The sequence below is a fragment of the Spirochaeta lutea genome, assembly GCF_000758165.1.
Classification (GTDB): domain Bacteria; phylum Spirochaetota; class Spirochaetia; order DSM-27196; family Salinispiraceae; genus Spirochaeta_D; species Spirochaeta_D lutea.
This window is the reverse complement of record NZ_JNUP01000052.1, coordinates 1-57,671: the sequence shown is the minus strand read 5'-3', so window position 1 is coordinate 57,671 and position 57,671 is coordinate 1. Positions and strand designations below refer to the sequence as shown.

Sequence of the window (57,671 nt, the reverse complement as noted above, 5' to 3'; positions counted from 1 at the left end):
CCGCTCTTCGGGGCTCGCACTCTTTGAGGGGCTCCCGACATTGGCACTAGGAGCCGGTCCCCTGCGTTTATGCTTCGGCTGACTCGGTTTCGGGCCGCGCTGGGGATTTTTCGGTTTTCGTTCGATCCCCTCCGGACGGGTGGCAGCCGGTTTACCCGGCCGAGAATCCCGACGCCGAGATCCTCCCCGTTCAGAGGACCGGGGTTTCCCGCCCCGAGCCCGTATGCTATCGTCGCGGTCATAGCGGATCCGCATGCCCTTGCTCTTATCCTCTCCGAAAAGGGATTCATCCACGGGGGCAACAGGAATTTTCATGGAAGTGAGCTGTTCTATGGCAGGAAGTCCGTACACAAACCGCTCATCCGCAAAACTGATCGCCCTGCCGGTTTTTCCGGCCCTCGCGGTCCGGCCGATCCGGTGAACATAGTTCTCCGGATCTTCGGGAATATCATAGTTCACCACAAGTTCCAAATCATCTACATGGAGCCCCCGGGCCGCTACATCGGTGGCAACCAGAAACTGAAGCTCTCCACGCTTTAGAGAACCGATGATCTTCAACCGCTTATTTTGGGCTAGATCACCCATGAGAAATTCACAGGTATACCCATTTATTTTCAAACGCTTGGAAACCTCTTCGGCACCACGCTTGGTATTTGTAAAAATGAGGGCATTTTTGGGCTCAATACTCCGGAGCAGCCCTAAAAGAAGGGGAAATTTTTCCTCCCGGCTTACATGGTAGAGGCTCTGATCGATTTTCTCCACGGTGATGTGTTCCGGTTCTATCTGAATATCCTGGGGTTCGTTCATATGCTCCCAAGCAATGTTCATAACCCGGGTATTCATAGTAGCGCTGAAGAGCAGGGTCCGCCTGTTTTTCCTGGAAGGCATACGCCGGAGAATCGACACCAAATCCGGATAAAAGCCCATATCAAACAGTCTGTCCGCCTCATCAACCACAAGATACTTGATCTGTGAAAAATCAAGCTTCTTTGAGCGTTCGAAGTCAAGCAGCCGCCCCGGGGTGCCGATGATGATATCCAGCCCGGCTGCAATCATCTGCTCCTGGCCCTTATACCCCACGCCGCCGTAGAATGCCCCCGCCTTAAACGGGAGGGTACTTCCTAACATTACTGCTTCATCCTTGATCTGTTCGGCCAGCTCACGAGTGGGGGCCACAATTAACGCCCGGGGGCCTGATCCGGCCCTCCCTTCTTCATCCTCTTTTAAGAAACGTTCAAATAGGGGAATTAAAAAGGCTGCGGTCTTTCCCGTACCCGTCTGGGACTGGACGGTTACGTCCCTGCCCTGCAGCACGGCCTGAATGGTTAGCTCCTGTACGGGGGTGCAATCGGTAAATTCTGCCGCTGCAATACTCTCTTGCAGCTGGGAGTGCAATGGTAACTCAATAAATTTCATATGCATCTACTATACTGGAGGGATGGGGTTTCGCCAATACCTCAGGATTTGGGCTCGGCAAGGGTATCACGAATTTCCAAACGGCACCGGTATTCCACCCGGTAATCGGTAGATTCCCCGGCAATCAGGCTAAAAAGCATCTCTCCGGCCTTTCTGCCCTTTTTGAATCCGGGCTGATGAACCGTGGTAAGATTCGGAACGACCATCTGAGCCTCGGGGATATCGTCAAAGCCGATAATCGAAATATCCCCGGGGATCCGAAACCCCCGGGACTCCAGCTCCCGCTTGGCACCGATGGCGATAACGTCGGACATACATACAAACACCGTAGGCATGTAGCCGGTCGCCAGAATCTCCCGCACCGCAGCCGCACCGCTCTCGAAGGTAGTACTGCAATAGCGGATGGGTAAATCCTCCATGGACAAGCCCACAGCACCCAGCGCACCCTTATAGCCGTTTAACCGCCACTCAGAGACACCCCCGAAAATTCCCTCTTCAGAACCCTCGGGTATCTCCAAGCTCAACACCGCAATTCGCCGGTGGCCCTTGGCCAGAACATACTCCATCTGCTCGTAGGCCGCCGTCTCATCATTCACATTGATGCTGGGGCCCTCTTCGCTGGGACGGCCGTCTATGGTCACAAAAGGCATATGACGTTGGCGAATGAGCTGCACAACCTTCATCTCCGGCTGGAGCCCCATGGTTATAAACCCGTCCACCGCCGCGCTGCGCACCCCGTCAAAGATCGAGTCCCTCAGGGGCGGCACTACGGTAAGTGAATAGGCATGCTTCTGACAGGCATCGCCGATTCCCAGGAGAATACTTGACATGTAGGGGTTCGCAAAAGCCTCGGGAATGGTCTGGGGTACAAGAAACCCAATGGTTCCCACCTTCTTCAGGGATAGGTTACGGGCGACCGGATCGGGAACATACCCCAGCTCCTCGGCAATCTTCATGATCTTATCACGGGTGTCCTTGGAAATCCGTGTAGGATCATTAAAGGCAAAGGATACGGACGTCTTCGAAAATCCGGATGCCTTAGCAATATCGTTTATTGTAACCCGCATACTAACCTACCGCTTCTTACCGTGCCGGACCATGGGGTGCCGGCGTTGCTGTCTCCTACGTATTTAGGGTGATTCTAACGCCTTTACGAGAGGCGTTCTACCCAGCAAACCGGTCATATCCGGCTCTCGGCAACCGGGCGGAGCCATGGGGAATCAAACCCAAAAACCCCGCCCGAACCCGACTTCTCCATAAGTCCGATCCTATCCCTTAACCGAACCCAGGGTCAGACCCGATATCAACCACTTGGACGATACTAAAAAGAGTATCATTACCGGCACCGATACCATTAACGCACCGGCGGAAAACTCACCCCACTGGGTCTGGAACTGTCGCTGCATACTCTGTAACCCCAGAGGCCAGGTATAAAGCTCAGGCTTCTGAAGCATGATTCTTGCAAGAAGGTAATCGTTCCAGGCCTGGGTAAAGTTGAACAGGAAGGCAATAGCCAGGGCCGGTGCACTCAAAGGGAGAATGATTCGGAAAAAAGCCTGCATTCGCGTTGCACCGTCAACCATGGCGCTCTGTTCCAACTCGACGGGTATGGTATCGTAATATCCCTTAAGTATCCATATACTAAAGGGCACCGAGGTCACCGAATAGGCCACCACCAATCCCTTCCAGGTGTTAAGAATCCCCAACATGCTTGAGATAATGTATATCGGCACCATGAGCATCGTCGCAGGAATCATTTGGGTAGCCAGCAGAAAGATCAACCCGGAGGTTCTTCCGGGAAAGTTCCACCGGCTGAAGCTGTAGGCTGCCGTACTCGCGATAAACACGCCCAGGAAGGAAGTGGATGCTGTGATTAATAGGGAGTTCCATAACCATATAAAGAAATCCCGCTCAAAGAGTACCTTGTAGTAGCTATCCCAGGTTGCATCAGCCGGGATTAACGCCAAGGAGGTGGATAGTAACCGGTCCCCGGGTCGAATTGAAACCGTCAAGATCCGCATCACCGGATACGCCGCAATAAACGAAAGGACGATCAGGGCGATATGCACCAGGGTACGTTTGAAGGGACTGTCGCCCCTGGCTGTATGAAAATACCACCTGAAAAATCCATGCTTTTTAATGAGATCCATCCTGGTGGGAAGGTGGATGGAAACCTGTTGATTCATGTTACTCATGGCTATTCTCCTACCGTTTTGGCCTGGGCAAGGCGTTTCTTACTCTGCCCTACATCCACCTGGAAGTTGCTCAACCGCATATATATCAGGGTAAAGGCCATCAGAATCAGGAAGATGATGATCGCGAATGCTGACGCAAATCCATACCGGTTATATTCAAAGGCTGCCCGGTACAGGGCGGTAACCAGAATATCGCTGGTCTCCAGTTCCTGCTGGTTGATAAAGAACGGCACGTTAAACTGATTAAAGGTCCAGATGACCCCCAGTACCACGGCAGGTGTCAGTACCGGCCTCATGAGGGGCAGGGTGATTTCTTTAAACTGGACCCATTTCCCGCCGCCGTCAATCTCCGCTGCCTCATAGTAGGAGGGATCAATGGACTGCAGGCCGCCCAACAGAACAACCGACATGAAGGGAACCCCCAACCACCAGTTGGTCATGTTAACAGCCAGGTAGTTCCAGAATGGATCAGACATCCACGGAATCTTATCAAAGCCCATCTGTGTTAAAATAACGTTGAAATATCCATAGTCAAAATTAAACTCACCTCTCCAGGCAAGCACGGCAATAACCTGGGGAACCGCCCAAGGGAACAAAATCACCGTTCGGTAAAATCCCCGAAGCTTCATAGGCCTATTCAACAGCATGGCCACCATCATCCCCAGGGTCACGTGGACAGCCACCTGTAAGAAGGTCCACAACATAGTTCGACCGAATACAGGGAAGAAATACTCCTGCTTCAAGACCGGTGCGGTGAACACCAGCTTAATATTATCAATGAACTCGCCGACCCCGTAGCTCACCGAACCCGGCCGGGTTGGAAAGCGTCCGGCGAACAGGTTGGTATCACTGAAGGCGATTACAATATTATAAACGATCGGATACACCACCAACACAAGTAACCCCAGGGCTGCAGGCATTACCAGCATGTAGGCCAGGGAATACTTATAGTTGAGCATCCGCTTTAATACAAGATACAAAAGAAGCTCAAGGGCAACCACCACCAGAACAATGACCCCAAGGGTCGGCAGCACGTCTCCCAAACTCCGTAATACTACACTACTCATCGGAACCTCCCCAAAAAAAAACTGATCCCGGCGGATCATTCCGCCGGAGATCAGCCTGTACTCATGTACAGAGTTTATTGCATGGTAGCAATGGTTGCCTCGGCAGCAGCCTGCATAGCAGCAGCAGCAGCGGCAGCATCCTTTGTACCGGCCAGTACAGCGTTCATCTCGGGCTTCATGGCATCCCATACAGCACGCATTTCTACGTTGGTGGGCTGGGGAGTACCGGTGGCCAGCTGCTCAGCAGAACCCTTAAGGATCGGATCTGAGGTTACCAGAGGATCCTGGAGGGTGGTCAGCCGTGCAGGAAGACGAACCAGGGTTTCAACCATTTCTTTCATGGCAGCTTCGCTGGTAGCGAACTGGATGAAGGACTTCACTGCATCAAGTTTTGCACCGCTTACCCCTTCGGCAACCATGAAGTATTTACCAGAGGTGTAGGGAGCAGGATCAGAACCAGTAGCTGAAACGGTGGGGATCTTAGCAACGCCAAGGTCATCACCCAGGATTCCCTGATAGTCACCCAGTGACCAGTCGCCGTTGATCAGCATAGCAGCCTTGCCTTCCTTGAACAGGGTGTCCATGGTGCCGTAGTCAGACTCGGCAGGTACCACGCCGTGTTCGAACTCAAGGTCCGCAAGGAACTGAAGGGTGTCACGCATTGCCTTGGTGTTCAGGGTAGGAGTTACACCGTCCGCAGCGAATACCTTACCGTCAAAACCGCCCAGCCAAGGTACGAGCCAGAAGGGTTCGGTGGCATTGTATACAAGACCGTACATGTCCCCGGTGGTAAGACCCTGAGCAACACTGATGAGTTCATCGGTGGTCTTCGGTGCATTGGGAACCAGAGACTTGTTGTAGAGCAGCATCAGGTGGTTACCCGCAGAAATGGGCACTGCGTACGCGTTGTTGTTTACGATAACAGTCTCAATGAAGTTGTTCGCATTGAACATAGCATCTACAGGCTGGATCAGATTTGCAGCCAGGAAGGGACCGGCGTGGTCGCTGACAGTCCATAGCAGCTCGGGAGCGCTACCAGCCAATGAAGCGGTCTGGAAATCTTCCCGAAGCGCCTCGGTGTCCTTCTGAACAACCTCAATGATTACGTTTGGATTTGCATCCATAAAATCATTGGCAAGCTTCTGAACGAAGGCGAATGCTCCCTCAGATTCCCCTTCCTGAGTCCACAGTGCAAAGGAAACCTTGCCTGAGGCAGCTGCTCCGCCCTGCTCGCCTTCTCCGCTGGCAAATACGCTCAGAGGAAGGATCGCAAAAGCCATGATGAGCATGATTGATAAAAGCCTTTTCATGGAATACCCCCTAATTACCCTCCCGGCTATGGAGGGTGAGATAAGAATTTTACAAACCGGTTTAGTAAACCGGTTTGTATGAACACTCTAAATCCACTCTTGAAATGCGTCAAGGAAAAGTTTTCATTTTTTTGGTTTTTCTTTCTGTCGCCCATCAGAGCCGGTATCTGCAACCGTGTAATCCCTATAGACAGAAAAGAACCTCCCGGATTAGGCTGAGACCCTATGAAACAGTTCCAGTCCCGCCCCCTGACCCTAGTCGTTGCCCTTTTCGGATTAGCCATTCCAATAGGAAAAATACCGGCGGAATCTCTGGTTCCGTCAGAAATCAGTGCACCCCAGTGGCTCGGTCAGCAGACCCTGGAGGCCCTGGCGGGAATCCCCTCGGAGACACCCCTGAACGAGCCACTCCTGGGTAATGAGGTCCTATCACAGCTTACCCCCGTATGGAGCCCTGATCCCTCGGATTCCAGCCGTGTCATCGGCGCCGCCTATCCGGCAGATCAGACCCAGCCCTTTATCCGTACCACCCTCATCGCTATTGATCTCCCGGAACCTCCAGCGGCCCCATCCTACGATTACGACTTCATTGTCCCCGCTGACCTATGGGATTTCTTTCCCTCAGCCTTAGGGGAATTAAACAGTACTTCCCAATTTCTGTTGGTTTCTACGCGAGCCCAAGGGTTGCAGGCCCTTTCCCGGGGGAAGGCGCCCAGTCTGTTGGATATGGATCTGAGATTCGCATCGTTCATCCAGGACCTCCGCCGACGCCAACCAGATGCCCTCCCGGGGGCATTACGCATCCATGGTCTGGTAAATCAGACCGGGGGATTCAGTCAGCAGTTCTACGCCTTTCGACTGCCCGAGGCAAACCCCGTTCTCCGAGAAACCCTCAATAGAAGGATTACCCGCCTGCTTTCCAGCGGAAACGCCAGGAGCTTCGGCGCACGCCTGCTTCCAATCCTCTTCGGTCAGGAGCAGGCGGAGGGTATCGAGTGGGAAAGCCCGGATATCTTCGAGCCCTATTATTAAAACTTCTGTACAGAAGCGGGGTTGTTTACTACCTTAACACCATGGATCTGCACATACACAACCTTACCAAGTCCTTCGGGGACCACACCGTTTTGGATTCCGTGACCCTTGATCTTCAGGATCTACAGTCCCTGGTTATTATCGGGCCTTCCGGAGGCGGAAAAACAACCTTACTCCGTATTTTGGCGGGGCTCGAACGGCCGGATAGCGGAACAATCCATGTAAACAACCATGAACTCATATATAAGGAAGAACATCTTAGAAACTACCGAAAACGGGTGGGAATGGTCTTTCAGGCGTACAACCTGTTTCCCCACCTTACCGCTATGGAGAATATCACCCTGCCCCTGCAGAAGGTTCATGGTCACAACCGGGAGGAGGCCCAGGGAATTGCGGAAACCCTATTAAAACGCTTTCAGCTTCTGGAACATGGTTATAAAAAGCCGGCTCAGCTTTCTGGAGGTCAGAAACAGCGTATCGCTATCTCCCGGGCAGTGGCCATTAATCCGGAATTCCTGCTGTTGGATGAACCTACCAGCGCACTGGATCCAGAGTTTACCGCGGAGGTTCTGGACTTAATCGAAGAGCTCCGGGAATCGGGAATGCAGCTGATCATGGTTACCCATGAAATGGGATTCGCCCGTCATGTAGCTCAACACATCCTCTTTGTTGATCAGGGCGGGATTGTAGAACAGGGAACACCGGATCAATTGTTTACCTCTGCAGCCACTGAGGATGTTTCCAATTTTCTTGCAAAAGTATTAAAATACTAACATGAACCATAAAGACATGATCCTGCGTTTTCAGCAGCAGATAGACGAATTAGAAAAAAACAGGGTAGAGACCGTACAAAAAATCGGGCTGCTTCTCCTCGAAACAGATTCCCTCGAAGAGGCGTTAGAATCCCTTCCGGAAGAACGAAGAGAAGCCATTCCTGAAGCAATTTCTAAGGCCAGGCAGATTACCGGGCAGATCCAAGAAACCTCTGAAACCCTGAATGAACTGCGCCATTCCCTGGAGCAGGATAAGGCTATAGGCCAGGAGCTGAAACGGAATGCTGATACCCGGAAGGAACTGGAACGACAGGAGGACGGGTTATTTTTTGAGATCGGACAGCGCGCCCTGGAGGTCTATACGGCCGGTCCGGAACGGTTTAGGGAGTATCAAAACCTTTTTGCTGCTGCTCTACAGGCTCAAGAACGCTTCTATGAGCTCAGCAATCATATTGAAAAAAAAGAACTGGCAAACCGTGGGAAAAGCCCGATTCAAAATGTCATCAATAAGGGGCTTGCCCTGGCCGACCAGGTTAAACGGGGGAGCGCCGAGCGGAAATTGCACTCCGAGCTAAAGGAATTAGGCGCAGGGTTAGTCGCTACCGATTTTCCTGACCGGGCTTCAAGCAAAACCTTTCAGGCCGCACATCAACCCTACCTGACTATTCAAGCCCAGCGGGAGGAACTTTCCTCCTCCAAGGACGAACTTGAGTCCCGCCGGAGGGTAATCCAGGCATTTTTAAACGATCTAAAGGCAAAGTACGGCAGTTCTTCCCCGGACAGGCTCATCTCGATTATTGAGGATGATCTGGAACGCCTCCAGAATGAGAGCAGTCAGAGTCTTCAGACCGCCGGAGCGGAGTACTTCGAGGCACTTCCGGCCAAACAGAAGCAGGGAAAAAAATCCGCCAGCCAGGTTGACCGGTTTGTGAATCAGCTGCTGACGGTAGAGCAGTCCATGACATCCCTCCACCAAGAAATCGCCAGGCACCGCAGTGCCATTAAGGCTCAGGAACTGAAAAAGCGAATTACCCAATTACAGAGCGAAGAGGAGCGCCTGGCCCGGCAGATTACAGAAAAACAGGCCCAGCTGGACAAGACCTCCGACCTGCTCCAAGAAGCTGAGAAGGAATACACTGAAGCGGCCAGAGAAGCGGGTCCTGCCCTTTCTGGAGAAAGTGAGGAGGGGTAACCCCGGTAATGTGCCCATGGGATTAAACCCCTGCACGGCGGCGGCGCTGTCCCTGGTGCCTAAGCCCAGGCAGTCCTGCTCTATCCGGGGTAGTTTACAACCTTTTATGCACTATCAAATCATTTTTTAGTGCGCAAAAGGTTGTAACTTTTCACCCTGGCGACACTATCCCCGGGTTGGTCCCCGGAATAGGCCACTATACCTGGTGTAGTGTACAACCTTTTGCGCACTACTACATCATTTCAGTGATTGGCTTTGAGAGACTCCGCCCAGGGTCCGTACAAACCAGCGTTTTAAATGAACCATCCACAGATGACTACCGGATGCGCCGCATCTGGAGTGATCCCACCGCATAGCCCTGACGCTCCGCGCTGCCGCTCCATTCCAGGGTAAGGGTGAGGGGCCGGTCCGGGCTTGCTGAAATCTGCAGCCGGTCGTCCAGGGACACCTTGTTAAGATTGTCGGCTTGCACTGCTCCGTCCTCCTCGGCAATGAGAATACGCAGTGGGGCCTGGTTATGGGCGGGCAATTCAAACCGATACACACCGGGAGTGGAAATGCTTATCGGCCGAGTCACCGGCAGATCAGCAACAGGAAAATCGTAGCGGATCCCCTCCGCGATCCCATCCTCCGGCAATCCGAAAATATGATCCGCCCTAGGGGCGGTTCCCCGGTCTGCCGTACCCAGATTTGGGGAAGGGGCGGCGAGCAAGGGCAAAACAGCCAGGGCCGTTTTTTGGGAGATTCCCAGGCCCTGGGTTCCAAACACCTGAGCAGGGGCCGTTACTTCATTCTGCAAGGGCTCGGTGGTGAGACGTGCGGAGACCCCCAAGTTTTCCGAGGGTAGGACAAGGCGCACCAAGGTGCGTGAATCCTGCAGACCCAGCAGCCCGTCGGGTGAGGCAATCAAATCTTCAACGAGGGTTGCTCCGGGGAATTCGGCTAGGGACGCTCCGGCCATACTGTGCAGAACTACCACCCCGCTGTCCTCCCCGGCAGTAGAATCACCCTGAGAAAAACCCAGAACCAATCCGGGCCAGACCGTACTGCTCCGTGGTGAATACTCACGGGGGGTATTCTCCCGGGGTCGGGAAGCCGCTATATGGGCAAAGGCAACCACCTGCAACCCCGGCTCCGGGGCGATACTCTTCTGCCACAACACCTCGGCCCGGGGTGTCCGGTTGGTACTTCCTTGGGCCGGCCCGGTAGACGAATCTGCCCCGGTAGACGAATCTGCCCCGGTAGACGAATCTCCCCCGGTAGACGAATCTGCCCCTGGGGACGGCTCCGGGAGGGGGTGCAGCAGGTACATGGTCAGATCCTGATCCTTGCTAACCGCTGCAAGAATTCCCCTACCCTCCAGCTGCCAGAGAGCCTGGACGGGTCCGAGCTTCAGGGGAGACAATTTCACCGACTCCAACACACCATCGGCCGAATACCCCCGGGAGAGCGCCAGAATACGAATTCCATCCTCCCCCTCCAGGGAGAGAATCCGCTCATCCCACAGGGTCATCCGGCCGCCTCCCTCGGGAAGCCCCGGACTACGCAGCACCTCCCGGCCCCGGGCTGCGGATATTCCTACCAAGTCGGTGCCCTCCCGGATGTAGATAATCCCATCGAGCAGAATGAACCCGGAGAGACCGACCTCGGAACTTCCATAGGCCCAGAGGACCGAACCCGCTGAACTGTCTAGGGCCACGACACCGAATCCGGCAACACCGAGGTAGAGTGTCTTCCCCCGGGAAACCACTAATTCGGGAAATACCGGTCCATCAAGGACTGCTGTCCAGCGGAGGTTTAATCCGGCCCAAAACCGGTCCCCGCCGCCCTCGGCGAGGCCCTGGGCAAGCTCATCCCCAGATACCGCATACCCCCGTATCACCGGTCCGGATAACACCAAAAGTCCGGGCCCCGCGGGTACCGCGAAGGATAGGTCTTCAATCGGGGCGGCGGCTCCCGGAAATTCCAGACTGGATTCCGTCGTCAACACATCGGCAGGATCCAGAATTTCCGGTAAAACCGGCGGCGGGGGAAAGGAGAGGTACCGAGTTGCCTCGGATGATCCCGAATTTTGAGAGGATAGGGATATCCCGATGGGAGGGTAGTCGGTGTATACCAGGGGCTCAGGTTCGGGAATTCCACCTTCCTCGGATACCACTTCCCGGGGAGCCTCCTGGCTGGGATCGGAAACCTCGGGGGTATCACCCCGCTCTCCGCCACAGCCCGATAACCCCAGGGTCATTGCTACTAACACTATCCAGACCTGTTTCCCCACCGAAACCTCCTTCATCACATTCCATCTCCCGATTTCCGGGAACGAAGAGCCTTCCAGCTCCAAAAATCCTGGGCAAAGGCCTCGGGAGGCCAAGAACCCGCTTCCGCCCCCCAGGTAGCCAGATGCAAGCTCTCAAGAACCGCCGGAACGCTCCCGGGAGATTCCCAAATCATGGCGAGTGCCGTCACTGCCTGCTGGGGCGAAATGACATACCACCTGGCCTGCTCCAAAATCCAGTCGCTTACCCTCAATCGTGCAACAACCAGGGGATCTTCCGGCCGAGCGTCGGACAAAATCTGCCGGACCCCGGCGCGTATCCCCATGAGCAAGCGGTCCAGGAGGTTAATCTGGTCGCCCCCCTCGGTACGCTGAAGAAGCAGGGGCCCGAACTGTACCCACAGAGCAGCAAACCGCGGCTCAGTCATACCCCTAGCCTGAACACCTGCCCCGTCGGAGGATGCGGCCGGGTCCGTCGTTGGACCGGTCCTGAGACCCCCCGGAACCGTACCGCTTCCCGGGAATCCAGGGTTGGTCCCCCGAGACGGCTTCCCATCACCGGCCTCGTCGCCTCGGATGGTACCCCACCCGTCCCTTGCCGGGGGGGCATGGCTTGCTGTCTCGCCTTGGTCATCCGTCAAACCGGGTCCGCCGGGATGATCCGCGGCGTCCGGGTCCGCGGCATCCAGGTCTGCGGCGTCCAGGTGTGCAAATCCCTCAATCCCCAGCTCCCGAGATAGGTGCGCCGCCGCCTCCAAAGACAGGAATATACCGGTTTGTGCAGCCGTATTGGCAACCTCGGAGATGTACAGGGTCTCCTGACCGGGAAAACAAAGGTTATTAAATTTCAGCAAGAAGGATAACTGCTCTTCGGCACTACCGGCGAGATACCGTCCACCCTGTTCCGCCAGGTCCCTGAGCCAACGCAGGGTGGAAATCCGAGAATCCACCCCAGGACCGAGAACATCCTCCAATCCGGCTTCCCCAAGCACTTCCTCCATGTAGGTAGACCAGGTAAGGTACCCCTCCTCATCCGCAGCAAGCAGAAGCTGCCTCCGTCCAGGTTCCAGGATTATACCATCCCTGGATCGTAAAAACCCGGCAGGCTGCTCCTGGGCAGAAAGGGATAACAAGGTGTACCGGGTAAACAGTCCCGGAATAACACGCCAATGCAGCTGGGTTTCTGCACCGATCCTGCCCCCCCGGCGAACCAGACCGTTGTACTTATCCTGCTGGTCCCGCTTGAGCAGCTCCCAATCTCCCTCGGTAAGGGAAATCATGGGATTCCACGCATCCGACCAGCCGCCCCCCATGTCGAGCAGCCCCTGGGATAACCCGTGCCGCAAGGAAGCCTCAGCCTCCTGGGAGAGCAGATCCACAGTCTTTAGCATCCAATGGTACAGCCTCACAGCCTTCCAGGATGGATGCCATCGGAGGATTTTAGTATAGGGTGATTCCAATGCCTTAATGAGCGGTAATGCATAGTACCATTGGAGAATTCCACCCCGGGGATACCCCCACCGGGTTATAACCTGTCCCGCCTGTACCATGATATTCTGAAAGTCCCGGGAAGATAACGCCGGGACGGATTCCTGGGAAACACCATCACCCTCCGCCCCTTCTCTACCCGACCCACGGGAGGAACCGGCACTAAGAGCGAAACCCTCGGCAATGGCGAATCCAGCCTGGAGCAGCACATCTCCCGACTCCCCAAGGTGGTTAACCCAGGTTGCCGCCGCACGGAACAGGTTTTGGGCATCTTCATCACCCCCCGAGGGGAAAGCCCCTTCAATCCGGGGTGGAAACCCTTTGAGAGTACCCGGAATCCCTCCCGATTCACCTTCCCCCGCGCCAGCGGTATCCGACCGACTTGTCGGTTCAGTAGGGCTCTTCAAGGGCAGTTGAGCGTCGACTGCGGAGGCTACCCAATCCGGCAGCACATCCCTCCCGTACAGCCACTGCCAGAACCCAATCCGCGTTTCCTGACCGTCTCCCCCCCCGGGGGCAGTTCCCGGCTGAATTGACACCAGGCTCTTCAGGATGCCGTCTACCGCATGTTGGTAATCCTGGAGGGATGCCATGAACGCCGCTTTCTTGGTAAAAAACTCCTTGGGCTCCATAGCCCAAAAAACCAATAAGTCCTGGCTATGCTTCTGACGAAGCATGGCCAGACTGGACTGCCCGCTTCTGACCGGCCCCTCGGATGCCAGAATTTCCCGAGGAATCCACAATTCTGGTTGAACAGCCTGGCCGGAAAGAATCTGCGGGTGTAGCAACCACACCGCCACCAGGAGCCCCACCCCCCAGCGGATTGTCCGAATACCCGTGTATCCCGGTGATGTGATGTATTGTCGCAGGCTGAACATGGTATTACCTTCCAATCTTATGGTATAGTGCGGAAATGGGACAGGAATCCACCCCTCTGTTTAATCAAGATGTAAACCAGGCACAAGACGAACCACTGGCTTCCCGGATGCGTCCCCGTACCATCCATGAATACATAGGCCAGGATCATATCCTCGGCCCAGGACGTCTTCTGCGTCGGGCCATTCAGGCTGACCAACTAAGCAGTCTCATTTTCTCCGGACCGCCGGGAACCGGAAAAACGACCCTGGCCCGGGTCATAGCCAACACCACAAAGAGCCATTTCATATCCCTGAATGCCGTCCTGTCCGGGGTCAAGGAGGTGCGTCAGGCTATTGCCGATGCCCAGGAACGCCACAGCCTGTACAACCGAAAAACCATCCTCTTCGTCGACGAGGTGCACCGATGGAATAAGAGCCAGCAGGATGCCTTGCTGCCCTGGGTAGAAAACGGCACCGTAATACTAATCGGCGCCACCACAGAAAACCCGTTTTTTGAGGTAAACCGAGCCCTGGTTTCCCGGAGCAGGATATTCCAACTCAAGCCTCTGACACGCATCGATCTTCAAGCAATTGCCTGGCAGGCTATACAAGATCCCCACCGGGGATATGGAAACTATACCATAACTATCGATGAAACCGCTATGGATCATCTTGTAGACACTGCAGCCGGGGATGCCCGAAGCTTGCTGAACGCCCTGGAACTGGCAGTGGAAACCACCCCCGAGCGGTTTCCTCCCCCCAAGGATACCCCGATACACATAGATTTAGCTACCGCCGAGGAGAGTATTCAGGAACGGGCGGTACTCTATGACAAAGAAGGCGATTACCACTTTGACATTATTAGCGCCTTTATAAAGAGCATCCGTGGCTCCGATCCCGATGCAGCCCTGTTCTGGATGGCCAGAATGATCAAGGCCGGGGAGAGCCCCCGGTTCATCTTTCGGCGGATGCTCATAAGCGCCAGCGAAGACATTGGTCTTGCCGACCCCCAGGCGCTGCCCATAGTGGAGGCCGCAGCCAGTGCCTTTGAACGGGTCGGCATGCCCGAGGGTCAGTTCTTCCTTACCCAGGCAGCCCTCTACCTCTCCACGGCCCCCAAAAGCAACTCCGCCCTGGGGTATTTCGACGCCCTCACAGCCCAGGACGAACCCCGGGATTCCGAGGTTCCCAATCACCTCCGGGATTCCAGCAGGGATAAACACGGCTTCGGACACGGTCAGGGATACCAGTATCCCCATGCCTATGCAGAACATTGGACCGCCCAAGCCTATCTACCCAAGGGTTTCCAGGGACGAATTTTTTACCAACCGGGAAAACTGGGGTACGAGGCCTCCATCGCCGGCCAGGTACACCAGCGCCGAGAAATCCAGTTAAGTGAAGCCATCTGGGACAGCACCCCGGAGCACCTTACCTACACACCGGAAAACCCCCGCATCCAGGCATGGATTCGCCGGTCAGAACAGATTCATCCCGACCACCTCCTGGGGTTGCGGGACGCAGTTTTCGCCCAGCTCGAACCGCCCCGCCACCATCGGTTGCTGATTGACGGCAGCCAATCCCTGCTCTTCCTCTGGGAAGCACTCCGTCGCTGTCCCGAGGGTATGGTTTGGGCCCGCTTTGCCAGCCAAGACGCAACCCAACAGGCCCAGCAAGCCGCTCAATATCTCGATCTTCTCCAACAACCGGAGCTTTTCCAGGGTCTTCCAGGGGATTTTAATGCCATGCTCCGGTCCCGCTATCCGGATTTACACTTCGACGGAATTCTATCCCGGGGAGAGATAGGATTCCTGCTTACCAACCAGGGATATAGCCAGGGGGTACAACGCCTATCCCTGCTGAAGGAGATTCTTTCACCCCAGGGAAAAATCATTCTGGTAGAACTAATCCCCCGGGAGTCACAACGCCTCTCCGGTCTACTGCATCAAATTAACGCCCCTGAGGAGGCCATACACCGGGTAGAACAGGTGGAATCGATCCTCTATGCATCCGGGATGCCATCCCTGGGGTGGGACGGTGAAACCTTGAGTGCCCTTGCCCATGAAGCGGGTCTGCAGGTTGCAGCATCCGAGACCCTTACCATACCCGGAGACCGGCGGATCAACTCCCAGGATATCCTCGGCTGGTTTGGCAGCCCCGAGGGCCAGACCCCAGGCTATTCTCCCTTTTACGAGGCTGCATCCACGGTTCTTCCCAAGGAGGAGGTACACCGGCTCTCAACCCTATCCCAGAACCTCCAGGGTCGACGGGTTTCCTGGAAGCGTATTTATAGCCTGGTTGCCTTGACATTACCCGGGAAATAATATACATATTGCAACCTACGACGTGGTGGCTGTAGTTCAATGGTAGAGCCCCAGATTGTGGTTCTGGTTGTTGCGGGTTCGAGTCCCGTCAGCCACCCTTACACGCGTCCGTAGCTCAGCTGGATAGAGTGCCGGACTTCGAATCCGTGGGTCGCAGGTTCGAATCCTGCCGGGCGCGTTATTTTCCCCAGGTTGGTGGTATTCCCAACAGCGAAAGGGAAACTTTACAAAACAGACGGTAGCTGGTATATTCCCACCGTCATAGTGTACCAGGGCCGTTAGCTCAGCTGGTAGAGCAGCAGACTCTTAATCTGCGGGTCGAAGGTTCGATCCCTTCACGGCTCATAGGGTGATAAAATCGGTAAATCCGATTGACTCATCCGAACAAAATCTGTAGTATCTCGCAGTACCGTTGCGAGAGTGGTGGAATTGGTAGACACGCTAGATTTAGGATCTAGTGCCTAACGGTGTAAGGGTTCGAGTCCCTTCTCTCGCATTCCACCCTCAGTAAGGGTCGTGGGATGCAATGACTGCTTGTGCAGAGAACGCCGCAGTCAAAAGTTATGCGGGAGTAGCTCAGTGGTAGAGCTCCACCTTGCCAAGGTGGATGTCGCGAGTTCGAATCTCGTCTCCCGCTCTCTTTCACAAGCGATTCGGTGGAACCGGATCGCTTTTTTTATATTCATAACGCGTAAAACGAGTGGACAGGGCAACCGTGCAGCTGTCAGCCACCTTCGAAGGCCCTCCCTCACCAAAAAAACACGAGAAAAGGATAGTGAGGCATGATCAAAGAAAAGCATATCGAAGAGCTTGATAACTCAGCTGTTAAGCTCTCAGTAACCATTGAGCAGAAGGAAGCGAAAAACGCTTATACCGACCTGTTGAAGACCTACGCAAAAAAAGCTCAAATCAAGGGATTCCGTCCCGGCAAGGTACCCACCTCGATACTGGAAACCAAATTCGGTGAGAGTATGAAGATGGAGACCGCCCAGAATTTGATAGAAAAGGCTCTCGGCACCCTCTTCCAGGAGATTGACCAGCGCCCCCTGCACTACTCAACTCCCCAGCTCGAATCTGATTTGGCCTTCGATCCCGAGAAAGATTTCTCGTTCACCGTTGCATACGACGTATTCCCCAAGGTTGAGGTCAAAGAGTCCACGGGCTTCACCGTAGAAGAACCTCAGGTATCTGTGGGGAAAGAGGATATCCAACGCGAACTACAGTCCTTACAGGAGCAGAATGCCATTGTTGCCGAAAAAAATGACGTTCCCGCAGCCAAGGATCACATCGTAACGGTGAATTTTGTAGAATTAGATGAAACCGGCGCAGAAAAGGACGGCACCCAGCGGGAAGATTTCTCCTTCACCATCGGTTCAGGATACAACACCTACAAAATTGATGATGATGTCATCGGCATGAACGTCGGTGATGAGAAAACCATCACCAAGACATACCAGGAAGACGATGAGAACAAGGAACTAGCCGGAAAAACCGTCACCCTCAAGATAACCCTGACCAAGGTCAAGGTCCGGGATCTCCCCGAATTGGACGACGAACTTGCCCAGGATATCGATGACAAATTTGAAACCCTCGCCGATCTCAAAAAGGATATTGAAACACGCCTGAAAGAATCAGCCCAGGCCAAGGTACGCGAGACAAAGATCAATGCCCTGGTGGACGCCTTGGTAGAGAAAAATCCGGTTTCACTCCCCCAAAGCATGGTTCAGGCGGAACTGGATGCCCATTGGCAGAACTTCCTTCGACAGTTCGGCGGCAATGAAGGTCTGGTGCTCCAGGTACTTCAAGCTCAGGGATCCAGCAAAGAAACCCTCTATGATGAATGGAGGCCTGCAGCTGAAAAACGCCTGAAGGGCCAATTGATCGTCCAAAAACTCATTGAGGAACAGGAGATCGAAGCCACCGAAGATGAGGTCGCCCAGGAAATCACAAAGCAGGCTGAGGGTTCATCCATGAGCGAAGAAGAAACCCGGGAATACTTTGAAAAAAATAATCTCCTGGACTACCTCCGGCACGACATAAAAGAACGTAAACTGTTTGATAAGCTCTTGGAAAGCAACACCGTGAAGAAGGGCAAGAAGGTAAAATTTCTGGACTTGATGCAGCAGAATCAGTAAATTGAGTCCACGCACCCCGGAGCACGTTCTCCGGGGGCGGCGCAGAACAGGAGATGGCATCAGTTCCTTCCCAGAAGAGCTGAATGATTCGTAGTTTTGCGCGAGGCTGTTGTAGTTGGGATCCTGAGTTTTGGGATCTTGAGAAGCCTCCCACGAAAAACCATAAGGACGACTCATGAATGTACAAAACAGTAATCTGGTTCCCATAGTAGTTGAACAGACAGGATCAGGCGAACGCTCCTACGATATTTATTCCCGCCTCTTAAAAGATCGAATTATCTTTTTAGACGGCGAGATACATGATGTAAATGCGGACCTCATTGTTGCACAGCTTCTGTTCTGCGAGTCTGTTGATCCAGACAAGGATATTAGCCTGTATATAAATTCACCCGGCGGTTCAGTAACAGCCGGCCTGGCAATCTACGACACCATTCAGTATATACGCCCGGATGTTCAAACCATCTGTATGGGACAGGCTGCCAGTATGGGTGCAGTCCTCCTTGCCAGCGGTGCTCCGGGAAAACGCCTCGCCCTTCCCAGTTCCCGGGTACTCATTCATCAACCCTGGGGGGGCGCTCAAGGACAGGCTTCAGACATCGGCATCCAAGCGAAGGAAATCCTCCGCTTAAAGCAGATGCTCATTTCCATATTCTCCAAACACACCGGCAAACCTGAAGAGCAGATAACGCGGGATATGGAGCGGGATTATTTCCTTGGTGCTAAGGAGAGTGTAGAATACGGTATCGTTGACCGGGTTCTGGTTAGGGGAAGTGATGAATAAAAAAGGCGAACAACCACGGGTATGTTCTTTCTGTGGAAAGACAGCGGATCACGCACGAAAGCTTATTGCCGGACATGGGGTGTACATCTGCGATGAATGTGTTCGCGTCTGCAATACCATGCTCACTGAGGAACAAATCGTTTCCGGAGTGGAATTCATTGAATCTGTACCGAATCCCAAAGAAATAAAAGAATATCTTGATGAATATGTGGTAGGTCAGGAACAAGCCAAAAAGGTTCTCTCCGTGGCCGTGTACAATCATTACAAACGGATTATTCAAAAAAAGGATACCGAAGCCGTAGACGTTGAGCTGGAAAAATCCAACGTCCTTCTCCTGGGACCCACTGGTAGCGGAAAAACCCTCCTGGCCCGGGCCCTGGCTAAAAAGCTCCAGGTTCCCTTCGCTATCGCCGATGCCACGACCCTCACCGAAGCCGGATATGTGGGAGAGGACGTGGAGAATATTCTTCTCAAACTCCTGCACGCCTCAGGACACAATGTATCCGCAGCGGAAGTAGGGATCGTGTACATTGATGAGATCGACAAAATCGGCCGCAAGACTCAAAACGTCTCTATTACCCGGGATGTTTCAGGGGAGGGTGTACAACAGGCCCTGCTAAAGATCATTGAAGGAACCGTCGCATCGGTACCGCCCCAGGGGGGCCGGAAGCATCCCAACCAGGAGATGATCCGGATAAATACCCAGAACATCCTCTTCATCTGTGGGGGAGCCTTCGTGGGTATGGAAAAAATCATCGAGAACCGGGTTTCCAAACAACCCATGGGATTCGGCGCCCAGGTGCACGGCACCATACGGGATACCCAGGAACTGTTTAAACAGCTCCATCCCGAGGATCTGATCAAGTTCGGTCTCATCCCCGAATTTGTAGGGCGCCTGCCGATTCATGTAAACCTGAACGAACTGACAGAGGAAGATCTCACCCGGATCCTCGTCGAACCCCGCAACAGTATCATCAGGCAGTTTAAGGCTTCCCTCAAACTTGACAACGTCGAGTTAGATTTTACCGAGGATGCCATCCAGGCAATCGCCCAAAAGGCTATAGCCCAAAAAACCGGGGCACGGGGGCTGCGCGCCATCGTAGAGAACGTAATGATGGACATCATGTTCGATATTCCCTCCATTGAAGGAGAGAAAACCGTTGTTATCACCCGGAAGGTAATTGAAGGCGAGGAAGGTCCTGAAATTCAGATCGGTCAGAAAACGGCCTAGGGAATACCAACACCTCGAAAGCATGAGACGCGGCGTATGCGGTGGCCACAAAAGCCGCATACGCCGCTTTACTTTATAGGAATTTCAGTCATGGGATTATTTGATAAGAATGATAAAAAACCACTCCAGGAGCTTCCGTTCATTGCACTAAGGGATGCAGTAATCTTTCCTCATTCCACCGTACCCATTTACCTGACCAAGCCTACAGCGGTAGCTGCGGTAGAAGCAGCATTGACATCGGGACGGCGTTTATTCGTGGGGTACGTCAAGGATCAGGAAAGCAGCCCTTCAAAAGAAACAGTGTTTTCCACCGGGACGGTTTGTAGAATTGTTCAAATCATGAAACTGCCGAATAACACCAGCCGAGTACTTCTTGAGGGACTTGAACGTGCAGTATTCCATGATCTCAAACAGACCGCGGAACCCTTCACCGCCCTCTTCAATCCCCTGGATGAGGACACCTCAGTCTCCGATGAGATTGCCTTCCGGATGCGCGCCCTCCAGGAAGAATTCGAGGGATTTGCAAAACAGAGCAAACGACTTCCCAAGGAACTGGTTACCCAGGTTACCAAAGCAGAAACTCCCCATAAACTCATCAGCCTCTGCGGCGCTGCCATCTCCGCGCCCTTCGCAGAAAAGCTTGAACTGCTTCAGGAGACTGAAGCTCTCGCCAGACTGGAAAACGCAGCCATTCTGTTAGCAACAGAAAAAGAGGTCCTCGAGGTGAAAAAATCTATCACCGACCGGGTAAAAAAGAGGATGGAGCAGAATCAAAAGGAGTACTTTCTCAACGAACAGATTAAGGAAATGCATAAGGAGCTTGGGAAAGATGAGGATGATCCCTCGGGGGTTAAAGAGTTAGAGCAGCGCTTTCAATCTAAACCCTTTCCTGAAGAGGTCCAAACCCGGGCGGCTTCAGAGCTCAAACGGCTAGCACGGCTACAGAATTTCACCCCCGAGGCCGGAATTCTACGCACTTACCTGGATTGGCTGGCAGACCTTCCCTGGGTGGTTCCCCAAGACAGCAACTCTGATGATACCCAGACACCCGATGAAACCGCCCCCTCCTTGGAACAGGCTCAGACCATCCTGGAGGCTGAACACTACGGCCTTGAAGAACCAAAGGAACGGATACTTGACTATATAGCAGTACGGTCATTAAAGACCGATACAAAGGGTCCAATCCTCTGCTTTGTCGGCCCCCCGGGCACCGGTAAAACCAGCTTAGGACGGTCCGTGGCCCATGCTATGGGCAGGGCGTTTGTTCGCATCTCCTTGGGAGGGGTCAGGGATGAGGCGGAAATACGGGGGCACCGCCGCACCTATGTAGGCGCTCTACCGGGGAAAATTATCCAGGGAATGAAAAAGGCCGGAACGCCGAATCCCGTTTTTCTGCTGGATGAGATTGATAAAATCGGCATGGATCACCGAGGCGATCCTGCCTCTGCTCTGTTAGAGGTCCTCGATCCCGAACAAAATAATAGTTTTGTAGACCATTACCTGGAACTGCCCTTCGATCTATCCCAGGTTATCTTTATAACCACCGCTAACAGTCTGCATACCATCCCCTATGCCCTGAGGGATCGAATGGAGGTTATACAGATTCCTGGGTACACAGAAAACGAGAAACGATCCATTGCCAAGCGGTTTCTCATTCCCCGGCAGATTGAGCGTCATGGCCTGAACCCCGATGAGATTCAAATCAGCGATGAAGCAATCAAACTTACCGTGAGCCGATATACCATGGAGTCCGGGGTTCGAAATCTTGAGCGTGAACTCGCAAAAATTCTCCGGAAGACCGCCCGTGAAAAGGTCCAGAATACCCCGAAAGAAACCGAGAAGCCGTCCAAACCCTACCGGATAAACGTTGCTAACCTCCATACCTACCTTGGTAAACCAAGACGCACCGGTGACATTCTCATGACATCCCAGCTCCCGGGGCTCGCCAACGGCATGGCCTGGACTGAGGTGGGAGGAAAACTTCTGCCGGTGGAGACCGCGGTCTTCCCGGGCAAGGGAGAACTGGTTCTCACCGGTAGTCTGGGTGATGTTATGAAGGAAAGCGCCCGTATAGCCCTAACCCTCATCAAACAACGCCTTTCCAGTTTAGGCCTCCCCGAGGATAGCCTCCAGAAACAGGATCTGCACGTTCATGTTCCCGAGGGGGCAATTCCCAAGGACGGCCCCTCTGCAGGCATTACCCTGACTTGTGCAATGATATCCGCCCTCAGCCAGAAACCGCTGAAACAGGGAATCGCCATGACCGGAGAAATCACCCTCACCGGAAGGGTTCTACCCGTTGGGGGAATCAAGGAAAAGGTCCTGGCCGCCCACCGAAATCACCTTTCTGAGATTATTCTTCCGAAACAGAATGATAAGGATAGGGACGATCTGCCCCAGGAGGTACTGCGGCAGCTGAGTATCCACCTGGTGGAAACCCTGGACGAGGTGCTCTCCCTGGTGTTTCCCTGATTTTCCGGCCGGAGCGGACCTCAGCCCAGAAGCTGAGTCAGACGCGCCGTAAGCTCCTGACGAATCTTATGCAGGTCCCCCGGGGTGGAGAAACCCGCCGCTCGCTGGTGGCCGCCGCCGCCGAATTCTTGGGCAAGTTTTCCCACATCTAAAACACGCTTAGAGCGCAAACCGCCGGTAATGTTTCCGTCCTCATTCTCACGGAGTATCGCCACCGCCTCTACCCCGTCCACAGAGAGCATATGCTGGTAAAATCCATCGGAGTCTCGGTTCTGGCGACCGAACCGTGCCGTCTCCTCCGCCGTTTCAGTAACAATGATGGCCCGGGAATCCGCCACGAGGTCAGCTTTTTGCAGTAAAAAGCCCAAGTGTTTTTTACTCTCCAGGGTTTTTCCCCCGGTAATCCGCTGATACATATACTTCGGAGAGGCTCCCGCTGCTACCAAGCGGCTTACATACTCAAATGAAAGGGCCGAATCCTGGTCGATATGCCGAAAAAACCCGGTATCCGTGGCGAAGGCGAAGAAGATCAGCTCAGATTCTTCGGCATCAGGAGATTCTCCCAGATCCTCAATGACCTGCTGAATCAACAAACTGGTTGCCGGCGCAGTAGGATTTATAAACCGTATATCGCCGAAATCCTCCCCTGCCGTATGGTGATCAATCACTGCTACCGGCATATCTCGGAGTTGCCCGCCAATCCTTCCGATCCTGTCCAGGGTAGAACAATCAACCACCACTACCGCAGCATCCCGGTGTTCATTCCAGAGCTCCTCGGTGATTTCCGATTCAAAGTAATCCTTAAACTCTGCTATCTCACGGCGGTCAAAGGGTCCCTCGTTTATTGGAATCGCGGTTTTTCCTATTCTATGGAGAAAATGACACAGCGCCAGGGCGGAGCAAATGCAGTCTCCGTCTGGTTCAATATGGCCGATAACAAAAAACGAATCTCTGTCGCGGAGCAAATCAACAAGAGAAGAAGGAGTTGCAACATATTTCATGGTAATACCTTACTCAGAACGAAACATCCTGTACATCACACCGGGAATACCCTAGCCATCCTAGTGGCGAGTCAGCGGGTGTCCCCGAACCATTCGTCACCATTGACGGCACGCCACAACCATCGAGATGGTTCCGGGGTTTACAGCCTATTCGATAGATTCCTAACAACGGCGCATACCCTCGTTCAATCGGTACAGTAGTGTAGGGTGATTTTAACGCCGGTCTCAAGATTACAAACGGAGCCACCCCTCATTTGGCATGCTCCGTATTATGCCAATACCCCAGAGACTCTACCAGCTGTCGGTGGACAACCTGTGTGCCTATTACTGATTATAATGCAGAACTAGGGTCTCGGTAGCAAACTCCTCCTGGGCATTCACCCCGGAGGGGAAGGCAATCCAGGAAGGATCATTATAATCTGGATTTACAAACAACCGGAGATGAGAGAATTCCCCATCCTGCCAGTAAACATCCATGTAGGGAACGGACGGATTTAGGGACTCTATGAGCTCGGCCTTGCCTGCTGCGGAGGTGAACCAGTTGATAGGAAGATAGGTTACTGCTGATTTTCCCGCTGTGGTCAAGTACGTAACCCGATAGCCCTCGGTATGCGGAGCAATTTTTAGAATATAAAATGTCTTTGCGAAGTAACTGGATTCTGCACCAATTCCGGTTTCTTGGGCAGCGCCTAGGGCCGGGACCCCCAGCATAACAACGAGCAGTACAATGAAGACTGGTACCTTTTTACAATTTCCCACGACACTCCCTCCTTAGCTGTACTAAATTATAGTAATAAAAAACCCTGATTCGCAACCTTTATCATGGTTCCCGTACCACAACACTATAAATCAGCACCGGTTAATCTACCAGCCCTAAAAAAGCCATCAATGCAGCCTTTATGGTGTGTTTCCGGTTCTCTGCCTGATCCCAGACCCTACTCTGGGGCCCCTCAAAAACCTGTTCTTCTACCTCCTTGCCCTTAACCGCGGGAAGACAGTGGAGGAAGATGCTCTGTTGTTTTCCAGTCTTGGTCATCAAGTTCTGGGTAACCTGAAAGGGAGCAAGCAGCTGTTCCCTCAGCTCCTTTTCAGCCTCCTCCCCCATGGAAACCCATACGTCGGTATACACAACATCCGCCCCCTGGATTGCATCGATCTCCGAGGTGATTTCTTGGGTGGCTCCTGTGGCAACAGCCAAGGCGCGGGACCCCTCAACCCACTCCTCGGGGGGCATAAGTTCCTGGGGTGCTATACAGGTAAAATGAACCCCTAATTTCGCACAGATAATAAGTAAGGAATGAGCGACATTGTTTCTTCCATCCCCGACATAACAAACCTTAAGGCCTTCCAGTTTGCCGAACTCCTGCTGAATGGTGAGCATATCCGCCAAGGCTTGGGTCGGATGATAGAGATCGGTTAAGCCATTTATTACCGGGACCCCGCTAAATGATGCGAGGGTTTCGGCGGTACTCTGCTTGAATCCGCGGAAGGCTATGGCATCGAACATTCTGCCGAGAACCCTGGCGGTATCTTCAAGGCTCTCCTTCACCCCGAGGTGAATATCCTGGGGACTCAAAAATACCGGGTACCCCCCCTCTTCGCCGAATGCGGTCTCAAAGGCGCTACGGGTACGGGTTGAGAGTTTTTCGAACACAATGGCCAGGGTGTGGCCGGTAAAACGAGATGATCGGATCCCCTGTTTACGTTCATGAGAAACCCTCTGGGAGAGCTCCAGCAGGCCCCGAATCTCTTCAGCAGAAAAGTCGCGGAGGGTAAGCAAGGATCGTCCCTTCATTTTACTGACTATATTACTCATTTTTTGCATATATTTGCCCTCATTTATGTTTTTTTATACAGGCCAATGTCCTGTCACTATAAAAACTTTTGTAATATTACACAATTATAGACCTCTCAGATTGCGGTAGAAAACAACCTGGACTACATTTTTTTTTGCACCCTTGTAGTTTCTACTTAGTCCAATTAAAGGGTTTTGTGAGCACGGATCAGCACTATCATAGTAAGCAAACACTCCTAAACCATATTTTCTGTGTAGGTTCGACACGGTCGTGGATCGCATCGAACTTTTAGGTGAGTTTTTCAATTTTTTGAAGCAAAGTCACTTTTAGAGGCGGAAATAGGTATTGCGGCATCCGCATCCGGATGGGACGAGGTGTCGGTAACGATAACGATCATGGTTATTACAGGAGGATCAAATGAAAAAAGTAGACATAACCAGGGAGGTTTTACGCTTAAAACGGCGGGAAATCGCGGCGGATGGTGTGGTGCAGGCATGTCTACTTTTTGTGTACAGTACGATGCGAAGGTATTTCCCTGGCAATGATGATCTCTGGCACGACTACCTCTGCGACTGCCTTCCCAGGATAAAACGCGCCATCGACGGTTTTGAATACGACGGAAGGGAGTTCTTCCCCTACTTGCATCGCTGTATGCAATTCCATATGAGGGATTACCTAAAATCTCACCGTATCAAAGAACTACGGCGTTCCCAGTTAGCAGGGTATACCCAAACCATGGAAAACCCGGAAGATCTCTGCTGCGATGAGACCCCGGTTCAGCGCGATATTGAAGATCGAATCGACAGTAGTCTTCAGAGTTCCCATGAGCCGAAACCCCAGCAAGCGAAAGAGTTCTTTGAATTATCCCCGGATTCCCGGCGTATGACCCTGCTGATCCTAAGACTCAGCACCTGGTTGAACGACCCCACCATCGACAGATTTGCCGAGATTACCGGATTATCACCTGAGTGGCTCCACGAAAAGGTGGATCTCATCAGAGCCGAACTCGCTGAAGACCGTGCTCGCTATGCAAAACTCAGCGACCGCTCCAGCGAACTGCATTTTTTGCGGTATCAACTCCAATGCGAGGAATGCATCCATGCAAGCCTGGGGCTTTCGGAGGAGTATCGGAAGTATTCCAGGAAAGCCAGCATGGAGGTTGTTACCGGAAGACTGAGCAGGTTACAGCGCCGGATGGCCGGGGTTAGGCTCTTCCCCTCTAATAAGTTTCTGGCTACCGTCCTTGGGATCCCCAAGGGGTCGGTAGATTCGGGTATTTATTATCTCCGGCGTAACCCCGAACGCGTCCTCCCCCTGGTACGGAAGCTGTTCAACCGGGATCGGTTTACCGAATAAGTCCGGGTCCGGTGGACGGTGAGACTGGTTGCTAAGCCAACCCCACCGTCCCGGGAACTCCCATGGAATAGGAGCGGTGCAAACAACTCCTAATTGCATGCACCGTAAATTACCGGTACAGTAGAGGCATGCAATGTTTATTCGGCAGTTTCAATGATCATAAACATGGAGAGCTACAGCAGATCCTTCCCGGTTTAGCCATCGGACATCCCAAGGCCCTTGGAATGAAGGAAGATCAAGCCTTCGAGGAGACTGGAACGACCTTTTTTCAGAATGCTCTGGGTAAGGCTAAACACCTATGGGAGCTTCGAGAATCCCTGGGACTACCGGGGGTTCCGATTTTGGCAGACGATTCTGGCATCAATGTGAAAGCCTTAGGCGGGAAGCCGGGGATCTATTCAGCCAGGTTTGGTGGTGAAGAGGGTGTTTCCAGTGACACCCAGCGAAACCACTACCTGCTCTCGCTTCTAGTCGGAGTTCAAGACCGTGCGGCCCACTACACCTGTTGTATGGTTCTATACCAAGGTGAGGATAGATTTCTGGCAAGCCAGGAGACCTGGGAAGGCCGGATTGCCACTGAACTCTCGGCGGGAACGACGGGATTTGGCTATGATCCCCTCTTTTATCTGCCCGAACAGGGATGCACGGTAGCGGAAATTCCAGAAACCCTCAAAGCGCGAATATCCCACCGGGCAAAGGCGCTTCTTGCCCTCGAAGGTAATCTTAAAGCGCTACCTGAATTAGAAATACCCTCATAACTATTGATAAACCCCGGGGGCTCTATCGACGACGGCACCCCTCAGAAAGGATTTTTTTATGGCAAATACCATTCCGAACCGAAGCGAAATCAACCCAGCTGATACATGGGACCTGGGCTCCCTGTATACATCCGAATCCCAGTGGGAAGCCGACTTTAAGGCCTTCTCGGATAAGATTGCCCGGTATTCTACCCTAAAAGGCACCCTCGCCAAGGATCAGGATCATTTTAAGGCCTGTCTGGATTTTCATTTTTCCATGGAAGAGACCGCAGAGCGGCTCTCCTACTACGCCTTTCTAAAATACGCAGAGGATGCCGGGAGTAGCGAAAATCAAGCTCGACAGGCTCGAGTCATGCAGATCGGTGCTAAGGCGGAGGCCGAGGCAAGCTTCATTGCCCCGGAAATACAGGCGATTCCGGAAGCCACCCTACAACACTACATCAATCAGCCGCAAATGGAGGAATACCGGGTGTACCTGACAAAACTGTTGCGGTACAAACCCCATATTCTACCGGAATCCGAGGAACGGTTATTGGCCCTGCAGACGGAAGCGGCTCAGACCGCCCAAAAGGCCTTCGGTTCATTAACAGACGTGGATATGGATTTCGGCACCATCCAGACCCCAGAGGGTGAGATTGCCTTAAGTCAATCAAGCTTTGCCTTTCTCCTCCAGCATGAGGACCGGTCGGTACGGCAAAAAAGCTTCCAGCAGTTTTATTCGGTGTACCAAGCCCACGAAAACACCCTGGCAAACCTATACACCGGTAGTATCCACCAGGATATCTTCCGCTCTAAGGCGAGGAAATTTGAGTCCTCCCTGGCAGCTGCCCTGTTTCCCGACAACGTACCGGAAACGGTGTATCGAAATCTCATTGCTACGGTTCGAACAAATCTCCCCAAACTCCATGGCTACTATGCCCTTCGGAAAAAGATCCTCGGTCTTGAGGATCTCCACCTCTACGATACCAAGGTATCTCTCATTGAAAATGTAAGAGCTAAAACCAGTTTCAACGAGGCGGTGGACATCATTACCCAAGCGCTTTCTCCCCTGGGAGAGGAATACAGCACCACCCTCAGAAACGGGCTGCTGGGAGGCTGGGTTGACCGGTATGAGAACAAAGGGAAGCGTTCCGGGGCATTTTCAGCGGGAAGCTTTCACGGGAACCCCTACATACTTATGAATTACCAGGAAACGGTGCTCCGGGATGTGTTTACCCTTGCCCATGAAGGGGGACACTCCATGCACTCCTGGTATTCCTCGCGGAACAACCCCTTCCCCCACTATAACTACACCATTTTCGAGGCTGAGGTAGCATCAACCTTCAACGAGCAGCTTCTCTTCCATCATATGATGAACCAGACCAAGGACGCGAAGATGAAAGCCTATCTGCTGAATAAACAGATTGATGACATACTGGCCACCCTGTACCGGCAGACCATGTTCGCTGAGTTTGAACTATCAGCCCATGAGATGGCTGAAGCCGGCAACCCCGTTACCCTGGATACCCTCCGGTCGACCTACATGCAGCTCCTCAAGGACTATTTCGGGCCGGAGGTCGTTTTGGAGGAGTATTCAGACCTGGAGGGATTGCGAATACCCCACTTTTACCGGGCATTCTATGTGTATAAGTATGCCACAGGAGTCTCGGCTGCCATCACCCTGTCCCAACGGGTTATGCACGGTGGAAAAACAGAACGGGAGGAGTACTTCAGTTTCCTGAAATCCGGCGGATCACAATTCCCCATCGACAGCCTGGCCGTTGCCGGTGTGGATATGAGTAAACCCCACCCCATTCAGAAGGCTCTGGATCTCTTTAGCAGCTATGTGGACCAACTGGAACAGCTCTTGGGAGAAATGAAGGTTTCCTAGAGCCAATTACAAACCCGTGGGTAATTGGCATGCGCACTAAAAAGGACAAGGCAACGCGTTTCATTGAAATGCGTTGCTTTTGCTTTCCGGGGCATGGTTCATCCAAAACGGTGTTTTCAATGAACCTCCATTGCATTCCAGTGTTGACAATCTGCGCGGTTTTCCGTACTATCGCCACTGTACCGCAAATGCGGCGGTGGTGAAATTGGTAGACACGCCAGCTTGAGGGGCTGGTGGCCGCAAGGCCGTGAAGGTTCAAGTCCTTTCCGCCGCATACACGAGGCTCCATGGCAACGCCATGGAGCTTTTTTTTTGACTGGGAGGCCGTCGGCACCTCGGTTTCGCTGATGAATGATGTTCAGCCAGCCCGGATAGGTACGATCCGCTCCGGGGCTACCCTGGTCCCTACCGCCCAGGGTACGGTTCGCACGTGTGCAAGGCTTGCATCCTCCCCAGGATGTTGCGGTGCGGTTCTGGAACCAATTCAGGGACAGTGTCGCCGGCAGAAAACGATGCAGCCTTTGGCGCTCCAAGCCAGGGTTCTAAAAGATGCCGGGGATTGCTGCTCCGCAGAAGGCGCAGCACCCCTTGTCCAGATGGAGTTCCCGGAGATGGAACACGGTCCGGCGGATGAGGACCCTGCCGCAGTCCGGACACGATGTAACCGCCTGGTTATCTGACGCAGTAAAATCACCATACACATAGGGAACCCGGCCCTGGGCCTGGAAGGTCTTGAGGAGCTCCTGGTAGGAACCGTAATCATTCGTACGGGTTACCCGGCTGCGGTACCGGGGAACAAAGTGCGTCAGATGCCACACCGGGGCGCCGGCTTCTCCGAGAAAGTCATAGAGGGATTCCAGTACACCGGGAGTAACCCAGTCCGGAATAACCAGGGTGGTTACCTCTAAGAAGGGGCCGGCTTCCCCGGCCTTGAGGATATCCTTGATTCGATCCCGCACCGGACCGTCATCTGCCTGACAGAGCTGCCGGTACACCCGGGAGTCCCCCTTCAGGTCGATGTTTATGGCATCCATCACCGGGGCTATCCGTTCCAGGGCCTGGGTAGTAAAGGCCCCGTTGGTCACCATGAGGGTGTGCAGCCCCGCGTCCTTTGCTAGGGATGCGCAGTCGATCATGAAATCCTGCCAGACCGTCGGTTCGCTGTAGGTAAAGGCAAGACTTTTGCAGGGGGATGCCAGTGCCCGGCTGACGACCCCCTGGGGTGTATACTGTTCCAGGGCGCGGAAGGCCTGGTCGGTTATAAACGGTTTTTGGGATATACGGTAGTTTTGGCAGAATTCGCAGCGAAAGTTACAGCCCAGCTGAGCGATGGAGAAGGCCTGGGTACCCGGCAGGACGTGGTAGAAGGGCTTTTTTTCTATGGGGTCCAGGGCCGGGGGCAGGATCGAGCCGTAGCCCCGGGTTTGCAGCGCTCCATGGTCGTTATACCGGATGCCGCAGTATCCCGTTTCTCCTGGGGGGATTCGACAGCGCCTCCAACAAAAATCGCACTGCAGTACCTGGCTCATGGTCGAATCACCCGGCCTTCAAATATGCGGAAACTCACCCCGCCTTCACGGAACCGCCGGGGCGGCAGACCCGCTTTGCGACAGAGCTGCTCCAGGGTTTCTTCCAGGCTCCAGCCCTGTTCGCTTGCTACCTGGGGTAGAAAAAGGGCCCTGCGGCCATCGGCGGCCAAGATAATCCCGTGCCGCCCGGGCTGTATCTGCTCCCAGGATGAGATCGCCCGGGGTTCGGAGAGGATGGTTATTTCAAGACTGATCTTCGGCAGCTCATCGGGGGATACCGGAGGAAACCGCGGATCCCTGAAGGCAGCGTCTATGGCGATGTCCCCCAGGGTGTCCTTCAGGGGCAGGGATGATTCTATCCTGCCGATACAGCCCCGGAGATTTCCGGGACCGACCCGCCCTCCCCGAAGGGTGACAAAGGCCCCTGCCTTCTCCTGAAGGATCGGATTGTTAGCCAGGGGCTGAAACGCGGGGTCGCTGAGGAGCTGCCCGGCCCCCGTGCCCCCGGTCCGGGCATAATTCTGAATCACCTGCTCAAGCCATGTGACGATAAGAGCAGTATTGTGGGAAGAAGCATTCGAATCCACCTAAACCTCCTTTCCAGTCCTCCCGTTTTTCACCGACCAAAAGGACAGCGGCTACTGTAGACCCAGACTGATACCCCGGTATGCCACAAAATCGGCGTCATCCCCGGAGATGCCCGTGATTCCCAGGGAGGTGTAGGAGGATTCTTGACGGCCCACGACCCGGCCGTTCCAGATTTCCCGAAGCACGGACACCATAACCAGAGAAGGAACCAGGCCGCAGATCGTAGCCTTTCGGTCTGTCCAGGAATGGAAGGCTCCCGTAGCGTCCAGGGAACTCAGCTTCTGGGCAATGCGGTGGTCGGAAACGAAACTTTCATGGAGTACCCCCGATGGGTCAGACTGCACCGCTCCTGCCGGAGTGTAGGAGAACCGCGGCCCATAGTGGGTAAAGTCCGAACTAACCAACCAGAGCACCTTTTCCGGCTCGCAGTACCGGCTGACCCCAGCGATTAGGGCTTCCCGGGCGTGGGTGAGCCAGGGGCTTGGGTCATCCGGATAGTGATCGGTAATCTCATGAATGCTGGGAAGGATAAATCCAGCCAGGGGTTGATCAATCCCCAGATGGGCTGCAATTCCCGGCAATAGCAATTCCAAGGCGTGTTCAGCCCCGGCTATCTGATGATCCGCCCGGACGGTAATGTGTCCGGTATGATGAGATTCCACCGGAATTCCCTGGAGGATCCCCAGGGGGGTGGAGTAACCGCCGAATGGGGTGGTGATAATGGTATCTGCAGGCAGGGGCACCCGGTGGCTTGGGGCAAGGATGACCACCAAGCCCGGCTTCCAATGGATACGGCGGAGCACACTGAGTTGTCCGAGTGCGGAGAATTGCAATCCGGCATGGGGGAGAATGCCGCCCACCACCGGCCCCCGGACCCTGACCGGCGGAATAGGTACCGAAGGTTCGGGGGTCATTTCATCCCCAGGTGGTTTCCCCAATGGCTCACTGCCCTTCACTACCCCGGCGCTGTGGTTTGCACGGCCCTTCGGGTTGCCTTCCGGTTTGTCCTTCGGTTTGCCTTCCGATTTGCCTTCCGGCTCCTGGGGTAAATCCAGAAAAAAGTCATCGGGGAGATGCTTCAGTTGCTGCCATCTCATGCTAAGATGGTCTTCCGGGCAGGGGCCGATCTGCTCTTGGAGCAGCCTGGGTGAATGGGGATACCAGCTACCGGCGTAATGAGCCGGTTTTATGGGATTACTGTGGCTCATAGATACAGTATGCACCCGTTTATTAAATATGGCAAAAACAATAAACTTCTCCCTATAATGGGATACACGGTAATTGATATACCGAAAGATTCAGGAGCCGGGGGCCTCTCCTTACAGACACGGAGGCTTCCCTCCCAGTCCGCCGGAGGATGAGCTGAATGATCGAATCTCATAGGTTCAATATGCGGTGAGATATGATGCGGCCGGGCTCCTGCCGAATGAAATTACCCTAGGAGGTCTTCATGGAACAACCATCAGCTAAGGGCCTGATTCGAGAGTCCTTCGAAATCTCGTCTCCCCTCTTTGCTGCCAGCGCCGGGTTATTTGTCGTTGCAAATACCTTCGGTCTGATTGTGGATATTACCTCAAGTCCACTCTCTATGATCATCGCGACGAGTCTCGGTCTGGCAGGGATGGTGGTTACGGTAATTCTTACCCTTCGTGGCCGTATAAGCCGCAACTTCGGGTTGGGGAGTCTCCTGTATATCAGCGCGGTGGTGTGGATGGCTCAGACCTTTTTTCTCCCGGAGTCGGCGGGCAAGGTGGATCTCCACTACTACGCGGCGTTGGTCTTGGTTACGGCCTTTGTTTCTGCCGCGGGGGTTCTGGTCGCCCGGGCCGCCTCGGTTATCATGGGGTTAGCGGTGAGCTTCTTCATGATCTATTTCGCCGTAGTGGTTGAGGTTGAACAGGCCATGGATTCCCTGCCCTATTTCATCGTGGCGATTCTCGGACTTACCTTCATGCTCTACTACTACCGGATGCAATTAGAACGCCTGGTATTGGATCTGCACAATACACGGGATACTATGAAGGCCCAGCGAGATGAAATGGCAACCCTCAAGGACCAGGCCGAAAGCGCTCTGGAAAATCTCCGCCAGGCCCAGAAGAAGATCATTGTCCAGGAAAAAATGGCAAGCCTCGGGGCTCTCACCGCCGGCATTGCCCATGAAATTAAGAACCCCCTAAATTTTGTGACCAATTTCAGCGAGTCCTCGGTTGAACTGGTGGAGGAGCTCCGGCAACACCTCACCACCATCCTGCCCACCCTGGATGAGGATACCCGGGAAGATATGACCTACCTCATGGATGAGCTGGTACAGAATATGCACGACATCAACGAACACGGAAAACGTGGAGACCGGATTGTAAAAAACATGCTCATGCATAGCCGGGGCGGATCGAATATCCACTCCCTGGAAGATGTGAACACCGTCGCCGAGGAATGCGTACAACTCTCCTACCACGGACTACGCGCCCAGGACTCGGAGTTCAAATGCACCATATCCCTGGACCTGGACGAATCAGCGGGCCAGGCCGAAATGGTCCGGCCGGATTTCTCCAGGGTCCTTCTGAATCTCATGAACAACGGATTCTACGCTACCAACGAGAGGAGGCTGGCGAATAACGACGCCTCGTATGAGCCGACACTCCATATCGCAACCCGGGGGGTCGGCGATCAGGTTCAGATCATCGTCCGGGACAACGGAACCGGTATTCCCCAGGAAGCCCTAGAGAATATCTTCACCCCGTTTTACACCACTAAACCCACGGGAAAGGGCACGGGTTTGGGGCTCTCAATCAGTTTTGAGATCATCCGGGATGAGCACGGCGGTACCATTGATGTGGAATCAGCCCAGGGAAGCTATACCCAGTTTACTGTTTCCATACCGAGGAAACGGCCCAGCTAGGAACCCGGCGCCTCATGTCCTGGGGCCTGTAGACCCAGCGATGACGCAGTGTCTTGGTTATTTTTTTGATCGGGAGGATTCGAATGCGTATACTTGTAGTTGATGACGAGCCTGCCATTGCGCGGCTTTTTTCCCAGCGGTTTCGCCGGGAGATACGGGACGGATTATTAGAGTTTGTCTACGCGGGATCGGGGGAAGAAGCAGTAGGACTTTTTGATGCTTCAAAAGCGGATATAGTCATGATACTATCCGATATAAATATGCCGGGTATGAGCGGGCTTGAGCTGTTAGAGAATATTCGTAAAACAGACGATAAAACACCCATTTATATGATTTCGGCCTATGAGAACGACCAGTATTCCAGACTGTCCCAGGAAAAGGGAGCGAACGGTTTCATTCCCAAGCCCTTGGATTTTACTGAGCTTCGGGATTTGTTCAATCTAGACGATAAATCCAGGTAGGGGGTTCCCGGGGCATTGGGGTGTTGCATGCCAATAGCCCGGGAAATGGGAACAAACCATCCTGTAAAAATAAGAGAGGAAGCATGAGTACTTTTCTGGTTGTAGATGACGAGCCAAGTGTAGAACGCCTCATTCGCCAGCGGTTTAGGAAGGAGATCCGTGAGGGTGAATTCACCTTCTTGTTCGCCCTAAACGGCCTTGATGCGGTGGAAACCCTTAAAAATCACCCTGAAATCGACATAGTTATTACTGACATCAATATGCCCCAGATGGACGGTTTGACCCTGTTGAATCATATTCAGGAGATTAATCCCATAACCAAAACGATAATGATTTCAGCCTACGGTGATTTGGAGAATATTCGGGCCTCCATGAACCGCGGAGCCTTCGATTTCATCACCAAGCCCATCGATTTTGAGGACCTGCGGAAGACCATGGATAAAACCCTTCAGTTTGTGGAGGAAATAAAGAACTCCCTCCGCAGCAGCAAAGAAAACCAATTTCTGAAGATGTATGTAAACCCCTCCGTTATTACCTTCCTGAGTCAGCACCATTCATCCCAGGCAAAGGCAGGGGTACATATTACCGAGGTAAGCCGGGTTGACGGGTCTTCCGCCGACTCCGCAACGGAGCACAGCGAGCGTATCGAAGGAACGGTGTGTTTCGTTGATGTGTGCGGGTTCACCAGTATTTCCGAGCACGCCAAGCCAGAAACCATAACCACCCTGCTGAACTGTTACTTTGATGAAATTGCCGAAGAGGCCATGGGTTATAACGGAATCATCGATAAATTCATCGGTGATGCGGCCATGATTCTATTCTCCGGGGAAAACCACCTCTCCCGGGCAGCGGAGTGCTGCCTAGGTATTCGGGAGCGCATCCGGCAGTACATCGGCACCCAGTTAGCAGAGGGGATACCGTTTCCGGATATCTCCATGGGGCTGCACTCCGGGGAAATGGTGAGCGGTTCCTTCGGCTCAAAGCGGATCAGCCGACTTGATTATACGGTCATCGGTGACACGGTGAATACCGCTGCCCGTATCGAGAGTATAAGCAAACCCGGTGATATTCTGATGACGGATTCAGGCTACCGCCAGCTCAACGGGATGTACCATTTTTCCGAGGTTGGAGAGGTGAAGTTGCGGAATAAAACCAATCCCATCCGGATTTACTGCCTCATGGGCCGGACCCCCCAACGGGAGAAGACCCTTGGCCTTCGGGATAGAGCCTGATACAGTAGCGCGATGTCATCAATCGATAAAACGCAGCTCATGCAGCTTTTACACCGGGTGAAGAACCCGGGATACTATACCGGGGGAGAATTCGGTCAACGGGAAAAACCCGATGCCTCATTTACCACAGCGATTATCTTCCCGGACGTGTATGAGATCGGAATGTCCAACTATTCCTGGAAGATACTCTACAGTATCATCAACGATCTACCCGGTATCAGCTGTCAACGCGTATTCGCACCGGCGGAGGATTTCGAGACCCTGCTCCGTGAAGAGGGTCTGCCTCTCTTCACCCTTGAGGGATATCTTCCCTTGGCTGAATTGGATGTACTGGGATTTACCCTGGGATATGAATTGTCGGCCACGAATATGCTGACCATTCTGGACCTAGGAGGAATTCCGGTTCACCGGCATGACCGGCGCCCCGATGCCCCCCTGGTTATCATCGGGGGTCCGGGCACGACAAATCCCCTACCCTATTACCATGTGATAGACGGGGCCGTTATCGGGGAAGCCGAAGAGGTAGTCCCAGATTTGTACAGAGAGTTGGCCCGGATTCAAGACTCCCATACCAACCTGGCGACAGCCAGGGAGAAACAACGCCAGGTGCTCCTGGATCATCCCAATATCTGGGTTCCCGGAAGCACTAAATCTGTACGCCGTGCCGTTTGGACGGGATTCACCCAAGACGCCCTCCGCCTGCGGTATCCGGTAACCCCCCACAAGATTATTCAGGAACACGGGGTGGTAGAGATCATGAGGGGATGTCCCCAGGGATGCCGGTTCTGTCATGCCGGAGACTATTACCGTCCCTACCGCCAGAAAAGCATAGCCCAGATTACCGAGGAGGTCCGCGACCTCGTTGACACCATGGGATACCGGCGTATTACCCTGTCGTCCCTGAGCTCCGGGGACTACTCGGGGATAGGGGACCTTATTTCATCCTTGAATCAGGAATTCGGGCCTAGAGGGGTAAGCTTCCAGCTGCCCAGCCTCAAGGTAGAATCCTTTACCCTGCCGATTATAGAGGCGTTGAGTCATGGAAAACGTGGAGGTCTTACCTTTGCTGTAGAGACGCCCACGGATTTCGGGCAAGGGGTATTAAACAAGACCGTAACCGTCCAGAGAATTATCGCGATTCTCCACGAGGCGGAGCGCAGAGGTTGGAAGAGTGCTAAGTTCTATTTTATGGTGGGTTTACCCGTCCCCGGGGCGGGTGTTGAGGATGAAGCTGAAGAAATACGGATGTTTCTCCAGAGAATTCGCCAGCAAACCCGCATGAAGATCAACGTTAATATCGGCACCTTTGTGCCCAAACCCCATACCCCCTTCCAGTGGGCAGGCATGCTCCCTTGGGAGCGGGCTCAGGAGATTCTCCACACCATAAAAACCAATAATACAGACCGGGGTATTAAAATTACCTACCAGGGAGGGTTTCTGTCATACTTGGAAGGAATCATCTCCCTGGGAGATCAGCGGGTTGGCGACCTGATTTATGCAGCATGGCAGAAGGGTGCGCGCTTCGACTCATGGGAGGACCGCTGTCGGCGGGACATCTGGGAGCAGGTTATCCGACAGGCATCTTGGCCGGTAGATGAACTCCTTGAACCGAAACAACCTGAAGACACCATCCTTCCCTGGGATTCCATCTCACTGGGCGTAAGCCCCCGCTACATTGCCAAGGAATGGCAAAAGAGCCGTACAGGTGAACACTCCCTCCGGTGTGAACCGGTCTGCAGGGACCACTGCGGACTCTGCGGAAAATCAGTACAGGTGGTGGATCAACCAGAAAACCCCGATTCAACCGCGCCTACCATCACTACGCCCCGAGAGGACCCCCGAGACTCTGAGGCGGAGATCCTTCCCCTCCGTCATACCCTCATCCTTAGGTTTCAAAAACTGGGTATGGGGACATTGCTGTCCCATCTTTCGTTAATCCGAGCCTTTGAACAGGCTCTCATCCGATGCGATGTACCCCTGTGGATGGCTGGGCACTACAATCCGAAACCGAAGATGGATTTCAACCAAGCCCTGCCCCTGGGTATGGAGTCCCGGCACGAGGTGATGGCTGTCCAGTTAGCCGGATCCCTCCAGGCCGGTAGCATGATCGACCCTATTAATGCGGCCTTACCCAAGGGAATCCGGGTTACCGACCTCAAAATTCTCCCAACCCTTACCCGGGGAAAGAAAATACCGAGCCTCTCTTCCCTCACCCAATCGGTTGTATATCGGGTGTATCCGAAGTCGATGGAACACTGGGCCCGCCTAGAGTCGGCAGTAGCCAATCTTGAGGCTTGGTCGGTAGAGACCGACCTGAATGGCGATCCTGTTCTCCGGGAAACCAGAACAACCCTAGGATCCTGGGGCATCCGTAAATTACCCGGTCAGGAGGCCGGATACAACCCGAAATCTCTGGGGGCGATTTTGGAGAAAATTTCCACCCAAGGTCCCCAGGGAAAAGATTTAGAGAATACAATAGAAGAATGGATTGCATGGGAAGAACAGCAGCCTACAAAAATCAACGTCTAATTCTCTTCCTCCTTAGCACGCTTACCTGGGTTCTTGCTGGCTTTGTATTTCCCGCCCACGGAGAATCAGCCCAGGGGGGTCAGGTTTCCTTGGGTGATTGGCAAGAAACTTCCTTTTCGCCCCTGAACCTCCATGGAACCTGGAACGCAGCCCCCTTAAAGCAGGGCGAAACTCCCACGGAGAGCGCGTTTCAGGAAATACCCGTACCGAACAGACCGCGGGAGCATCACTTCCAGGGGTATCCCGGATACATCGGGACCCGCTACAGGCTTGATATTACCGATCTTCCCCCGGGTCCCGAGAACAGCGTCTTAGCGTTATTACTCGGCAGGGTTCACGGAGCCTACACCGTGGAGATAAATGGTCAGATGCTCTACACCTCCGGAGAAGCCCGGAACTACGGTGCTGCGGGGGGGTATACAGAACCTTCACAACATCCGAATAGGATTTCAACCTCCCGGGGATCAACCCTACTAGAGTTCCCCTACCCCGACGGAGACAGGATGCGTCTGATAATCGATGTCTTTGACACCTACCAGGGTTTCGGCGGAATCTCGGGGCCGGTACAGCTGGGCTTCACATCGGATGTCACCAGTATTGCCCTGCGATCCATGGCAGGGGACATTCTTAATTTAGCGAGTATGATGGTCTTGGGTCTGTTCCTGGTGGGCTTTTTCTTGGTAAGGCCCATTGAAGACAGCACGGTGTTCCTCGGGTTTTTCGCCCTGCTCTCCGCCTTTAACCATGGTATTTCCGGACACCAGGGATTGACACACGTCTTCGGTGCGCTGAATTCAGGGATCGTGGAACGGCTATCCGCGGCTTCTTTCGTATTGGCCATGTACTGTTTTTTTGAGTATACCCGCCGACAAATACTACGCCTGGAACTTCGGCATATCCGCATCCTGCTGCGCTGGATCACCGGACTCATCCTCATCGTTATTTTGCTGCTACCCGAGTCTCAGGTGTGGATGACTATTGTTCCGTTTTTGCTGGTTACCATGGGCTACAGTATTGCGGCGGTTCAGCTCGTCGTACCGAAGCTGCGGGATCGGACCCCGGGTGTGCTGACCTTCCTCATCTGCTTTATTTTGCTCCAGGCAGCCGGGGGGGGATTTATTCTGCAATGGTTCTACGGAATTGATGTGGGAACCCTGCCTTCGAGCCTTACAGTGCTTTCCGTATTCATCCAGGCCTTGTATTTGGGCCGTGAGTTTTCCACAGGATTCAGCCAGGCAGAGGGATTAAACCACCGGCTAAAGCAGCTTCTCCGGCAACAGGATAAGGTTCAGGAGAATCTCGAACGTACGGTTATCAGCAGAACCGCAGATCTCCGGGCTGCCCTGGATGCCGCTAAGGCCGCCAGCACTGCGAAGGGGAACTTTTTGGCTAATATGAGCCATGAAATCCGTACCCCGTTAAACGGCATCCTGGGTTTCTGTGAGTTATTGCAGTACGAACCGGGAGGGAGGGAGGCACCCCACTACATCCGGTTGATACGCAGCGAATCCCTGCGATTGTTGGAGATTATTAATCAGCTTCTGGATATATCCAAGATTGAAGCCGGGAAACTGGAACTGGAGATTAATCCCTTCGATATTCATGAAATGCTCCAGGTGGTGTCCTCAAATATCCGGATTCAGGCAAGAAATAAGGGGCTGTATTTTACCATCAGTGTGGATGAACAACTGCCCCGGTACCTGGTAGGAGATTCCCTGCGGCTTCGGCAGATTCTGGATAATCTGCTGAGTAACGCCGTAAAGTTCACTGAAGAGGGGAGCATTTCTCTGGGGGTAGAGTATCTGAGCCAGGATCAGGGCGCGGGGATGTTGCGGATAGTGGTTGAGGATACGGGCATTGGAATCCCCTTAGAACGTCAGGCACAAATATTTGACGCCTTCGAACAGGCCGATCCGAGCACAACCCGTATGTACGGCGGTACGGGGCTGGGAACAGCCATCGCCCTGAGACTCGCCAGAATGATGGATGGGAATATCCGGCTGACAAGCACCCCGGGCAAGGGGTCCAGGTTTGAGGCTAGCCTGGCATTACGGGAGTTGACGACCAACGATTTTATTCCCCTGACCGAGTCCTCCCCTCAAACAGAACCACGCTGGAATAGCGGCCCACATGTTCTCCTGGTGGAGGATTATGAACTGAACCGAATCCTAACCCGCAAGCATTTAGAGAGCGCAGGCTGGCAGGTAAGCGGTGTTTCCCATGGGCAGGAGGCCCTGGATTTTGTACGATCAGCATCGGTAGATTGCATAATCATGGACATTCAAATGCCCGTTCTGGACGGCTACCAGGCGACTGAGGAGCTGCGGGCTCAGGGGTTTGGGCCGCCCATCATCGGATTAAGTGCGAATGTATTCCCCGAGGATCAGGCTCGGGCACTGGCTGCAGGTATGAATACCATCCTTTCCAAGCCCCTGGGCCGCCATACCCTTCTCCACTATATGGCAAAATTTGTTCCTCCCGGATCCTACATCCAAACCAGCCACCGCCCCCCCGGGGGGGCGGAGTTCCATATCCTCCACTCGTCCCCGGGAATATTGGATGATCTTGATGGGGATCTAGGAAGTTACCTTATGCTGGTTCGGGAATTTGCATCCTCAGCCGCTGATCTCCTGAAAGAAATGGATGAAGCCATGGAGAACCGGGATCTGACAGTATTACACCGGGCGGCCCATACCATTAAGGGCGGTGCATTGAACATCGGGGCTGCACTCATCTCGGAAACTGCCTTGCGGATAGAAAATAAGGCACGCCAGGGCGGCCTAGAAGCCGTCCAAAAGAGCCTGCAGGAGCTGCAACATCAGATAGGTGAGATTTCCAACTATTTTTCGCCGGGGATGTAGGGCGGGACAAGCCTCCGAGCATCCTTGGGCGAAAAGCCTCTTTGTTAGCCTCTTTGTTAGCCTCGAAGGTAACACGAGACAGGGAAACCGGGGTCCTTGGTAGGGGCGATGGATGTTAACCGTGCTCGTGACTCGCTAGGTTAGGGAAATGATGGGCTGGACGGAGGCAGTTTTAACACGTATAGAAGAAGGTAAACGTCACCGGATACAGCCGCGCCAGCCAAGCACCATCTGCACCATCTGCACCATCTGCACCGGAGCCCGGGTTCGGGTCCGGCCAAATGGGCAGTTCCGCACCTCAGCTCCGGCCAACTGGGGAGTGGCGTACCTCCCCCAGAGCCGGCATCATGGGGAGTGGCGCCGGCGGGCAACAGTACAGCCTTTTATACATTATTACTATCGCCAATTGGGAAAGTCGTTTGCAATTGGCATGCACGGAAACGAAGAAAAGTAATTACTTGCATAGAAGTGATTTACTCGTATTGGCCTCGTGTTTGGTTCTTGCAAATCGGAGTGCTGCAAAAACCCCACTAGTAGTAAGCCAGTAAGCCTTCGGTAGTGCGCAAAAGGTTGTAAGTTTTCACCCGGGGGACACCACCCCTGGGTTGGGTTTCTGGTTGTTCCCCTATATCTGGCGTAGTTTACATTCTTTTGCGCACTATCTAAGCCTTTCCCCTCTTTGGTTACCGGCTCTCTTCAAGCTTGGCTAATTGCGTTTGGGCGTATTCCAGGATATCCGGGGGAAGGGGCTGATCCATCATGAGGGTCAGGACCTCCCGAGCCTCAGCGTTCCGCTGCTCTTCGATCAATCCGAAACTCAAGGCGTACAGGGTGAGGTAGTCGGTGGGATTGTATCCCCGGGCCAGTTGTAAACAGGTGATGCTCTTTTTTTGGTCCCCCACGTGCCGGTACAATACACCCAAGTTACGAAATGCACTCGCCATCCGGGGAAAACTCTTCAGGGCGGCAATAAAGGCGTTTTTAGCTTCATATATCTGACCCCGCCTGAAATGAATAACCCCCTGGGCCTCCCATGCATCAGGATTGCGGGGATCTCGTGCCAGGACGTACTCTAGTGCTTTCCGCGCTTCCTCAAAGCGGCCGGTCTCCGTGTAGAGTATACCGGCGTAGGTTATGGCCTGTAGATCATCGGGATTCTCGTAAAGAGCTTCCAGTATCAGATCCTCTGCCTGGGAAAAATCTCGAAACGCGAAGAGAGAATCAACTTTTTCGGGGTCAAAGGCATACCGTTCCATGATCTAAAAATACTAATCCTGGGAATGATTGTTAACAAATTTTATGAGGTTTTTCCCTGGATTTCCGAGGGCAAAACACAGTAGTATCAGTACATATGAATAGTATTAATTCCTTCCAAGAACATGTGGACATGAAGTTTCAGCTGTACAACGGCCTTTTTTTGAATCTTCCCTTTGAAGATGTGCGGACCTCCGGATTATTATTGCCGGTTTTTACCCAGTACGCCAAGCAGGAGCTGGAGAAGGGTGCTGCCCCAAAGGAGATTGTACTCCAGTTTTTCCGGGAGCGCCTGGGCATTGAGGATGAACAGGTTATCGTGGACGATCTGTTTCGCTTTATGCGGTTGGTGGAGCGCCAGGTGGTTCTTTTTGACGCCCTGGAGGATGCCGCCTTCTCACAAATCCATGATATTCAAGGTCCGGGCTGTGTGAAGGATGTGCTCAACCGGATAGAGCGGGAAGAGCGAATAGAGGACTACGAGGCTTTCATCAATGACTACCGAGTACGGATAGTCTTGACCGCCCACCCGACACAGTTCTACACCGATGAGGTACTCACCATCCTCACAGATCTCGCAAAAAGTCTAGAATCCAACGATATCCGGTCTATCAATGAGTTGCTGCTCCAAATGGGCCAGACCCGGTTCAAAAACCGGGAAAAGCCGACGCCCCTTGAAGAGGCCGAGGGACTCATGTGGATCTTGGAACATGTGATGTACCAGGTTGTTCCGGACATACACCAACGACTGGTTACCAGGGTCTGTCGGGATACCGAAGCCGCCATCCGTCTTCCGGGCCGGATTGAACTCGGATTCTGGCCCGGGGGTGATAGGGATGGCAATCCCTATGTGACCTCGGACCTCACCAAGGAGGTTGGGGAACTCCTGCGCTCCTCCATAATCCAGCTGTACCTCCATGATGTGCGCAGCCTCCGTCGGCGGCTGACCTTCCCAGGAGTTATTGAGCTCATGGATTCCATAGAGGAACGACTCGAGCACACCCTCTACCCCTTTTCCCGGGTGCCGAAAAAAGCCTCGGACGGAACGTTTTGTGTTGAACTGGAGGACCGGGGATACCGGTCCAGTCAGGAGCTCGTAGAGGATCTGCTTACCATCCGTAAACTGGTCAACCAGGAGCACCGGGGGTTATTTGTTGACAGGGTAGAACGTCTTATCTGTACCGTACAGAGTTTCGGGTTTCATTTTGCCACCCTCGATATTCGTCAGGATAGTCGTGTTCATGGTGATTTTATGGAAACTGCCATGAAAATCATCGGTAAAAACGGTATAACCGGGCATGAGGACTACCTATCTCTTGGCGAGACTGAGCGCTTCACACTCCTGGAAAATACGATCCAAGACATGCGCAGCCTGCCCCGGGAACAGCGGCTAAGCCTCGGGAGAGAGATTACCTCCGAACTAGCAGATCATGACAACCAGATCCTGAAGGATATTCTCGGTTCCGTGGAAGCCTTAGAAGAAATTCAGTCCAGGAACGGTGAAATTGGGTGCCACCGCTACATAATCAGCAATACCCAATCTGCAGCCAACGTTCTCGAGGTTATGGTCATAGCCCTCTTAGGAGGGTTGGATACCCAGAACCTTCCACTGGACATCGTACCGCTTTTTGAAACAATCGATGATCTCCACGCTGCTCAGTCCGTCATGGAGCAGCTGTACACAGCTCCGGTCTACACCAGCCACCTGATAAACCGAAGGGAGAACCAAACCATCATGCTGGGGTTCTCCGACGGAACCAAGGATGGGGGGTATGTAGCTGCCAACTGGGAAATATACCAAGCCAAGGAACGCCTGACCCTGGTTTCCAAGAACAAGGGATATCGGGTTCAGTTCTTTGACGGTAGAGGCGGTCCACCGGCCCGGGGCGGGGGAAATACGCACAAATTCTATCGTTCCCTTGGACCCGAAATAGACAGCCGTGCCATTCAGCTGACCATTCAAGGACAGACCATTAGCTCCCTCTACGGTACCCCCGAAAGTGCCACCTACAACCTTGAACAGATTGTATCCGCGGGAATCGAAAACAACCTCTTTCCCGGGGACTATTCCACCATGAGCACCTCTGAGCGCGGGGATCTCCAGGAACTCTCCATAGCTGCCCGGGAGGCATATCTTGAGCTACGGAACCATCCCAGCTTTGTCCCCTACCTTGAACAGATGACTCCCTTACAGTATTACGGGAAAACCAACATCGGCAGCCGCCCAGCTAAACGAAAATCCAACAGAAGTCTACGCCTGGAAGACCTCCGGGCCATTCCCTTCGTGGGTGCCTGGAGCCAAATGAAACAGAACGTTCCCGGGTTTTACGGATTCGGACGGGCCCTGAATGTTCTGAGTACCCCGGAACGCACCCAGGCCTTCCAGCGGCTCTACCAGGGGAACCTCTTTTTCCGGACCCTGGTGGAAAACTCCATGCAAAGCCTCTCAAAGAGTTACTTTGCCCTCACCCGGTACCACCGGGAGGATCCGCAATTCGGAGAGTTCTGGAACCTGCTTAATGACGAGGCGGAAAGGACCATGAAGAAACTCCTAGCTATAAGCGGGCAGACCTCCCTTCTTGAGACCGATCCGTCCATCCGGCAATCCATTGCACTCCGGGAGAATCTCATTCTTCCAAGTCAGGTCATTCAGCAGTACGCATTAACGCGGTTACGTGAACTGGAAAAAAACCAGGGGATGGCGGGACATTCGAATCACCCTGTAAAAGAAACCACCATTCCAAACCAGGAGACCTTCGAAAAATTAGTCATTAAAAGTATGGCCGCGTCTATTAATGCAAGCCGTAATGCGGTGTAGATCCAAGGATTGCGGTTCGGAATAAACCGGGGTACAATCCAGGAGTGGACGATAAAGAAACCATCATCAGCTCAAGCAACCTCGGTGAACGCCTGGCGAAGATAAAAAAGGCGGAGTCGGTGTATCTGCGCTACGGGGGGAACAAGACCCTGGTAACAGACCGTATCGTCATCGGCCGGGCGCCGGATTGCGATATAGTGCTCAGCGATAACCTGACCTCCCGGCACCATGCCGTGGTCCAGCGGATCAAGAGCGCATATTTTATTACCGACCAGCACAGCACCAACGGAGTGTATGTAAACGGAAAAAAAATTCAGCCCGGCACCTACGTCCGCCTCTCTGCAGCGGACTCCATTACCATCGGCCGGACTGAACTACACTTGCTCGGTTCCTGAGGACACCCCTCAGTTTTTCAGGGTAATACTTCCGGTAGTGGTTCGCAGCCTCAGTACCCGCGGGGTTCCCTCAACCTTATTTAGAGTACTCAGGTTCGTATACGACCCGGTAACCGTTTCCGCCTCAATACTGCAATTAATATCCGGATCCAGCCGAAGGTTTATCGATCCGGTGGTAGTCTGAATTTCCACCTGATCCCCAATCAGTCCGGAGAGTTCGCCCCGGATGCTTCCGGTGGTCGTCTGAAGGCCCCCTACTGCCAGGGTTTCCCACACCTCGATAGATCCGGTCGTAACGGCCACCTGGGGAACGGCAAACGAACCGCGTATTTCTACACTTCCCGTGGTGTTTTCTAGGGTGATTTCCATGCCCGCGGGTAGTTGAATTTCATAGTCCACCGAAACCGAACTGCTCCACCCCTGGGGGTATTCAGTTTTGATCGAGATCGTATTGGTATACCGCTGTACATTGATATTCACCGATGAGGGATTATCAAACCCGTAGGAGCGTTTAACCCCCCGGATCCTAATACGGTTGTCCGGACTTTCGGTTACTTCGATACTGCCGCTGGTATTCTGTACCGCAACACCCTGGATACCAGAGCCATCTTCGCTGTACGAAAACGGTTCGGTCAGGCCCATGGCTTGGCACCCCGTCATACCGGTAAGGGCAAGACAGAGGGCAACAAAACAGCCCTTCACGCCTAGCCTGACTGTATTTCGGGTAATTCTTCGGTTCTTCATAGATCCTCCTAAAACGGACTTGAATGGTTGTTTAATCTCTGAGTCCTGTAACATATCGGAGGTGCAAAGATGTTACTCCTTGTAGTCCACGACCGGCCCCGGTTGTTTCTTCTGATTACCGATCCTGAAGAAATCTACCCCGAGAAGTATCAACCATACGAAATACAGCGGAGCTGCCACCTACTGTCGCAATGCCCGTGACAGGGCATCTTGAATCACAAGACTGCTGTAGGTGGCTCCGGTGATGGTATCCACATCAATACGCTGCTCTTCGAGAATCCTAGGGATTATCCTTACCGCCTTTTCGCCCTGACCGTTACGATGCTGCAGAAGTCGGATGTCCACTATCCGGTGGTTTTCGATCCGGGCTTCCAGTTCTACGAGGATGACGCCGGTATCCACCATTCCTCGATAGGTTCCATCCCCAACAGCGGATATATCCACCGGTATGATCTCCACGGTATCGAGATATGTGGAAAACCTGTCTACCATCCTGGAAATAACGATTCCGCCGGCGATGCCGAGGGCGACCAACAATCCCAAACTAATTAACACAACTCTGGTTCTTTTTTTCATACTCTTCCTCTTTTCTTATTATTGCGATCAACTACCAATTAATCTCCATCTCGATTTTGAGCTGCCGATATGGAACGTTACATCCTTTACACATTTTTAGTTTCTTGCCTAATCGCACCGCTTACTTCCTGGGGTTTTCAAAGAGATACCTGAACATGCCATCGATCTCCGAGGGTATGTCCGTAATGCTTAGCGTATCATTTTCAGAAAGCGCAAGGGTTAGCATTCCATGAATGCTTGTTATCAAAATCTTAATAAGCATGGGGATTTCTTCTGAGGTAAATTGTTCGGATTGCTGAAGAAACGCAAATGTCCCATGAACCTTAGCCTCTAACGCCGATGCATACTCCCCTGCCCCTTGGGGTTTCTCCTGAGGATCCAATTTGCGAAAGTAGAAGAACCGAAAGACCTGGGGCTTAGCAGTAAAATAGGCAGCGTAGGTAACAAACGATGCCCTCACGTCGTTTATCCCCGAAACCTCCTTCGGACCATGTATTTCCATATACTGGATGATTTCCCGTATCAAGAGATCTCGTACGAGCCAGAGCAGCTCGTCAATTCCGCGAAAATGGTTATAGATCGTGGCATAGGTATACCCAGTCTGCTCAGCTATCCTCCGAATGGAAACGCCTTCGTAACCTTCCTTCACAATAATCGCTTTTGCAGTCTCAGCGAATGCTTTACGAACGAGGTCAGACTTGAGAGTTTTCCGATCATTCTTCTGCACAGGGGATCTCCTTGAAACTCTGATGGAGGGCAAACGCTTGTACACTACACCGGATTTAGCGGGGCTGCCTGGGTTCAGGGCCCCAGGGGTAGCGCCGCGGATGGGGAATGTTACAAGCTTTTACGCACTTAGTAAAAATCTCCCCTGATTTATAACACTGTTACATTTTTTTTCTATTGTTATATGTACGAATTCGATTATTTCGGTTTACGTGCTGACTTAGGATTGCGTCAGAATCAAATTGCATCTAGTTAGTAACCCGGGTTGCGCTATTTACAGTTTGAATTACGGTTCAATCATGAACCAATAAACATGAAGATGCCCCTGAACTCGGTTTCGCTGAGCTGCTGACCCGCCCAAGAAAACCTCCGGATACCCCGAGACGAAAATTGCTCCAGAGTATCCAATGGCCATGGGGGCGATGGACATGAGACCAGCCTCCTCCATAGCTCGGAATCCCGAGATTCCCCCACCATGTACCTGCACGCCGAGGGGCTCATGGGTAAATGGATCTTTGGGCACGTCATTTTTTTCAATGTTCAGTACCGAATCTTCAAAGAATCGCTTTATGATTTGTGATCTGGATGTGTTTAATGCAGATTCTAACCCAGGCCAGCCGGTCAACTGGGTATCAACAAGTTGTTGTAAAAACCTTATTCCACCCCGGTCAACAAATCCGCCATCTTCATTTACGGAAAGACCGCCTTGTTTCCAGAACCACCAACTGAGCAGAAGTAACATCGCCCCCCTACGCCCTGCTGAATCGTCCTGGCCGTTAAGACTCAAACCAGAGAACGAATAGACAGCCGAGGAATCTAAATAATGTTGCGCGAAATTCAAATTCCCTCCGCTGACACCATACCCAAGGAGTGTTTCTGTTAGATGGGCTAATCCCTCATCTAAGAAGATTTCCTCATACGGAACATCCTGACTCCCGGATAGCATTACTTGTCTTGTCTTTCGCTGAAACCGGATCAAGTGGGAGAGTTCGTGGGAAATGGTTGCTGCAAGCGAAGATAAAGAAAATGAACCATTATCAGAACCTTCTTGGGGAACCCCCAGAGTAAGGAGGTTGCATTCATTTGAGAAGGGATTGTAGGATGAACTCCAATCCTGGGTATTGCGGGGTAAGAGATCTGTTGGGTTAAAAAAACCGATTGCTACCGAGGATTGGTTAACCAGCGGGGTAAAAAGTATATGTATTTTGCGATCTCCGTTTGTAGCTCCTCGTATCCCAAATAGTGTTTCTACCCGGGGTAAGATTTGATGTGTCTTCTCGAATAAACTCTCGATATCCGCAGTGGGTATAATCGTTTGTTCATCAACCCACAACACTACCGAGTTATCCCGAAGTACCGCTGAAGCAGTAATGATTTTGGGATCAGACTGGGAATCATTGAGGTTTGGAATAAAAAATTCGCGCTGGGTGATCATGTAATCCGCTGAATCTTGAAGACTCCGTGTGTGGGAGGGTATGGGTTGATCCGGTGCTTCATACCCCTTTGGAAGAGTGAGAATGGGATCTCTAACTGGTGGGACATCCAAAGCGGGGAAGGAATCTTTTGCCCCAGCCCCACGATCTTTAGGGATATTGATAGTAGGCTGAGCAGCATCGGTACCAAGATTGACATACCCGGGTATATAATACCCAGGTGACAAGATATGAATTTGGCTGTCCAGCATCTGAACATATTGTACGAAGGAACCGGGCGAAAAATCCATGGGAAGGACCGTAAAGGACACCGAGCCGACTTCTTGGCTATTCTGCTTAAGAATGACCGTATATTCTCCAGCTATGAGTACCTTGGTAAATTCAGCACCTTTTCCCCAAATGGAACCTTGTTCATTGTGCCAGGTAAGATCGTCAGGAACTGTAACAGCTGAAGCGACAAATTTCACTGCTTCATTAAATGCGAACACTGCACCATCGTTTGGACTCAGAATCACTAACCCATCATTTGTGTTTGGCGAAAGTACGCAGGTTGAAAAAACCAGAACCAAGGAAACAATGAACAGATGGCTACCAAATTTTCCCATAAACCGGACCTATTCCTGAACGTTCAATAAAAAACTTGCACCCTGGCTCTCACTGGCAGAATAAAAGAGCGGGTCAAACAGCAAGGGATCGCCGTCTACCCACTGGGCGTTTACGGCTACCGTATAATCGCCTTCCGAAAGAATATTTCCCGGAATTATAATGGTGTTCTCAGCAGTTGCTGACTGCCAACTCTGTATAACACCTTGGTTAACACTCACGTCATATACACTGGTTCCTGTAATGGAATTCCATTCCAAGGTTATATCTTCTGTACCCTGAAGCGACTGACCGAGCATGCCGTTGTTACCGGATTGATCCGTACAGGAGGTTATATTGGGCTTCCCTTCTGGTATTTGGTGATTTACCGCTACCCTAATGGAATCATCAAGCAAGGCGGAGGCAATAGTAATTTCGTACTCCCCAGAGAGGAGCTGTGAGAACACACCCGTATAGCACCCCAGATTCTGGGAAAATCCCAATATTTGGATGGAGGAACCGGGGCTTTCGGCAGATACCCGGGCTCCGGTAAGTACATTCCCATCAGTAGCTTCTAAAAATACCTTGATCTGAACACCAGAGCCATACTGTGAAGCGACACTCACCCTGGTTGATGCGATACCTGGCCGCATGAGAGGGCAACCTACAATAAGGCTCAGCACAATACCTAAACCAAGACACTTTAAATACGGCCTTATTCCATAATTCCACTTCATTTTGGTTGCACATCCATGTAAAGGGCTTCCACGCGGCCACCGGTTCCTGGTATCTGATCTGTAAAATGTATGAACAGGTTCTCATAAACCAAGGTGCCATTCACTTGTTCCGAGTAACCAGGATGGTTATCATCCCGGCCTATCCAGGAACCGGTTGCTGTATCCACTGCCAATACGCCTTGGGGTTGCGAAACATATAGTACGCCATTGTACCATTGGGGATTTTGGTCAGCTCCACTCTGATTAGGCAGTGACCAAAGAAGTGAACCATCTTCCATGCTATAAGCTCTAACAGCTGCTCCTCGTACATAGCTGGCTGTGTATATCGAGTCCCCAACAATGATTGGGTAACCCATGTGATTATGATCAATGTCATCAAATACCCAATATGGATCCTTACCAATGGGGTTCTCCGAATCAATAAGCTCCACACCCATACCCCCATTAAGAAGAATTTTATTCTTATAAAGAGCAAGATCAAGTTGATAGAATAACCGCGCTTTTCTTGTAGAATAATTCCAGACCTCAGCGAGGGAGTGAGCATTTAAGCGAACAACCCTAGTTGGTTCTTTCCATGTAATTGAGCTATAAGGATCTCTGTAGGTAAAAATTATATCTTCGCCTAGTTTTAGTACTGTATCTCCCATTGCCCTGAAATGTGGTCTTTCTGGATCCGGCATTTTTGGCACATAGAAGGTAAGATTATACTCCGGATCATAAGTATCTGTACTACCTTCCAGGAGTACAAATTCCTTGGATAAATCGGCCTTGACTAAAACGTTATTTGTCCAGAAAAGGTAATCTCCAAAGAGAAATAACCAGCGAGCTGACATTCTTTCAGCTTCAATACTCATTCGTCCCTTGTATACACCAGCTTCGGAAATTAAAATGAGGTAGGTTGTATCGGAATCTGCGAATTCTCCTAGGATATATATTGTATCGTTATGCATGACGGCACTGGACATAGGAATGAATAGATTCTCTATCCGCCAGAGTTCCTGTCCAGTTCGAACGTCTGCAAGTATGAGCCCCCCCTGTTTAAAATGGGGGATCATAAGGTAGGTGTCCTGCAGTGACATAAAGCGCAGATCTGGAAAGGCATTATCAATCTGCCATGCCACATTTAACGTCAGTTGAGGAATTGTGTCGGGGTCGGTGGGATCTACCGGCTCTTTGGGATCATCCGGAAAAAATATGAAACAGCTTAAGCAACTTGAGAGCATAAACCCGATGAGCAAGCCATACCATAGCTTTTTATTTCTACTCAAGGACATATCCTACTTCCCTTGAAAACTACTACCACTAGGTAGTATACGCATCTGCGATAGTGTCTCAGATACATAACCCAACCAACCACCTGTGATGAGCTTTTTATCCAAAGAACCGCCACGTCCCCATAGACCTTCGCTATCTGTTTGCTCAGCATGATTAAGTAGGAAATCCCTGCTGAGAGAGCTCACAATCGGACTTCCCCCCAAACTGGCATCCCAACTCTGAGCATCCAAAGGAATGAACGAGTCATTCTCCCGGTTACCAAGAATATCACCGAAATTTTCTTTGTAATTCTTTAGATACTGAGCCCCTTTATTTGCGTCTGCCGACAAATTTGCAAAGTATACCCCGCTTGCCATGAGAAGGAGTCCTTCGGGAATACCGCCTATCGTTGCGCATAAGGCCACGCCAGTGAAACTCATGGTTACCGCTGCTGCAGCCTCAGCCTTCGACACAAGGGATAACACACCCTGAGATTTATCAAGTGTATCTCTCGCTATTTTCTGATCTTCATTCTCTAGTAAGGTAATTGGATCGTTTTGTGAACCGGTTATGAAATGTACAAATACATCCTTTGGAATCTTGGGAACAGGTGTTGTACCGCTGAATACCTGATAGGTTTTATAGATCGGTGTATATGTATATGTATACACTGGCTTTTTCCAAGAGAAAAACAGGAATTTTACCGTTTTATATGAGCTTATCTTGGCTATTTTGCGGGTACCGATCTGGGTCCGCACAGTTCTATACACCGGAGACGTACCAGGGTAAATATAATCTTTCATAAAACTACTTGTTGGACTTAGATCATGAAGCCCCGGGTTTCCAGTTCGCGAACCTGGATTCAAAGCAATCTCTGCGATGTTGCTTACGTTAACATCATCAAGTTTTTCAGGAGCAACAAGACCTAGAATGGTTAATAAGGATCGGGTGGGAGAGCCTAGACCAAGTACATCGAAACCAGCAAGGGCTAGGCTGCCAAATCCTGGGAGTACTGCAGCAACCCCTCGGGTAATTGTTCGGATACCCGCATCTATTTTCCGAACTTTCTCCCTTGGGTTTGCAAGCATCGCATGCCCACGTACTGGAGCCCCAATGGTGATAACCGCAGCAGTTGCCGTAGGATAGATACTTGCGAATCCTAAGGCACGAACACCGCCCTGGCTATGTCCAACAATTACCTTTGGACTTCCTCCCTTTGTATGATTATACACAATATCAACTTGCTCTTTTATGGAGAGTTCGTTAGTTGTTTTGTTAACTCCATAGGCGTTCATTCCTGATCCTATTCCAGTAAAAAACAAAAGATTATCCACCGTTTGGCCAAAGCCAGCTCCAATAATAAAAAACATAATTATCAAAACTGTGATTATCCGTTTCATCGACTTTCTCCTGGAAGAAGGATTCTCATATCAATATCTTGTACGCCGTTCAACTCTATTCGGTCGTAGGTTGTAATAGTAGTCTCGGTGTAATCCGGGTTTGTACGGTCACCCAGAAGGGGATCAATAGGAACCACTAACCCTCCTTCTGCCATTTCTGCAAGTTCACTTTCCGTTACTACATCCACCTGATCTATATCAAAATTCTGCGGTATGGCATCCATTTCTACATCCAGGACGTCATCAAAATCATAGTGGGTTTCCACTACCTGACCCACTAACACTGGTTGTTCATTTACAATCTGATATTGAAAGTAGGTATCCGTGTATAGAGCCTTCCTCCAATGACCTTCTGTCGTAATCGGTATGTTGCAAGCTGCTTAAAGCTGTTCATCTGCCGGTTATTTTGAATAGTGACCGTAACGGAGGCATCCATGGAAACAACCGGATCGGTACTTGAACCGGCAAAATAAACACTTACCGAATCCAGATCAATTACCTGATCTGCCCCCGCATCGGCATTACGTTCCAGATTTCCCGAAATAGCGTTACAGGATATCAGTAAAAAGAAACCAACACAGAGCAATGTAAGATAGCGAGGGATTGTACTAACTCTTTGTACAAACATGGTCATTTCTCCATCAAGAAACTCTAATTTTTTAAATATTTTAAGAGGATTATGCAATATCCGCCATAACAAATTGAATTATCCCTATAGCCAATTTTGGCTATGAGAGTCATGAAGCACTCCATGCATCGGTAAGGGCATAAAATGGTACCCAATCGGTTCGTATGAGATTACTCTAAAGGCAAGCCTAGGTCGCATGACAACTGAAGTCTGCCATGCTCCAGCTGAGGGAATCATTTAAGTCCTGCAACAAGGATGAGAAGACAGTTTACCGAACCCTTTCGGCACATTGTACGGTGGAAAGATGCTTCTCAAGGCCGTCGAAATCGGCCATCTGAGAAATCTACACCAGGAGGCTCCAAAGGTGTAGACGGGCGGATGTTTCTATCGGGTTTCGACGCTTAGTTGATTGGCGACACTCCGCTCCGACGCGTTCGCGTCATCGCTCCCAACCGGGCGCGCTCCTCGCTCCGCTGCGGTGCGCCCCTTGCTACGGTCGTCGCCAGGGACCTTCTTTTTTTATACCCAGGTTTTCACCTGGGCATAAAAAAAGCCTTCTCCGCGTCAGCTGCGCCGCCGCTTCGATTCCGCCCCAGGGCGTTGCCCGGGGCTTGAGGTTCCCAGGCTTTTTTTTGTCCTGAGGATTTCAGGACAAAAAAAAGCCTGGCGACGACCTACTCTCCCGTACCTTCGCGGTACAGTACCATCGGCGCAGAGGAGCTTAACTTCCGTGTTCGGTATGGGAACGGGTGGAACCTCCTCGCTATTATCACCAGGCAAAATTACTTTGCATTGTTAGAGTTTGAAAGCTAGCATCAGACCCATCCCCGTTTCTTACCGGGTATGGCCTGTTGGTTAAAACAATCCTGCGCATCCGGGCCGTTTGGCCCCTGTGCTGACGATGTGCCATGCCTTCCTCGCGGCTGTCAGAAGCTGACAGCACCGGAAAATATGGTCAAGCCTCACGGGCGATTAGTATTGGTCGGCTGCATACATTCCTGCACTTAGACCTCCAACCTATCAACCTGGTATTCTTCCAGGGCCCTTCAGCCATCTTTTGATGGTGTGATGCCTCATCTTGAGGGGGGCTTCCCACTTAGATGCCTTCAGCGGTTATCCCGTCCGAACGTAGCTACCCAGCACGTACCCTTGGCAGGATAACTGGTACACCAGCGGTTCGTCCACTTCGGTCCTCTCGTACTAAAAGCAGATCCTCTCAAGCATCCCACGCCCGTGGCAGATAGGGACCGAACTGTCTCGCGACGTTCTGAACCCAGCTCACGTACCGCTTTAAATGGCGAACAGCCATACCCTTGGGACCTGCTCCAGCCCCAGGATGCGATGAGCCGACATCGAGGTGCCAAACTTTGCCGTCGATATGAACTCTTGGGCAAAATCAGCCTGTTATCCCCGGAGTACCTTTTGTCCGTTAAGTGACCGCGCTTCCACTCGCCACGGCCAGATCACTAAGACCTACTTTCGTACCTGCTCGACTTGTTTGTCTCGCAGTCAAGCTCCCTTCTGCCTTTACACTTACACGCTGATTTCCAACCAGCGCAAGGGAACCTTCGCGCGCCTCCGTTACTCTTTAGGAGGCGACCGCCCCAGTCAAACTGCCCACCTGACATTGTCCTCTGACCCGCTTCAGGGCCACAGTTAGAAACCTAATCAGACAAGGGTGGTATTTCACCAACAACTCCATCCATACTAGCGTACAGACTTCTCAGTTTCCCACCTATCCTACACATGTCTGACCAAGTCTCAATGCCAAGCTGCAGTAAAGGTTCACGGGGTCTTTCCGTCTAACCACGGGTAAAGGGTATCTTCACCCTTACTCCAATTTCACCGAGTCCCACGTTGAGACAGCGCCCAAGTCGTTACACCATTCGTGCGGGTCGGAACTTACCCGACAAGGAATTTCGCTACCTTAGGACCGTTATAGTTACGGCCGCCGTTTACCGGGGCTTCAATTCACTGCTTCGCTTACGCTAACAGCTCCTCTTAACCTTCCGGCACCGGGCAGGTGTCAGTCCCTATACTTCATTTTACAATTTTGCAGAGACCTGTGTTTTTGGTAAACAGTCGCTTGGGCCGATTCTCTGCGACCTTCTTCAACGTGAACGTTAAAGTGTCGGCCATACTTATCCCGAAGTTACGTATGCAATTTGCCGAGTTCCTTAACGTGGGTTCTCTCGCGCGCCTTAGAATATTCTTCCCGCCCACCTGTGTCGGTTTTCGGTACGGTCTCATATAGCCTAACCTTAGAGATTATTTCTTGGCACCGTGACTTATTCAGCTTCGCTTCGCCGTAGCTCCACTCGTCTTCACACCTTACCTCTTGCGGCGGATTTGCCTACCACAATCACCGGCTCGGATGCTTAAACCGGGGCAACCATTCGCCCGGCCTGAACTCGCCTCATGCGTCATCCCTTCGAAACTATACGAGGTACTGGAATATTAACCAGTTTCCCATCGACTACGCCTTTCGGCCTCGCCTTAGGAGCCGACTAACCCTAAGCAGACGACCTTTACTTAGGAAACCTCGGGCTTTCGGCGGGGAGGAATCTCACCTCCCTTTTCGTTACTCATGCCTGCATTCTCACTTCCCTTGCCTCCAGCTATCCTCTCGGAACACCTTCTTCAGCCTCGGGAACGTTCACCTACCACTGTACTTTCATACAATCCGTAGCTTCGGTACTGTGCTTAGCCCCGTTACATTATCAGCGCATAGCGACTCGACCAGTGAGCTATTACGCACTCTTTAAAGGAGTGGCTGCTTCTAAGCCAACCTCCTGGCTGTCTTCGCCGCTACACTTCCTTTCCCACTGAGCACAGTTTAGGGACCTTAGCTAACGGTCTGGGCTCTTCCCCTCTTGTCCACGAATCTTATCACCCGTAGACTGACTCCTGCAGAGCATATACCGGCATTCAGAGTTTGGTTGGGTTTGGTAGGCTGTGACACCCCCTAGCCCATCCAGTGCTTTACCTCCGGTACACTCCTGCAAGGCTAGCCCTAAAGCTATTTCGGTGAAAACGAGCTATCTCCAAGTTTGTTTAGCCTTTCACTCCGACTCACAGCTCATCCCTGCCTTTTTTAACAGACTAGGGTTCGGTCCTCCACTTGATTTTACTCAAGCTTCAACCTGGCCATAAGTAGATCACTTGGCTTCGCGTCTACGGCAGGAAACTAATTTCGCCCTTTTCAGACTCGGTTTCCCTCCGGCTTCGGTACTTCAATACCTTAACCTCGCTTCCTACCGTAACTCGCAGGCTCATTCTACAAAAGGCACGCCATCACCAGTCCGAAGACCAGCTCTGACCGCTTGTAAGTTTACGGTTTCAGGTTCTCTTTCACTCCCCTCCCGGGGTTCTTTTCACCTTTCCCTCACGGTACTATTCGCTATCGGTGACTATCTCGTATTTAGCCTTGGAGAGTGGTCTCCCCAGATTCAAACAGGGTTTCTCGTGCCCCGTTCTACTCAGGTGCCGTTTCGCCAGGCCAAGTTAGTTTCGCATACGGGACTGTAACCCTCTATGGTGTGCCTTCCCAGACTCTTTTGCTACTAACTCGGTTTCTTACCTGACCAGGATGAGTATGCATCCTACAAACGGTCCTTCAACCCCATACAGGCAACGCCATACCGCTTACACCCCTATGGTTTAGGCTCCGACCAGTTCGCTCGCCGCTACTTTGGCCATCTC

The 57,671-nt window shown here is 52.4% G+C and carries 41 protein-coding genes, 6 tRNA genes and 2 rRNA genes (1 of these 49 running past the window's edge); 24 read left to right on the top strand and 25 right to left on the bottom strand.

Annotation, left to right across the window (positions count from 1 at the left end; genetic code table 11):
• From DC28_RS06870 to DC28_RS06850, 5 genes are all read right to left on the bottom strand, one after another.
• A protein-coding gene (locus DC28_RS06870; protein WP_037547185.1) for a DEAD/DEAH box helicase crosses the window boundary here: on the bottom strand, positions 1–1,416 show its 5' portion. 354 nt of this gene lie to the left of the window's left edge; the window shows 1,416 of its 1,770 coding nt (coding positions 1–1,416); it begins with the start codon at positions 1,414–1,416; its stop codon lies beyond the left edge, outside the window.
• 41 nt (positions 1,417–1,457) lie between these two features.
• Positions 1,458–2,483: a LacI family DNA-binding transcriptional regulator gene (locus tag DC28_RS06865; protein WP_037547183.1), complete on the bottom strand. Its 1,026-nt coding sequence runs from the start codon at positions 2,481–2,483 to the stop codon at positions 1,458–1,460.
• Between the two features lie 201 nt (positions 2,484–2,684).
• Entirely contained in the window at positions 2,685–3,611 is a 927-nt protein-coding gene (locus DC28_RS06860) for a sugar ABC transporter permease (protein WP_052078573.1), read from the bottom strand.
• 2 nt (positions 3,612–3,613) lie between these two features.
• Positions 3,614–4,678, bottom strand: a complete 1,065-nt coding sequence (locus DC28_RS06855) for a carbohydrate ABC transporter permease (protein ID WP_081942036.1) — start codon at positions 4,676–4,678, stop codon at positions 3,614–3,616.
• A 74-nt stretch (positions 4,679–4,752) separates the two neighbouring features.
• Entirely contained in the window at positions 4,753–5,988 is a 1,236-nt protein-coding gene (locus DC28_RS06850; protein WP_037547181.1) for an extracellular solute-binding protein, read from the bottom strand.
• A 225-nt stretch (positions 5,989–6,213) separates the two neighbouring features.
• On the opposite strand from DC28_RS06850, the gene DC28_RS06845 reads away from it, so the two are divergent.
• Genes DC28_RS06845 through DC28_RS06835 form a run of 3 tightly spaced genes read left to right on the top strand, consistent with a single transcriptional unit; the run spans position 6,214 to position 8,985 of the window.
• On the top strand, positions 6,214–7,020 hold the full coding sequence (locus DC28_RS06845) for a type 2 periplasmic-binding domain-containing protein (RefSeq protein ID WP_037547179.1): 807 nt from the start codon (positions 6,214–6,216) through the stop codon (positions 7,018–7,020).
• A gap of 41 nt (positions 7,021–7,061) precedes the next feature.
• Positions 7,062–7,793 carry an amino acid ABC transporter ATP-binding protein gene (locus DC28_RS06840; RefSeq protein WP_037547245.1) on the top strand — a complete coding sequence of 244 codons (732 nt, stop codon included), beginning with the start codon at positions 7,062–7,064 and terminating at the stop codon, positions 7,791–7,793.
• A 1-nt stretch (position 7,794) separates the two neighbouring features.
• Positions 7,795–8,985: a coiled-coil domain-containing protein gene (locus tag DC28_RS06835; RefSeq protein ID WP_037547177.1), complete on the top strand. Its 1,191-nt coding sequence runs from the start codon at positions 7,795–7,797 to the stop codon at positions 8,983–8,985.
• Positions 8,986–9,301: 316 nt separating this feature from the next.
• On the opposite strand, the gene DC28_RS06830 is transcribed toward DC28_RS06835, so the two are convergent.
• The gene (locus tag DC28_RS06830) at positions 9,302–11,278 is read right to left on the bottom strand and encodes a hypothetical protein (protein WP_156104608.1); all 1,977 of its coding nucleotides are present in this window, start codon (positions 11,276–11,278) and stop codon (positions 9,302–9,304) included.
• Entirely contained in the window at positions 11,275–13,623 is a 2,349-nt protein-coding gene (locus DC28_RS06825) for a hypothetical protein (RefSeq protein WP_037547174.1), read from the bottom strand. Before DC28_RS06825 ends, DC28_RS06830 begins: the two co-directional genes overlap by 4 nt.
• A 35-nt stretch (positions 13,624–13,658) precedes the next feature.
• Here DC28_RS06825 and DC28_RS06820 point away from each other — a divergent pair, with 35 nt between their 5' ends.
• From DC28_RS06820 to lon, 10 genes are all read left to right on the top strand, one after another.
• Positions 13,659–15,923, top strand: coding sequence for an AAA family ATPase (locus DC28_RS06820; protein ID WP_052078572.1), 2,265 nt, complete (start codon positions 13,659–13,661; stop codon positions 15,921–15,923).
• 25 nt (positions 15,924–15,948) lie between these two features.
• Positions 15,949–16,020 (top strand) — tRNA-His (locus tag DC28_RS06815).
• A gap of 7 nt (positions 16,021–16,027) precedes the next feature.
• Positions 16,028–16,101 (top strand) — tRNA-Arg (locus tag DC28_RS06810).
• A 94-nt stretch (positions 16,102–16,195) separates the two neighbouring features.
• Positions 16,196–16,268: transfer RNA gene (locus DC28_RS06805), tRNA-Lys, on the top strand.
• 69 nt (positions 16,269–16,337) lie between these two features.
• Positions 16,338–16,419 (top strand) — tRNA-Leu (locus DC28_RS06800).
• Between the two features lie 69 nt (positions 16,420–16,488).
• Positions 16,489–16,560, top strand: a tRNA-Gly gene (locus tag DC28_RS06795).
• Positions 16,561–16,705: 145 nt separating this feature from the next.
• Positions 16,706–18,058: a trigger factor gene (tig, locus tag DC28_RS06790; RefSeq protein WP_037547172.1), complete on the top strand. Its 1,353-nt coding sequence runs from the start codon at positions 16,706–16,708 to the stop codon at positions 18,056–18,058.
• A gap of 175 nt (positions 18,059–18,233) precedes the next feature.
• Positions 18,234–18,839 carry an ATP-dependent Clp endopeptidase proteolytic subunit ClpP gene (gene clpP, locus DC28_RS06785; protein WP_037547170.1) on the top strand — a complete coding sequence of 202 codons (606 nt, stop codon included), beginning with the start codon at positions 18,234–18,236 and terminating at the stop codon, positions 18,837–18,839.
• The gene (gene clpX / locus DC28_RS06780; RefSeq protein WP_037547168.1) at positions 18,832–20,070 is read left to right on the top strand and encodes an ATP-dependent protease ATP-binding subunit ClpX; all 1,239 of its coding nucleotides are present in this window, start codon (positions 18,832–18,834) and stop codon (positions 20,068–20,070) included. The genes clpP and clpX overlap by 8 nt, the downstream gene beginning before the upstream one ends.
• A 90-nt stretch (positions 20,071–20,160) precedes the next feature.
• The gene (gene lon, locus DC28_RS06775; protein WP_037547166.1) at positions 20,161–22,542 is read left to right on the top strand and encodes an endopeptidase La; all 2,382 of its coding nucleotides are present in this window, start codon (positions 20,161–20,163) and stop codon (positions 22,540–22,542) included.
• 20 nt (positions 22,543–22,562) lie between these two features.
• Here the strand turns inward: lon and DC28_RS06770 are convergent, their stop codons facing one another.
• The 3 genes from DC28_RS06770 to argF all read right to left on the bottom strand — a co-directional run bounded on the left by DC28_RS06770 (position 22,563) and on the right by argF (position 25,338).
• Entirely contained in the window at positions 22,563–23,543 is a 981-nt protein-coding gene (locus DC28_RS06770; protein WP_037547164.1) for a DHH family phosphoesterase, read from the bottom strand.
• Positions 23,544–23,867: 324 nt separating this feature from the next.
• Complete coding sequence (locus tag DC28_RS15415) at positions 23,868–24,302, bottom strand: hypothetical protein (RefSeq protein ID WP_052078571.1); 435 nt, start codon at positions 24,300–24,302, stop codon at positions 23,868–23,870.
• 100 nt (positions 24,303–24,402) lie between these two features.
• A complete protein-coding gene (argF, locus tag DC28_RS06760; protein WP_037547239.1) occupies positions 24,403–25,338 on the bottom strand; it encodes an ornithine carbamoyltransferase in 936 nt (311 codons plus the stop codon).
• A 418-nt stretch (positions 25,339–25,756) separates the two neighbouring features.
• On the opposite strand from argF, the gene DC28_RS06755 reads away from it, so the two are divergent.
• The 4 genes from DC28_RS06755 to DC28_RS06740 all read left to right on the top strand — a co-directional run bounded on the left by DC28_RS06755 (position 25,757) and on the right by DC28_RS06740 (position 29,597).
• Complete coding sequence (locus tag DC28_RS06755) at positions 25,757–26,695, top strand: hypothetical protein (protein ID WP_037547162.1); 939 nt, start codon at positions 25,757–25,759, stop codon at positions 26,693–26,695.
• 128 nt (positions 26,696–26,823) lie between these two features.
• Entirely contained in the window at positions 26,824–27,453 is a 630-nt protein-coding gene (locus DC28_RS06750; RefSeq protein ID WP_037547161.1) for a non-canonical purine NTP pyrophosphatase, read from the top strand.
• 58 nt (positions 27,454–27,511) lie between these two features.
• Positions 27,512–29,323: an oligoendopeptidase F gene (pepF, locus tag DC28_RS06745; protein WP_037547159.1), complete on the top strand. Its 1,812-nt coding sequence runs from the start codon at positions 27,512–27,514 to the stop codon at positions 29,321–29,323.
• Between the two features lie 190 nt (positions 29,324–29,513).
• Positions 29,514–29,597: transfer RNA gene (locus DC28_RS06740), tRNA-Leu, on the top strand.
• A gap of 268 nt (positions 29,598–29,865) precedes the next feature.
• Here the strand turns inward: DC28_RS06740 and DC28_RS06735 are convergent.
• The 3 genes from DC28_RS06735 to amrB are packed head-to-tail and all read right to left on the bottom strand — an operon-like array spanning position 29,866 to position 32,648.
• Entirely contained in the window at positions 29,866–30,852 is a 987-nt protein-coding gene (locus DC28_RS06735; RefSeq protein WP_037547157.1) for a radical SAM protein, read from the bottom strand.
• Positions 30,849–31,439 (bottom strand): AmmeMemoRadiSam system protein A, encoded by a 591-nt coding sequence (amrA, locus tag DC28_RS06730; protein WP_052078570.1) that lies wholly within the window; start codon positions 31,437–31,439, stop codon positions 30,849–30,851. The genes DC28_RS06735 and amrA overlap by 4 nt, the downstream gene beginning before the upstream one ends.
• A gap of 51 nt (positions 31,440–31,490) precedes the next feature.
• Complete coding sequence (gene amrB / locus DC28_RS06725) at positions 31,491–32,648, bottom strand: AmmeMemoRadiSam system protein B (protein WP_037547155.1); 1,158 nt, start codon at positions 32,646–32,648, stop codon at positions 31,491–31,493.
• A gap of 242 nt (positions 32,649–32,890) precedes the next feature.
• On the opposite strand from amrB, the gene DC28_RS15410 reads away from it, so the two are divergent.
• From DC28_RS15410 to DC28_RS15405, 5 genes are all read left to right on the top strand, one after another.
• Positions 32,891–34,339, top strand: coding sequence for an ATP-binding protein (locus tag DC28_RS15410; RefSeq protein WP_052078569.1), 1,449 nt, complete (start codon positions 32,891–32,893; stop codon positions 34,337–34,339).
• Between the two features lie 83 nt (positions 34,340–34,422).
• Positions 34,423–34,800, top strand: coding sequence for a response regulator transcription factor (locus DC28_RS06715; protein WP_037547153.1), 378 nt, complete (start codon positions 34,423–34,425; stop codon positions 34,798–34,800).
• An 83-nt stretch (positions 34,801–34,883) separates the two neighbouring features.
• Positions 34,884–36,032, top strand: coding sequence for a response regulator (locus tag DC28_RS06710; RefSeq protein ID WP_052078568.1), 1,149 nt, complete (start codon positions 34,884–34,886; stop codon positions 36,030–36,032).
• A 12-nt stretch (positions 36,033–36,044) separates the two neighbouring features.
• Entirely contained in the window at positions 36,045–38,561 is a 2,517-nt protein-coding gene (locus DC28_RS06705) for a TIGR03936 family radical SAM-associated protein (protein WP_052078567.1), read from the top strand.
• On the top strand, positions 38,516–41,422 hold the full coding sequence (locus tag DC28_RS15405) for an ATP-binding protein (protein WP_081942028.1): 2,907 nt from the start codon (positions 38,516–38,518) through the stop codon (positions 41,420–41,422). The genes DC28_RS06705 and DC28_RS15405 overlap by 46 nt, the downstream gene beginning before the upstream one ends.
• Before the next feature lie 683 nt (positions 41,423–42,105).
• Here DC28_RS15405 and DC28_RS06695 read toward each other — a convergent pair.
• Positions 42,106–42,678 (bottom strand): tetratricopeptide repeat protein, encoded by a 573-nt coding sequence (locus DC28_RS06695; protein WP_037547151.1) that lies wholly within the window; start codon positions 42,676–42,678, stop codon positions 42,106–42,108.
• Positions 42,679–42,773: 95 nt separating this feature from the next.
• On the opposite strand from DC28_RS06695, the gene DC28_RS06690 reads away from it, so the two are divergent.
• Positions 42,774–45,494, top strand: a complete 2,721-nt coding sequence (locus DC28_RS06690) for a phosphoenolpyruvate carboxylase (protein WP_037547149.1) — start codon at positions 42,774–42,776, stop codon at positions 45,492–45,494.
• A 44-nt stretch (positions 45,495–45,538) separates the two neighbouring features.
• Positions 45,539–45,889: an FHA domain-containing protein gene (locus tag DC28_RS06685; RefSeq protein ID WP_037547148.1), complete on the top strand. Its 351-nt coding sequence runs from the start codon at positions 45,539–45,541 to the stop codon at positions 45,887–45,889.
• Between the two features lie 9 nt (positions 45,890–45,898).
• Here DC28_RS06685 and DC28_RS06680 read toward each other — a convergent pair whose 3' ends face one another.
• The 11 genes from DC28_RS06680 to DC28_RS06630 all read right to left on the bottom strand — a co-directional run.
• Positions 45,899–46,633 (bottom strand): DUF4097 family beta strand repeat-containing protein, encoded by a 735-nt coding sequence (locus DC28_RS06680; RefSeq protein WP_037547146.1) that lies wholly within the window; start codon positions 46,631–46,633, stop codon positions 45,899–45,901.
• Positions 46,634–46,813: 180 nt separating this feature from the next.
• Positions 46,814–47,209, bottom strand: a complete 396-nt coding sequence (locus tag DC28_RS06675) for an FMN-binding protein (protein WP_037547145.1) — start codon at positions 47,207–47,209, stop codon at positions 46,814–46,816.
• A gap of 121 nt (positions 47,210–47,330) precedes the next feature.
• Positions 47,331–47,936 carry a TetR/AcrR family transcriptional regulator gene (locus DC28_RS06670; RefSeq protein WP_037547144.1) on the bottom strand — a complete coding sequence of 202 codons (606 nt, stop codon included), beginning with the start codon at positions 47,934–47,936 and terminating at the stop codon, positions 47,331–47,333.
• Between the two features lie 285 nt (positions 47,937–48,221).
• The gene (locus DC28_RS06665) at positions 48,222–49,973 is read right to left on the bottom strand and encodes a hypothetical protein (protein ID WP_037547143.1); all 1,752 of its coding nucleotides are present in this window, start codon (positions 49,971–49,973) and stop codon (positions 48,222–48,224) included.
• Positions 49,974–49,982: 9 nt separating this feature from the next.
• Entirely contained in the window at positions 49,983–50,603 is a 621-nt protein-coding gene (locus tag DC28_RS06660) for a hypothetical protein (protein ID WP_037547142.1), read from the bottom strand.
• 80 nt (positions 50,604–50,683) lie between these two features.
• Positions 50,684–51,955 carry an outer membrane protein assembly factor BamB family protein gene (locus DC28_RS06655; protein ID WP_156104607.1) on the bottom strand — a complete coding sequence of 424 codons (1,272 nt, stop codon included), beginning with the start codon at positions 51,953–51,955 and terminating at the stop codon, positions 50,684–50,686.
• 9 nt (positions 51,956–51,964) lie between these two features.
• Positions 51,965–53,341, bottom strand: a complete 1,377-nt coding sequence (locus DC28_RS06650; protein WP_037547140.1) for an alpha/beta fold hydrolase — start codon at positions 53,339–53,341, stop codon at positions 51,965–51,967.
• Positions 53,338–53,607 (bottom strand): hypothetical protein, encoded by a 270-nt coding sequence (locus DC28_RS06645; RefSeq protein WP_156104606.1) that lies wholly within the window; start codon positions 53,605–53,607, stop codon positions 53,338–53,340. Before DC28_RS06645 ends, DC28_RS06650 begins: the two co-directional genes overlap by 4 nt.
• A 29-nt stretch (positions 53,608–53,636) precedes the next feature.
• Positions 53,637–53,969: a hypothetical protein gene (locus DC28_RS06640; protein ID WP_037547138.1), complete on the bottom strand. Its 333-nt coding sequence runs from the start codon at positions 53,967–53,969 to the stop codon at positions 53,637–53,639.
• Between the two features lie 661 nt (positions 53,970–54,630).
• Positions 54,631–54,746, bottom strand: a 5S ribosomal RNA gene (rrf, locus tag DC28_RS06635).
• A 174-nt stretch (positions 54,747–54,920) separates the two neighbouring features.
• Positions 54,921–57,671, bottom strand: a 23S ribosomal RNA gene (locus tag DC28_RS06630); the annotation flags it as partial.

Bases quoted from the DNA above. Each gene is read 5' to 3' on its own strand.
- DC28_RS06640 (WP_037547138.1), bottom strand. From the start codon at position 53,969: ATGTTTGTACAAAGAGTTAGTACAATCCCTCGCTATCTTACATTGCTC.
- DC28_RS06715 (WP_037547153.1), top strand. From the start codon at position 34,423: ATGCGTATACTTGTAGTTGATGACGAGCCTGCCATTGCGCGGCTTTTT.
- DC28_RS06705 (WP_052078567.1), top strand. From the start codon at position 36,045: ATGTCATCAATCGATAAAACGCAGCTCATGCAGCTTTTACACCGGGTG.
- DC28_RS06855 (WP_081942036.1), bottom strand. From the start codon at position 4,678: ATGAGTAGTGTAGTATTACGGAGTTTGGGAGACGTGCTGCCGACCCTT.
- DC28_RS06660 (WP_037547142.1), bottom strand. From the start codon at position 50,603: ATGCGGCCAGGTATCGCATCAACCAGGGTGAGTGTCGCTTCACAGTAT.
- DC28_RS06690 (WP_037547149.1), top strand. From the start codon at position 42,774: ATGAATAGTATTAATTCCTTCCAAGAACATGTGGACATGAAGTTTCAG.
- DC28_RS06665 (WP_037547143.1), bottom strand. From the start codon at position 49,973: ATGGGAAAATTTGGTAGCCATCTGTTCATTGTTTCCTTGGTTCTGGTT.
- DC28_RS06825 (WP_037547174.1), bottom strand. From the start codon at position 13,623: ATGTTCAGCCTGCGACAATACATCACATCACCGGGATACACGGGTATT.
- DC28_RS06835 (WP_037547177.1), top strand. From the start codon at position 7,795: ATGAACCATAAAGACATGATCCTGCGTTTTCAGCAGCAGATAGACGAA.
- DC28_RS06850 (WP_037547181.1), bottom strand. From the start codon at position 5,988: ATGAAAAGGCTTTTATCAATCATGCTCATCATGGCTTTTGCGATCCTT.
- DC28_RS06755 (WP_037547162.1), top strand. From the start codon at position 25,757: ATGAAAAAAGTAGACATAACCAGGGAGGTTTTACGCTTAAAACGGCGG.
- DC28_RS06820 (WP_052078572.1), top strand. From the start codon at position 13,659: ATGGGACAGGAATCCACCCCTCTGTTTAATCAAGATGTAAACCAGGCA.
- DC28_RS06675 (WP_037547145.1), bottom strand. From the start codon at position 47,209: ATGAAAAAAAGAACCAGAGTTGTGTTAATTAGTTTGGGATTGTTGGTC.
- DC28_RS06735 (WP_037547157.1), bottom strand. From the start codon at position 30,852: ATGAGCCAGGTACTGCAGTGCGATTTTTGTTGGAGGCGCTGTCGAATC.
- DC28_RS06840 (WP_037547245.1), top strand. From the start codon at position 7,062: ATGGATCTGCACATACACAACCTTACCAAGTCCTTCGGGGACCACACC.
- tig (WP_037547172.1), top strand. From the start codon at position 16,706: ATGATCAAAGAAAAGCATATCGAAGAGCTTGATAACTCAGCTGTTAAG.
- DC28_RS06860 (WP_052078573.1), bottom strand. From the start codon at position 3,611: ATGAGTAACATGAATCAACAGGTTTCCATCCACCTTCCCACCAGGATG.
- DC28_RS15410 (WP_052078569.1), top strand. From the start codon at position 32,891: ATGGAACAACCATCAGCTAAGGGCCTGATTCGAGAGTCCTTCGAAATC.
- DC28_RS06845 (WP_037547179.1), top strand. From the start codon at position 6,214: ATGAAACAGTTCCAGTCCCGCCCCCTGACCCTAGTCGTTGCCCTTTTC.
- DC28_RS06865 (WP_037547183.1), bottom strand. From the start codon at position 2,483: ATGCGGGTTACAATAAACGATATTGCTAAGGCATCCGGATTTTCGAAG.
- clpP (WP_037547170.1), top strand. From the start codon at position 18,234: ATGAATGTACAAAACAGTAATCTGGTTCCCATAGTAGTTGAACAGACA.
- argF (WP_037547239.1), bottom strand. From the start codon at position 25,338: ATGAAGGGACGATCCTTGCTTACCCTCCGCGACTTTTCTGCTGAAGAG.
- DC28_RS06680 (WP_037547146.1), bottom strand. From the start codon at position 46,633: ATGAAGAACCGAAGAATTACCCGAAATACAGTCAGGCTAGGCGTGAAG.
- DC28_RS06695 (WP_037547151.1), bottom strand. From the start codon at position 42,678: ATGGAACGGTATGCCTTTGACCCCGAAAAAGTTGATTCTCTCTTCGCG.
- DC28_RS06750 (WP_037547161.1), top strand. From the start codon at position 26,824: ATGCAATGTTTATTCGGCAGTTTCAATGATCATAAACATGGAGAGCTA.
- DC28_RS06710 (WP_052078568.1), top strand. From the start codon at position 34,884: ATGAGTACTTTTCTGGTTGTAGATGACGAGCCAAGTGTAGAACGCCTC.
- amrB (WP_037547155.1), bottom strand. From the start codon at position 32,648: ATGAGCCACAGTAATCCCATAAAACCGGCTCATTACGCCGGTAGCTGG.
- pepF (WP_037547159.1), top strand. From the start codon at position 27,512: ATGGCAAATACCATTCCGAACCGAAGCGAAATCAACCCAGCTGATACA.
- DC28_RS06650 (WP_037547140.1), bottom strand. From the start codon at position 53,341: ATGAAACGGATAATCACAGTTTTGATAATTATGTTTTTTATTATTGGA.
- DC28_RS15405 (WP_081942028.1), top strand. From the start codon at position 38,516: ATGGATTGCATGGGAAGAACAGCAGCCTACAAAAATCAACGTCTAATT.
- clpX (WP_037547168.1), top strand. From the start codon at position 18,832: ATGAATAAAAAAGGCGAACAACCACGGGTATGTTCTTTCTGTGGAAAG.
- DC28_RS06770 (WP_037547164.1), bottom strand. From the start codon at position 23,543: ATGAAATATGTTGCAACTCCTTCTTCTCTTGTTGATTTGCTCCGCGAC.
- lon (WP_037547166.1), top strand. From the start codon at position 20,161: ATGGGATTATTTGATAAGAATGATAAAAAACCACTCCAGGAGCTTCCG.